This window comes from Streptomyces aquilus, from assembly GCF_003955715.1.
GTDB lineage: Bacteria > Actinomycetota > Actinomycetes > Streptomycetales > Streptomycetaceae > Streptomyces > Streptomyces aquilus.
Genome location: NZ_CP034463.1, coordinates 4277785 through 4333388, shown reverse-complemented (window position 1 = coordinate 4333388; position 55604 = coordinate 4277785). Strand labels below are relative to the sequence as shown.

The 55604-nt window shown below is 68.4% G+C and carries 54 protein-coding genes, 1 tRNA gene and 1 riboswitch (2 of these 56 only partly in view); of the genes, 32 read left to right on the top strand and 23 right to left on the bottom strand.

Annotated features, from left to right (window positions below; genetic code table 11):
- On the top strand, positions 1 to 454 hold the 3' portion of the coding sequence (locus EJC51_RS19915) for an RDD family protein (RefSeq protein ID WP_126272332.1). It extends 182 nt beyond the left edge of the window; 454 of the gene's 636 nt are visible here — the last part of the coding sequence; its start codon lies off the left edge, out of view; the stop codon is at positions 452 to 454.
- Positions 455 to 482: 28 nt separating this feature from the next.
- On the opposite strand, the gene EJC51_RS19910 is transcribed toward EJC51_RS19915, so the two are convergent.
- Positions 483 to 761: a hypothetical protein gene (locus tag EJC51_RS19910; protein ID WP_126272331.1), complete on the bottom strand. Its 279-nt coding sequence runs from the start codon at positions 759 to 761 to the stop codon at positions 483 to 485.
- A 403-nt stretch (positions 762 to 1164) separates the two neighbouring features.
- Here EJC51_RS19910 and EJC51_RS19905 point away from each other — a divergent pair, with 403 nt between their 5' ends.
- Positions 1165 to 3507, top strand: coding sequence for an immune inhibitor A domain-containing protein (locus EJC51_RS19905; RefSeq protein ID WP_126272330.1), 2343 nt, complete (start codon positions 1165 to 1167; stop codon positions 3505 to 3507).
- Between the two features lie 122 nt (positions 3508 to 3629).
- Positions 3630 to 3977 (top strand): hypothetical protein, encoded by a 348-nt coding sequence (locus EJC51_RS19900; protein ID WP_126272329.1) that lies wholly within the window; start codon positions 3630 to 3632, stop codon positions 3975 to 3977.
- 1 nt (position 3978) lies between these two features.
- Here EJC51_RS19900 and EJC51_RS19895 read toward each other — a convergent pair whose 3' ends face one another.
- Entirely contained in the window at positions 3979 to 4569 is a 591-nt protein-coding gene (locus EJC51_RS19895; protein ID WP_126272328.1) for an isochorismatase family protein, read from the bottom strand.
- A gap of 92 nt (positions 4570 to 4661) precedes the next feature.
- The gene (locus EJC51_RS19890; RefSeq protein ID WP_126272327.1) at positions 4662 to 6011 is read right to left on the bottom strand and encodes a nicotinate phosphoribosyltransferase; all 1350 of its coding nucleotides are present in this window, start codon (positions 6009 to 6011) and stop codon (positions 4662 to 4664) included.
- A 57-nt stretch (positions 6012 to 6068) separates the two neighbouring features.
- Here EJC51_RS19890 and clpS point away from each other — a divergent pair, with 57 nt between their 5' ends.
- From clpS to EJC51_RS19845, 8 genes are all read left to right on the top strand, one after another.
- Positions 6069 to 6386, top strand: coding sequence for an ATP-dependent Clp protease adapter ClpS (gene clpS, locus EJC51_RS19885; protein WP_097264689.1), 318 nt, complete (start codon positions 6069 to 6071; stop codon positions 6384 to 6386).
- An 11-nt stretch (positions 6387 to 6397) separates the two neighbouring features.
- Complete coding sequence (locus EJC51_RS19880) at positions 6398 to 7000, top strand: DUF2017 domain-containing protein (protein ID WP_126272326.1); 603 nt, start codon at positions 6398 to 6400, stop codon at positions 6998 to 7000.
- A 323-nt stretch (positions 7001 to 7323) separates the two neighbouring features.
- Complete coding sequence (locus EJC51_RS19870; protein WP_126272324.1) at positions 7324 to 8763, top strand: amino acid permease; 1440 nt, start codon at positions 7324 to 7326, stop codon at positions 8761 to 8763.
- Positions 8764 to 8895: 132 nt separating this feature from the next.
- Positions 8896 to 9318 (top strand): M67 family metallopeptidase, encoded by a 423-nt coding sequence (locus EJC51_RS19865; protein WP_126272323.1) that lies wholly within the window; start codon positions 8896 to 8898, stop codon positions 9316 to 9318.
- A gap of 40 nt (positions 9319 to 9358) precedes the next feature.
- Positions 9359 to 10381: a LacI family DNA-binding transcriptional regulator gene (locus EJC51_RS19860; protein WP_126272322.1), complete on the top strand. Its 1023-nt coding sequence runs from the start codon at positions 9359 to 9361 to the stop codon at positions 10379 to 10381.
- Between the two features lie 88 nt (positions 10382 to 10469).
- Positions 10470 to 10565: a putative leader peptide gene (locus tag EJC51_RS49390; RefSeq protein WP_324612360.1), complete on the top strand. Its 96-nt coding sequence runs from the start codon at positions 10470 to 10472 to the stop codon at positions 10563 to 10565.
- Between the two features lie 110 nt (positions 10566 to 10675).
- Positions 10676 to 10954, top strand: a complete 279-nt coding sequence (locus EJC51_RS19850) for a MoaD/ThiS family protein (protein ID WP_059192069.1) — start codon at positions 10676 to 10678, stop codon at positions 10952 to 10954.
- Between the two features lie 6 nt (positions 10955 to 10960).
- On the top strand, positions 10961 to 11911 hold the full coding sequence (locus EJC51_RS19845; protein WP_126272321.1) for a PLP-dependent cysteine synthase family protein: 951 nt from the start codon (positions 10961 to 10963) through the stop codon (positions 11909 to 11911).
- 4 nt (positions 11912 to 11915) lie between these two features.
- Here the strand turns inward: EJC51_RS19845 and EJC51_RS19840 are convergent, their stop codons facing one another.
- Positions 11916 to 12371, bottom strand: coding sequence for a type II toxin-antitoxin system PemK/MazF family toxin (locus tag EJC51_RS19840; RefSeq protein WP_126272320.1), 456 nt, complete (start codon positions 12369 to 12371; stop codon positions 11916 to 11918).
- 259 nt (positions 12372 to 12630) lie between these two features.
- Between EJC51_RS19840 and EJC51_RS19835 the strand changes: the two genes are divergently transcribed.
- Positions 12631 to 13383, top strand: a complete 753-nt coding sequence (locus EJC51_RS19835; RefSeq protein ID WP_126272319.1) for an MBL fold metallo-hydrolase — start codon at positions 12631 to 12633, stop codon at positions 13381 to 13383.
- Positions 13384 to 13458: 75 nt separating this feature from the next.
- Here EJC51_RS19835 and EJC51_RS19830 read toward each other — a convergent pair whose 3' ends face one another.
- Positions 13459 to 14709, bottom strand: a complete 1251-nt coding sequence (locus tag EJC51_RS19830) for a PTS transporter subunit EIIC (protein WP_126272318.1) — start codon at positions 14707 to 14709, stop codon at positions 13459 to 13461.
- 136 nt (positions 14710 to 14845) lie between these two features.
- The gene (locus tag EJC51_RS19825; RefSeq protein WP_126272317.1) at positions 14846 to 16138 is read right to left on the bottom strand and encodes a PTS transporter subunit EIIC; all 1293 of its coding nucleotides are present in this window, start codon (positions 16136 to 16138) and stop codon (positions 14846 to 14848) included.
- A 127-nt stretch (positions 16139 to 16265) separates the two neighbouring features.
- On the opposite strand from EJC51_RS19825, the gene EJC51_RS19820 reads away from it, so the two are divergent.
- From EJC51_RS19820 to rdgB, 4 genes are all read left to right on the top strand, one after another.
- A complete protein-coding gene (locus EJC51_RS19820; protein ID WP_033286052.1) occupies positions 16266 to 16499 on the top strand; it encodes a PTS sugar transporter subunit IIB in 234 nt (77 codons plus the stop codon).
- Positions 16500 to 16575: 76 nt separating this feature from the next.
- A complete protein-coding gene (rph, locus tag EJC51_RS19815; protein ID WP_126272316.1) occupies positions 16576 to 17313 on the top strand; it encodes a ribonuclease PH in 738 nt (245 codons plus the stop codon).
- A 143-nt stretch (positions 17314 to 17456) separates the two neighbouring features.
- Entirely contained in the window at positions 17457 to 17867 is a 411-nt protein-coding gene (locus tag EJC51_RS19810) for a hypothetical protein (protein WP_126272315.1), read from the top strand.
- Between the two features lie 32 nt (positions 17868 to 17899).
- Positions 17900 to 18502, top strand: a complete 603-nt coding sequence (rdgB, locus tag EJC51_RS19805) for an RdgB/HAM1 family non-canonical purine NTP pyrophosphatase (protein ID WP_126272314.1) — start codon at positions 17900 to 17902, stop codon at positions 18500 to 18502.
- Positions 18503 to 18549: 47 nt separating this feature from the next.
- Here rdgB and EJC51_RS19800 read toward each other — a convergent pair.
- Positions 18550 to 18633 (bottom strand) — tRNA-Leu (locus EJC51_RS19800).
- A gap of 197 nt (positions 18634 to 18830) precedes the next feature.
- Between EJC51_RS19800 and EJC51_RS19795 the strand changes: the two genes are divergently transcribed.
- Positions 18831 to 19343 carry a GNAT family N-acetyltransferase gene (locus EJC51_RS19795; protein WP_126272313.1) on the top strand — a complete coding sequence of 171 codons (513 nt, stop codon included), beginning with the start codon at positions 18831 to 18833 and terminating at the stop codon, positions 19341 to 19343.
- On the opposite strand, the gene bcp is transcribed toward EJC51_RS19795, so the two are convergent.
- The gene (bcp, locus tag EJC51_RS19790; RefSeq protein WP_126272312.1) at positions 19318 to 19791 is read right to left on the bottom strand and encodes a thioredoxin-dependent thiol peroxidase; all 474 of its coding nucleotides are present in this window, start codon (positions 19789 to 19791) and stop codon (positions 19318 to 19320) included. The genes EJC51_RS19795 and bcp overlap by 26 nt on opposite strands.
- A 130-nt stretch (positions 19792 to 19921) precedes the next feature.
- Between bcp and EJC51_RS19785 the strand changes: the two genes are divergently transcribed.
- The 3 genes from EJC51_RS19785 (at position 19922) to sugE (ending at position 21143) form a co-directional block, all read left to right on the top strand.
- Positions 19922 to 20254, top strand: a complete 333-nt coding sequence (locus EJC51_RS19785; protein WP_126272311.1) for a DUF3618 domain-containing protein — start codon at positions 19922 to 19924, stop codon at positions 20252 to 20254.
- A 98-nt stretch (positions 20255 to 20352) separates the two neighbouring features.
- On the top strand, positions 20353 to 20655 hold the full coding sequence (locus EJC51_RS19780; protein ID WP_266899574.1) for a GroES family chaperonin: 303 nt from the start codon (positions 20353 to 20355) through the stop codon (positions 20653 to 20655).
- A gap of 52 nt (positions 20656 to 20707) precedes the next feature.
- Positions 20708 to 20792, top strand: a riboswitch (guanidine-III (ykkC-III) riboswitch).
- 30 nt (positions 20793 to 20822) lie between these two features.
- Positions 20823 to 21143, top strand: a complete 321-nt coding sequence (gene sugE / locus EJC51_RS19775) for a quaternary ammonium compound efflux SMR transporter SugE (RefSeq protein ID WP_109498544.1) — start codon at positions 20823 to 20825, stop codon at positions 21141 to 21143.
- A gap of 10 nt (positions 21144 to 21153) precedes the next feature.
- On the opposite strand, the gene EJC51_RS19770 is transcribed toward sugE, so the two are convergent.
- On the bottom strand, positions 21154 to 23523 hold the full coding sequence (locus EJC51_RS19770) for a transglycosylase domain-containing protein (protein ID WP_126277049.1): 2370 nt from the start codon (positions 23521 to 23523) through the stop codon (positions 21154 to 21156).
- A gap of 226 nt (positions 23524 to 23749) precedes the next feature.
- Between EJC51_RS19770 and EJC51_RS19765 the strand changes: the two genes are divergently transcribed.
- The 4 genes from EJC51_RS19765 to EJC51_RS19750 all read left to right on the top strand — a co-directional run bounded on the left by EJC51_RS19765 (position 23750) and on the right by EJC51_RS19750 (position 27298).
- The gene (locus EJC51_RS19765) at positions 23750 to 24550 is read left to right on the top strand and encodes an ABC transporter permease (RefSeq protein ID WP_165951169.1); all 801 of its coding nucleotides are present in this window, start codon (positions 23750 to 23752) and stop codon (positions 24548 to 24550) included.
- A gap of 73 nt (positions 24551 to 24623) precedes the next feature.
- Positions 24624 to 25400, top strand: a complete 777-nt coding sequence (locus tag EJC51_RS19760) for an ABC transporter permease (RefSeq protein WP_126277048.1) — start codon at positions 24624 to 24626, stop codon at positions 25398 to 25400.
- Positions 25401 to 25406: 6 nt separating this feature from the next.
- A complete protein-coding gene (locus EJC51_RS19755; protein ID WP_126272308.1) occupies positions 25407 to 26384 on the top strand; it encodes an ABC transporter ATP-binding protein in 978 nt (325 codons plus the stop codon).
- 32 nt (positions 26385 to 26416) lie between these two features.
- Positions 26417 to 27298: a DUF1707 SHOCT-like domain-containing protein gene (locus EJC51_RS19750; protein WP_126272307.1), complete on the top strand. Its 882-nt coding sequence runs from the start codon at positions 26417 to 26419 to the stop codon at positions 27296 to 27298.
- Between the two features lie 6 nt (positions 27299 to 27304).
- Here EJC51_RS19750 and EJC51_RS19745 read toward each other — a convergent pair whose 3' ends face one another.
- Positions 27305 to 28642 (bottom strand): SGNH/GDSL hydrolase family protein, encoded by a 1338-nt coding sequence (locus tag EJC51_RS19745; protein ID WP_126272306.1) that lies wholly within the window; start codon positions 28640 to 28642, stop codon positions 27305 to 27307.
- A gap of 310 nt (positions 28643 to 28952) precedes the next feature.
- Here EJC51_RS19745 and EJC51_RS19740 point away from each other — a divergent pair, with 310 nt between their 5' ends.
- Positions 28953 to 30242 (top strand): DUF445 domain-containing protein, encoded by a 1290-nt coding sequence (locus tag EJC51_RS19740; protein ID WP_244363403.1) that lies wholly within the window; start codon positions 28953 to 28955, stop codon positions 30240 to 30242.
- 54 nt (positions 30243 to 30296) lie between these two features.
- Complete coding sequence (locus EJC51_RS19735) at positions 30297 to 31802, top strand: MFS transporter (RefSeq protein ID WP_126272305.1); 1506 nt, start codon at positions 30297 to 30299, stop codon at positions 31800 to 31802.
- A gap of 102 nt (positions 31803 to 31904) precedes the next feature.
- On the opposite strand, the gene EJC51_RS19730 is transcribed toward EJC51_RS19735, so the two are convergent.
- Positions 31905 to 32573: a hypothetical protein gene (locus tag EJC51_RS19730; protein WP_126272304.1), complete on the bottom strand. Its 669-nt coding sequence runs from the start codon at positions 32571 to 32573 to the stop codon at positions 31905 to 31907.
- 17 nt (positions 32574 to 32590) lie between these two features.
- Entirely contained in the window at positions 32591 to 32893 is a 303-nt protein-coding gene (locus tag EJC51_RS19725; RefSeq protein ID WP_126272303.1) for a hypothetical protein, read from the bottom strand.
- 178 nt (positions 32894 to 33071) lie between these two features.
- On the opposite strand from EJC51_RS19725, the gene EJC51_RS19720 reads away from it, so the two are divergent.
- Together EJC51_RS19720 and EJC51_RS19715 are read left to right on the top strand one after the other, a co-directional pair.
- Complete coding sequence (locus EJC51_RS19720) at positions 33072 to 33491, top strand: Hsp20/alpha crystallin family protein (RefSeq protein WP_207924750.1); 420 nt, start codon at positions 33072 to 33074, stop codon at positions 33489 to 33491.
- 35 nt (positions 33492 to 33526) lie between these two features.
- Complete coding sequence (locus EJC51_RS19715; RefSeq protein WP_126272301.1) at positions 33527 to 33955, top strand: DUF2267 domain-containing protein; 429 nt, start codon at positions 33527 to 33529, stop codon at positions 33953 to 33955.
- 20 nt (positions 33956 to 33975) lie between these two features.
- Here EJC51_RS19715 and EJC51_RS19710 read toward each other — a convergent pair whose 3' ends face one another.
- The 5 genes from EJC51_RS19710 to EJC51_RS19690 form a co-directional block, all read right to left on the bottom strand.
- Positions 33976 to 34479: a hypothetical protein gene (locus EJC51_RS19710; RefSeq protein ID WP_126272300.1), complete on the bottom strand. Its 504-nt coding sequence runs from the start codon at positions 34477 to 34479 to the stop codon at positions 33976 to 33978.
- A gap of 132 nt (positions 34480 to 34611) precedes the next feature.
- Positions 34612 to 35109 (bottom strand): peptidylprolyl isomerase, encoded by a 498-nt coding sequence (locus EJC51_RS19705; RefSeq protein WP_126272299.1) that lies wholly within the window; start codon positions 35107 to 35109, stop codon positions 34612 to 34614.
- A 386-nt stretch (positions 35110 to 35495) separates the two neighbouring features.
- Positions 35496 to 35792, bottom strand: coding sequence for a DUF6247 family protein (locus tag EJC51_RS19700; protein WP_244362749.1), 297 nt, complete (start codon positions 35790 to 35792; stop codon positions 35496 to 35498).
- Between the two features lie 94 nt (positions 35793 to 35886).
- On the bottom strand, positions 35887 to 36084 hold the full coding sequence (locus EJC51_RS19695) for a DUF397 domain-containing protein (protein ID WP_126272298.1): 198 nt from the start codon (positions 36082 to 36084) through the stop codon (positions 35887 to 35889).
- Positions 36085 to 36086: 2 nt separating this feature from the next.
- Entirely contained in the window at positions 36087 to 36935 is an 849-nt protein-coding gene (locus EJC51_RS19690; RefSeq protein ID WP_126272297.1) for a helix-turn-helix domain-containing protein, read from the bottom strand.
- A 197-nt stretch (positions 36936 to 37132) separates the two neighbouring features.
- On the opposite strand from EJC51_RS19690, the gene EJC51_RS19685 reads away from it, so the two are divergent.
- On the top strand, positions 37133 to 37786 hold the full coding sequence (locus tag EJC51_RS19685) for an ATP-binding protein (RefSeq protein ID WP_126272296.1): 654 nt from the start codon (positions 37133 to 37135) through the stop codon (positions 37784 to 37786).
- 50 nt (positions 37787 to 37836) lie between these two features.
- Here the strand turns inward: EJC51_RS19685 and drmB are convergent, their stop codons facing one another.
- From drmB to EJC51_RS19665, 4 genes are read right to left on the bottom strand one after another with little or no spacing between them, the layout of a single operon-like run.
- On the bottom strand, positions 37837 to 39696 hold the full coding sequence (drmB, locus tag EJC51_RS19680) for a DUF1998 domain-containing protein (RefSeq protein ID WP_126272295.1): 1860 nt from the start codon (positions 39694 to 39696) through the stop codon (positions 37837 to 37839).
- Positions 39693 to 42938 carry a helicase-related protein gene (locus EJC51_RS19675; RefSeq protein WP_126272294.1) on the bottom strand — a complete coding sequence of 1082 codons (3246 nt, stop codon included), beginning with the start codon at positions 42936 to 42938 and terminating at the stop codon, positions 39693 to 39695. The genes drmB and EJC51_RS19675 overlap by 4 nt, the downstream gene beginning before the upstream one ends.
- 2 nt (positions 42939 to 42940) lie before the next feature.
- Positions 42941 to 44848, bottom strand: coding sequence for a UvrD-helicase domain-containing protein (locus tag EJC51_RS19670; RefSeq protein ID WP_126272293.1), 1908 nt, complete (start codon positions 44846 to 44848; stop codon positions 42941 to 42943).
- Positions 44845 to 49608 carry a DEAD/DEAH box helicase gene (locus tag EJC51_RS19665; RefSeq protein ID WP_166682883.1) on the bottom strand — a complete coding sequence of 1588 codons (4764 nt, stop codon included), beginning with the start codon at positions 49606 to 49608 and terminating at the stop codon, positions 44845 to 44847. The genes EJC51_RS19670 and EJC51_RS19665 overlap by 4 nt, the downstream gene beginning before the upstream one ends.
- Positions 49609 to 50240: 632 nt before the next feature.
- Here EJC51_RS19665 and EJC51_RS19660 point away from each other — a divergent pair.
- The 3 genes from EJC51_RS19660 to EJC51_RS19650 are packed head-to-tail and all read left to right on the top strand — an operon-like array spanning position 50241 to position 54216.
- Positions 50241 to 52340, top strand: coding sequence for a helix-turn-helix transcriptional regulator (locus EJC51_RS19660; protein ID WP_126277045.1), 2100 nt, complete (start codon positions 50241 to 50243; stop codon positions 52338 to 52340).
- A 5-nt stretch (positions 52341 to 52345) separates the two neighbouring features.
- A complete protein-coding gene (locus tag EJC51_RS19655) occupies positions 52346 to 53338 on the top strand; it encodes a hypothetical protein (RefSeq protein WP_126272291.1) in 993 nt (330 codons plus the stop codon).
- The gene (locus tag EJC51_RS19650) at positions 53335 to 54216 is read left to right on the top strand and encodes a DUF6339 family protein (RefSeq protein ID WP_126272290.1); all 882 of its coding nucleotides are present in this window, start codon (positions 53335 to 53337) and stop codon (positions 54214 to 54216) included. Before EJC51_RS19655 ends, EJC51_RS19650 begins: the two co-directional genes overlap by 4 nt.
- 9 nt (positions 54217 to 54225) lie before the next feature.
- Here EJC51_RS19650 and EJC51_RS19645 read toward each other — a convergent pair whose 3' ends face one another.
- On the bottom strand, positions 54226 to 55440 hold the full coding sequence (locus tag EJC51_RS19645; RefSeq protein WP_126272289.1) for a DNA cytosine methyltransferase: 1215 nt from the start codon (positions 55438 to 55440) through the stop codon (positions 54226 to 54228).
- Positions 55441 to 55538: 98 nt separating this feature from the next.
- A protein-coding gene (locus tag EJC51_RS19640; RefSeq protein WP_126272288.1) for a DNA cytosine methyltransferase crosses the window boundary here: on the bottom strand, positions 55539 to 55604 show its final stretch. Its footprint extends 906 nt past the window's final position; 66 of the gene's 972 nt are visible here — the last part of the coding sequence; its start codon lies off the right edge, out of view; it ends in the stop codon at positions 55539 to 55541.

Below are 55604 nucleotides of genomic sequence, written 5' to 3'. Positions count from 1 at the left end.
CGCCGGCATGCCCCCGCTCGCCGACAGCGGCCGGCGCACGCTCGCGCGGATCATCGACATGATCCTGGTCGGGATCGTCGTCGCCCTGCTCACCTGGGGTTTCGGGGTCAACGAGTACGACGTGAACGCCGACAAGGTGGAGTACGGCAAGTCCTTCGCGCAGTCGCTGGTCGCCGCCCTGCTCTACATCGGCTACGACACCTTCATGATCACCAAGTCGGGTCAGACGCTCGGCAAGAAGTGGCTGAAGATGCGGGTGGCGAACCTGGAGAACGGCTCCACGCCCTCCGTGCAGACCGTCCTGGTCCGCTCCCTGGTGCTGTGGATCCCGTTCGCGTTCTGCTGCGCCTGCGTCTGGACCGCGATCTCGGGCGGCTGGAGCTTCTTCGACAAGCCCTACAAGCAGGGGCTGCACGACAAAGCGGCGAAGACGGTGGTGGTCAGCACCGGCTGACCGCCACCGTCACCGCCGTACGCCGGGTTCAGGCAGCTTTCCGGGAGCTCGTGGCCACCGCGGCCACGGGCTCCTCGGCCGTCGCGGGGGCCGCCGCGGCGACCTCGGCGGGCTTCTGCACCGCGACCACACGCGACTTGGGGATCGGCACCGTCATGGCGACGAGGAGCCCGAGCGCGAGCGCCGAGACGGCGATGACCGCGATCCCGAGCCCCGAACTCGTCTGTGACAGCAGCAGCATGGCGAGCGTCGAGAAGATCACGGTGAACGAACCGTAGGCGAGCTGTGCGGCAGTCGGACGAGGCATGGCAATCGTGTCCTCGGAAGTGGGGGTCCACGGGGGTGTCGGCCTGGCTTTCCGCCGAATTTCGAACGTTCCGCCAACCGACTCTATTCGCGTGCATGCCCGAGCGGAACGAACAGTAAGCGTGACCTAACCAACAGTACCGGTGCACGGGGGGCGCACGGAGTCATGCCGTCCATCCAGTGGACGGCGTCGAGCGCCGGTTGACCGGTACACGAGGTGTTCGTAAAGCGGACACCAACTCCGCATAGCGCAATTGTCCTGCTCAGGTCAAGGTCTGTCTTTTCTTCTGAACCTCTAGTCAAATGACGTCACTTGACTACACGCGTTGATCACGCGCGCGCGGACCCTCCATGACCAGGACCCCTCCTGCCCCCGCGCGCCCGAACGCGGGGGAGGACCTCAAGTGACCAGTAGATCCTGGATGTTCAGAGCGGCGGCGACCACCGTCGCGCTGGCCGCCGCGACCGCGACGTTCGCCACGTCCGCCGTCGCCCAGGCCGGCACCGCCGCCCCTCAGTCGGCCACCGCGAACCGGACCGACCCGCAGCCGGCGAAGACCACGCAGGAACACGACTTCGACGGCCCGCTCTCCAAGACCCAGGAGGCGCAGCGCGAAGAGGCGCTCAAGCAGGTCATATCCGGCGATGCCAAGGTGCAGCAGCGCCACGGCTCCCAGGTCGTCGCGCTCAAGAGCCGCAAGGGCGACAGCAAGTACGTCGAGCTGGGCCGGGAGCGCACCGACAAGATCTTCACGATCCTCGTGGAGTTCGGCGACAAGACGGACCCCCGCTACGGCGGCACGGCCGGCCCCGCCCACAACGAGATAGCCCAGCCGGACCGAGCCCAGGACAACTCCACGGCGTGGCAGGCGGACTACAACACGGCCCACTACGAGGACCTCTACTTCGGCGACGGCACCGCGTCGATGAAGACCTACTACGAGAAGCAGTCCTCGGGCCGCTACTCGGTCGAGGGCGAGGTCACCGACTGGGTCAAGGTCCCCTACAACGAGGCCCGTTACGGCTCGAACTCCTGTGACACCTGCGCCTGGAACGCGGTGCAGGACGGCGTCACGGCCTGGGTCGCCCAGCAGAAGGCAGCGGGGCGCACCGACGCGCAGATCAAGGCGGACCTCGCCGAGTTCGACCAGTGGGACCGCTACGACTTCGACGGCGACGGCGACTTCAACGAGCCCGACGGCTACATCGACCACTTCCAGATCGTGCACGCCGGTGAGGACGAGTCCGCGGGCGGCGGCGCGCAGGGCGAGGACGCCATCTGGGCGCACCGCTGGTACGCCTTCGGCACCGACGCCGGCAACTCCGGCCCCTCGGGCAACCTGCTCGGCGGCACCCAGGTCGGCGACACCGGCATCTGGGTCGGCGACTACACCATCCAGCCGGAGAACGGCGGACTCGGCGTCTTCGCCCACGAGTTCGGCCACGACCTCGGTCTGCCGGACCACTACGACACCTCCGGCGGCGGTGACAACTCCACCGGCTTCTGGACCCTGATGTCCTCCGGTTCCTGGCTCGGCACCGGCAAGGACGCCATCGGTGACCTGCCCGGCGACATGACCGCCTGGGACAAGCTCCAACTGGGCTGGCTGGACTACGACGTGGCGAAGGCCGCGACCAAGTCCAAGCACCGGCTGGGCGTCGCCGAGTACAACACGAAGAACAAGCAGGGTCTGGTCGTCGAACTGCCCAAGAAGGCGGTCACCACCGAGATCGTGACCCCGGCCCAGGGCGCCACCCAGTGGTGGAGCGGCAGCGGCAACAGCCTCAACAACACGCTGTCCCGTTCCGTGGACCTCACCGGCAAGTCGGCGGCGACGCTGACCCTGGACGGCTGGTGGGACACCGAGGCCGGCTACGACTACGTCTACACCGAGGTCTCCACCGACGGCGGCACCAAGTGGACGCCCGTCGACGGCACCGCGGACGGCACGGCCCTCCCGAAGGACGCCAGCGGCCAGCCCGTGCTGACCGGTTCCTCGGAGACGTACAAGAAGCTGTCGTTCCCGCTGGACGCCTACGCCGGCCAGAAGATCGACGTGCGCTTCCGCTACTCCTCGGACGGCGGTGTGGCCGGCAAGGGCTTCACGGCCGACCGGATCTCCGTGACCGCCGACGGCGCCGCCCTGTTCAGCGACGACGCCGAGACCGCGGACGCGGCCTGGACGGCGAAGGGCTTCTCCCGCGTGGGCGCGTCCTTCAGCAAGGACTACGCGCAGTACTACATCGCGGAGAACCGCCAGTACGTGTCGTACGACAAGACGTTGAAGGTCGGCCCGTACAACTTCGGCTTCTCCACGACCCGTCCGAGCTGGGTCGAGCACTACGCCTACCAGAACGGCCTGTTGATCTGGAAGTGGGACACCTCCCAGGCGGACAACAACACCAGCGCCCACCCGGGCACCGGTCTCGTCCTGCCGATCGACTCCCACGCGAAGGCCCTGAAGTGGGCCGACGGCACGGCGATGAGCAGCCGCCTCCAGTCCTACGACTCGCCGTTCAGCCTGTACCGCACGGACGGCATGACGCTGCACAAGGCGGACGTCGCGACCAGGATCCCGTCGTCGAAGGGGGTGCCGGTCTTCAACGACCACACCAGCACCTACTACGACGAGGCGACCCCCTTCGCGGGCGTCCGGGTCACTGACACCAACACCAAGATCAAGATCGTCAAGGAGGCCAAGAACGGCTCCACGATCTCCCTCGAGGTCGGCCCCGCGGTGAAGTAGTTCGCATTTCCGCAGGTCAGAAGACTATCGGCGGCGACCCCCTGGCGGGTCGCCGCCGATCGTGTTTAGGTGCCACCTGATGACTCTCTTATTGACACCGGTGCACACGGGGGTGTGACTGCATGGCCGCAGGAGGTTTCTGCAAGCTGCCGACCGGCAGCGTGGTGGTGGCGCTGAACCTGCCCAGACCCGCCGCCGACGGCACGGACTGCGTCCGTGTCCTCGTCCACGCCCAGAACCGGGCGCGCGCCCTGACCAGGCTGCGCAACCTCGGGCTGCGGGCCGTCTACCTGCGCGGCAACGCGGCCCCGCCGACGCCGGACGAGATCACCGCCGTACTCCATCACCCGGACGGCCTGATATGGCGGACGGCCCCTGACAACGCTGTCGTGGCGGCGGGCCCGGAGCTCGCCCAGGAGCTGTGGCACCCGATCCGGGCGCTGCTGCGGCGCCCGGCGGCACCCGCCTGAGTCAGGCGACGACGGGCTTCCCGGTGAGTTCCACGCCCGCCGCGCGCATCTCCTCCAGCGCCCGGTCCGTGGTCTCCGCCGCGACACCCGCCGTCAGGTCCAGCAGCACCTGGGTACGGAATCCCTCCCGCGCCGCGTCCAGCGCGGTGGCCCGCACGCAGTGGTCGGTGGCGATGCCGACCACGTCGACCTCGGTGACCTCCCGGGCGCGCAGCCAGTCGGCCAGCGGGACGCCGTTCTCGTCGGCGCCCTCGAAGCCGCTGTAGGCGGCCGCGTAGGCGCCCTTGTCGAAGACCGCGTCGATGGCGCCGGAGGCGACGGCCGGGGCGAAGTTCGGGTGGAAGCCCACGCCCTCGGTGCCCGCGACACAGTGCGCGGGCCAGGAGTGGACGAAGTCGGGGTTGTCGGCGAAGTGGCCGCCGGGGGCGATGTGGTGGTCGCGGGTGGCCACGACGTGCTGGTAGCCGGAGCCGGCCGCCTGTCCGATCAGCTCGGTGACGGCGGCGGCCACATCGGCACCCCCGGCCACGGCGAGGCTGCCCCCCTCGCAGAAGTCGTTCTGGACGTCGACGACGATCAAGGCGCGGCGCATGGTGGGTGTCCTTCGACTATGGGTGAACTTACGAGCCTAGAGACTTCGGCGGTCCGGCGATACGGCTTGTGACACTGCGGGCGGGCGCACCGTTACTGGCTACCCGACCGCCCGTGCACGTACTCCGTCGGAAGGACGGGTTCCCCGCGCGACAGCTGCGTCGCCGACAGCGGCAGCCCGTCCCGCACGGCCGCGTGCCGGTCCCGTACGACGTCCAGCGACTCCCGTGCCACCACGTCCCCGCCCTTGACCAGCTCCACCAGCAGCTGCCGGTCGACCAGCTCGGGCGGTACGGGCCCGGTGCCGACGACCTCGGCCTCCGCGATCCCGTCCTCGTCGAGCCGCCGCGCGGCCCACTTGCGCCCGCCGATCGACGTCTTCCCGCCGGACGACTTCTTCGCCACCGGCACCAGTGGCGCCTTGGGGTCGGCGGACTCGGCCCGGGCGACCAGCTTGTAGACCATCGAGCAGGTCGGGTGCCCGGAGCCGGTCACCAGCTGGGTGCCGACGCCGTACGCGTCCACGGGCGCCGCCGCGAGCGAGGCGATGGCGTATTCGTCGAGGTCCGAGGTCACGATGATCTTCGTGTCCCGCGCGCCCAGCTCGTCCAGCTGCTGCCGCACCCGGTGCGCGACCAGCAGCAGGTCCCCCGAGTCGATCCGCACGGCGCCCAGCTCGGGCCCGGCCACCTCCACCGCCGTGCGCACCGCGCTCGCCACGTCGTAGGTGTCCACCAGCAGGGTGGTGTTCCGGCCCAGCGAGTTCACCTGGGCCTGGAAGGCGTCCCGCTCGTTGTCGTGGAGCAGGGTGAAGGCGTGGGCGGAGGTGCCGACGGTGGGGATGTGGTAGCGGAAGCCGGCCGCGAGGTCGGAGGTGGAGGCGAAGCCGCCGACGTAGGCGGCGCGGGAGGCGGCGACGGCGGACAGCTCGTGGGTGCGGCGCGCGCCCATCTCGATCAGCGGGCGGCCACCGGCGGCGGCCGACATGCGCGAGGCGGCCGCCGCGATCGCGGAGTCGTGGTTGAGGATCGAGAGGATCACGGTCTCCAGCAGCACGCACTCGGCGAAGGACCCCTCCACCCGCATGATCGGCGAGCCCGGGAAGTAGACCTCGCCCTCGGGGTAGCCCCAGATGTCCCCCGAGAAGCGGTAGGAGGCCAGCCACTGAAGGGTCGGCTCGTCGACGATGCCGCGCTCCCGCAGGAAGCCGAGGACGCCCGCGTCGAAGCGGAAGTTCTCGACGGCGTCCAGGACCCGCCCGGTCCCGGCCACGACCCCGTAGCGTCGCCCGTCCGGCAGCCGCCGGGTGAAGACCTCGAAGACGCTCCGCCGCTCGGCGGTACCGGCCTTCAGCGCGGCCTGCAACATCGTGAGCTCGTACTGATCCGTGAAGAGCGCCGTCGAGGGAACGTCCACCGGCAGCCCAAGGTCCGCTGTGTTCATGGCAGGGATGCTACACCCCTTCGCGTCAGTGTGACGATTTGTGGAGGCCGTGGCAGCATGGGCTCTGTGACGTCACCCGCTCCCGTAGAGATCGAACGCACCGAGTCGGCGGAAGAGGTCTTCGCCGTCCCCGAGCCGGACGTCCCCTGGGTCACGATCGTCCACAACGACCCGGTCAACCTCATGAGCTACGTGACCTATGTCTTCCAGACCTACTTCGGGTACTCGAAGGACAAGGCCACCAAACTGATGCTCGACGTCCACCACAAGGGCCGGGCGGTCGTCTCCAGCGGAACCCGCGAGGAGATGGAGCGCGACGTGCAGGCGATGCACGGCTACGGACTGTGGGCCACCCTCCAGCAGGACCGGAAGTAGCGATCCCTCTGATGCCAGGCACCTTCGAACCGCTCCCCGGCGGCGGCGCGGCCGTCGCCCTCGACGACGTCGAGATCTCCATCATCCGGTCGCTGGCCGTCCAGCTCCTGGAGCTCATCGGCCCCGGACCCGGCGAGGACGCCTCGGACGACCCGCTCGCCGAGCTCTTCGCCGAAGGGCCGAGCGAACCGCCCTCCGACCCGGTGCTCAAGCGGCTCTTCCCGGACGCCTACAGCGACCCCGAGGGCACCCCGGAGGCCAAGGAGGCCGAGGAGCAGCGCGCGTACTCGTCCGAGTTCCGCCGCTACACCGAGAACGACCTCAGGGCCGGCAAGCGCGACAACGCCCTCGCGGTGATCCGCAGCCTGGACGCGCTGAGCCCGGTGGGCGACGGCGGGGCGGTGCTGAAGCTGTCGACGGAGGAGTCCCGGCAGTGGCTGGGCTCCCTCAACGACCTGCGTCTCGCGATCGGTTCGAGGCTGGAGATCACCGACGAGGAGGACACGGACCTCCTCTACCGGCTGCCGGACGAGGATCCGCGCAAGCCGATGGTGATGGCGTATCTGTGGCTGGGCGGGTTGCAGGAGACGCTGGTCTCCACGCTTCTGCCGTAGTTTGTGACGGTTTTATGTTCGCTCAGCGGACGCTCAAATCCGGATAACGATCGCGTCACCGCGGCGGCCTCGTATGTCCACCCGGGCGGTCTTTTGTCCGCTTCTCCCTGTGTCCTGCGTCACATCTCGCACAGGTGATCAATATTGCGGCCGTGATAAATCTTCACGACCGCCCGACGAACACCACCCGTATGTTCGGTCGGGTGCGCCACCGAGCCGGTAACCACCGGCCAGGCAGAAAGCTCCAGTATCCGGGGGGATCGAGAACCGATCCGAGGCCGACGAGAGGCCCGGTTCGGTATGGAGAAAGGCGCACCACACACATGACCTCCGCTCAGGTCGACAAGGGTCCGGAGAACACCTCCGGCACCTCCGAAGAGGGTTACGAGCGTGGCCTCGGCAGTCGCCAGGTCCAGATGATCGCGATCGGCGGCGCCATCGGCGTCGGACTGTTCCTGGGAGCCGGGGCGAACATCGCCAAGGCCGGCCCCAGCCTCATCTTCATGTACGCCCTCGCGGGCGTGATCATCTTCTTCATCATGCGGGCGCTCGGCGAGCTCCTGCTCTACCGCCCCGTCTCGGGCTCCTTCGCGGAGTACTCCCGCGAGTTCCTCGGCCCGTTCTTCGGCTACTTCACCGGCTGGACGTACTGGCTGATGTGGGTCGTGACCGGCATGGCCGAGCTCACGGCCGCGGCGATCTACGTCAACTACTGGTTCCCGCACATCCCGCAGTGGGTGACCGCCCTGGTCTTCCTGGTGATCCTCTTCGGGGTCAACCTGATCTCCGTGAAGCTCTTCGGCGAGCTGGAGTTCTGGTTCTCGATGGTCAAGGTCACCGCCCTGATCGGCATGATCGTCATCGGTCTCGGTGTGCTCACCTTCGGCTTCAGCTCCGCCGGCGACACCGCCGCCGTCTCCAACCTGTGGGCCTTCGACGGCTTCTTCCCCAAGGGCGTCGGCTCGTCCCTGATGACCCTTCAGGGCGTCATGTTCGCCTACCTCGCCGTCGAGCTGGTCGGCGTCACCGCCGGCGAGTCCGAGGACCCGGAGAAGACCCTCCCCAAGGCGATCAACACGCTGCCGTGGCGTATCGCGCTGTTCTACGTCGGCGCGCTCACCGTCATCCTGTGCGTGGTGAAGTGGACCGAGTTCGGCGAGGGCGTCAGCCCGTTCGTCGCCGCCTTCGCCAAGATCGGCATCCCGGCCGGCGCGGGCATCGTGAACTTCGTGGTCCTCACCGCCGCGCTGTCCTCCTGCAACTCCGGCATGTACTCCACCGGCCGCATGCTGCGGAACCTGGCCGAGAGCGGCGAGGCCCCCGCGGTCTTCAAGAAGCTGTCGTCCACCAAGACCCCGGCCCTCGGCATCGCGGTCTCGGTCGCCTTCATGGGCATCGGCGTGGTCCTCAACTACATCGTCCCGGAGAAGGCCTTCGGCTACGTCACCTCGGTGGCCACCGCGGCCGGCATCTGGACCTGGCTGATGATCCTGGTCAGCCATGTGCTGTACCGCCGCGCGGTCGACGCCGGCCGGCTGCCCGCCTCGTCCTTCCCGGCGCCGGGCGGCGCGAAGTGCTCGTACGTCGCCATCGTGTTCCTGCTCTTCGTCACGGGCCTCATCGCGTACGACGCCGACTCCCGCGTCTGCCTGTACGTGATGGCGGGCTGGGCGATCGCGCTGGGCATCGGCTGGGTCGCCCTCAAGAGCCGCAACCCGCAGATCGCCGAGCGCCGCGAGCCGGAGTTCGAGAAGGTCGGCTGACCACTCCCGAGGACGTCCAGCCCAGGGAGTTTTCGTGGAACCCCCTGTCGCTGCCGCTCAAGGCGTCCGGCATATGGGCCGTCCCGTACCACCTGTCGGTACGGGGCGGCCCCTCTGCTTATCCTGACGGACATGCTGACCATCACCCAGGCCCTCGTCGACCAGATCGTCGCGCACGCGCGCAAGGACCACCCCGACGAGGCGTGCGGCGTCGTCGCGGGCCCGGCCGGATCGGACCGCCCCGAGCGGTTCATCCCGATGCTGAACGCGGCCATGTCGCCCACGTTCTACGAGTTCGACTCCGGCGACCTGCTCAAGCTCTACCGCGAGATGGACGACCGCGACGAGGAGCCGGTGGTCATCTACCACTCCCACACCGCGACCGAGGCCTACCCCTCGCGCACCGACATCTCCTACGCCAACGAGCCCGGCGCCCACTACGTCCTCGTCTCGACCGCCGACACCGACGGCCTCGGCGACTTCCAGTTCCGCTCCTACCGCATCGTCGAGGGCGAGGTCACCGAGGAGGACGTGCAGATCGTCGAGGCATACTGATCACCGCAGGCCCGACCAACTCGGCGGATCGGAGACGGTGTTGACGCGACGGCCGCACGGACAGCGCCCCACGATCGAGGACGTCGCCCGCCGCTCGGGGGTGTCCCGGTCCACGGTCTCGCGGGTGATCAACGGCGAGCCCAAGGTGCGCGCCGAGGTCGTCGAGGAGGTCCGGCGGGTCATCGCCGAACTCGGCTACGTCCCCAACCAGGCCGCCCGCCAACTGGTCACCCACCGCACGGGAGCCGTCGCGGTCGTCGCCGACCAGCCGGACGGCCGGCTCTTCCTCGACCCGTTCTTCGACTGCCTCCTGCGCGGTATCCGCCGCGAACTCGCCCGGCACGGCGCCCAGGCCGTCCTGCTCTTCCTGGACGAGCCCGACGACCTCGCCCGCGTGGCCGACTACCTCGGCGGCGGCCATGTCGACGGCGCCATCCTCTTCTCCCTGCACCCCGGCGGCCGCCTGCACGGCATGACCGACCGTCTCGACATCCCCGCCGTCTTCGGCGGCCGACCCCTGCTGCGCGACGGCGACACCGTGCGCGCCCACCCCTACGTCGACGGCGACAACCGCGGCGGCGCCCGCCAGGCCGTCCGGCACCTCGTCTCGCTCGGCCGCCGCCGCATCGCCACCGTCACCGGCCCGCACGACCAGGAACACTCCGCCGCCGAACGCCTCGCCGGCTACCGCGACGTCCTCCCCGACGCCCCGCCCGAGCTCGTGGAGCGCGCCGACTACACCCGGCAGGGCGGCGCCCGCGCCATGACCGCGCTGCTCGACCGGTGCCCCGACCTGGACGCCGTCTTCGCCGCCTCCGACCTCATGGCCGCCGGTGCCCTCGACGTCCTGCGGGAGCGCGGCCGCCGGGTACCGGACGACGTGGCCGTCGTCGGCTTCGACGACCTCACCGAGATCGCCGAGTCCACCGACCCGCCGCTGACCACCGTCCACCAGGACGTCGCCGAGATGGGCCGTCTGCTGGCCCGGCTGCTGTTCGACCCGGCGACGGAGCCGGCCGCGGTCGTCGTACCCACCCGACTGACGGTGCGCGCGTCCGCCTGAGCTGTGCCGTCTCACCCTCCGGCCGGAATCCGTCCACCATGTGGGATCACACTCCGGGACCCGGACCGGGAATCGATACGATGACCGCATGGTTTCCCACGACGTGAGCGAGAAGACGCCGGGCACGCTGCTCGTGGCGCGGCTGCACGTCGACCTGTGCAGGCTCGCCAGCGCCATCTGTTGACGCTGCTCCCTGCCGCCGTACGGCCGTGAGCCGCGGCGCCACTCACCTCTGCTGTACCGCGCTGCCGTGCGCCCACCGACCCGAACACCATCCGACAGGAGCCCGCAACCATGGCCATCGAGGTCCGCATCCCGACCATCCTCCGCACGTACACCGACGGCCAGAAGGCCGTGGAGGGCACCGGGGACACCCTCGCCGAGCTCTTCACCGACCTGGAGACCCGGCACGCGGGCATCCAGGCCCGGATCGTGGACGGCGGCGAGCTGCGCCGCTTCGTCAACGTCTACCTCAACGACGAGGACGTCCGCTTCCTCGAGGGCATCAACACCAAGCTCGCCGACGGCGACAACGTCACGATCCTGCCGGCCGTGGCCGGCGGCATGGCCTGATCCTCGATGCGCTACGACTCCCCGCTCGCCGCGGTCGGCAACACCCCCCTGGTGCGCCTGCCGCGGCTCTCGCCGTCCGAGGACGTCCGCATCTGGGCCAAGCTGGAGGACCGCAACCCCACCGGCTCGGTCAAGGACCGCCCGGCCCTGCACATGATCGAGCAGGCGGAGAAGGACGGCCGCCTCACGCCGGGCTGCACGATCCTGGAGCCGACCAGCGGCAACACCGGCATCTCGCTGGCCATGGCGGCCAAGCTCAAGGGCTACCGCATCGTCTGCGTCATGCCCGAGAACACCTCGCAGGAACGCCGGGACCTGCTCGGCATGTGGGGCGCCGAGATCATCTCCTCCCCGGCCGCGGGCGGCTCCAACACCGCCGTACGCGTCGCCAAGGAGCTGTCCGCCGAGCATCCCGACTGGGTGATGCTCTACCAGTACGGCAACCCGGACAACGCGGGCGCCCACTACGCCACAACCGGCCCGGAGATCCTCACCGACCTCCCCTCGATCACCCACTTCGTGGCGGGCCTCGGCACCACCGGCACCCTGATGGGCGTCGGCCGCTACCTGCGCGAGCACAAGCCGGACGTGAAGATCGTCGCCGCCGAGCCGCGCTACGACGACCTGGTGTACGGCCTGCGCAACCTCGACGAGGGCTTCGTCCCCGAGCTGTACGACGCCTCCGTCCTCACCACCCGCTTCTCGGTCGGCTCCGCCGACGCGGTCACCCGCACCCGCGAACTCCTCCAGCAGGAGGGCATCTTCGCGGGCGTCTCCACGGGCGCCGCGCTGCACGCCGCGATCGGCGTCGGCAAGAAGGCCGTGAAGGCGGGGGAGACGGCCGACATCGTCTTCGTCGTCGCGGACGGCGGCTGGAAGTACCTGTCGACGGGTGTGTACACGGCGACGACGACGGAAGAAGCGATCGAGACGCTCCAGGGCCAGCTCTGGGCGTGACCCACTAAGTGGCGAGGTGACGGACCTGGTCCCACAGGACCGGGTCCACCACCCCCACCCGGCGCCGGAAGTCCCACACCGGCACCTCGCGCAGCTCGTCCGTCTCCAGGAAACTCGCCCGCCCGTGGGCATCACCCACGGAGCCCGGCGGCAGCGGAATGACTCCCGCCCGCTCGTCGTGGTACTTGCTGGTGATCTTCGCGACGACCGCCCGCCGCCCGTGCACCGCCAGCACCAGACACGGCCGGTCCTTCGCACCAGGCCCGTCCTCGTACGGCACGATCGCCCACCAGATCTCCGCGGGCCGCGGCCGCGCGCCGGCGCCCCGGGTGCCCGGCCGCCCGGGCGGTCGCGTACGTCGCCCCTCCGGCCGGCGCCCCCGCCCCCACCCGTCGACGAGCGTGGCGACCAGCGCGAGCAGCACCACCGCCACGAGCGCCAGCCACCAGGACGTGTCCATACGACGACGTTACCGGCGCACGATCCCCACCGCGCGCCCTTCTCGCACGTGTGTTTCAGCCGCAGCCGTCCGGTCAGGGCGCCGAAGCCTCGAACGGCTGAACGTGAGGTACCTCGGATGGCAGCGCCGCACAGGTGAGTTCGCCCACAACAGCCCTTGGCGGAGGAGCGACAGGGGGTTTTGCGCCTTACGCTCGACGGACCGCACGACCCCCGACGCTCCCACTTCTCTCCATCCCGCCAGCGGAGGTTTCTGCTTCATGAAGCTCACCGTCGTCGGCTGCTCGGGGTCGTTCCCGTCCGCGGAATCGGCCTGCTCGAGCTACCTCGTAGAGGCCGACGGCTTCCGGCTGCTTCTCGACATGGGCAACGGTGCCCTCGGCGAGTTGCAGCGCCACTGCGGTCTCTACGACCTCGACGCGATCTTCCTCAGCCATCTGCACGCCGACCACTGCATCGACATGTGCGCGTACTTCGTCGCGCGCTACTACCGCCACGACGGCGGCCGCTGCGCCCCCATCCCGGTCTACGGCCCCGAGGGCACCGAGCACCGCCTCACCACGGCCTACGCCGACACGCCCACGGCCTCCTCGATGAGCGAGGTCTTCGACTTCCACACGGTCAAGCCGTCCACCTTCGACGTCGGCCCCTTCACGGTCCACACCGAACGCGTGGCCCACCCGGTGGAGGCGTACGCGATCCGCGTGGAGCACGGCGGCAAGTCGCTGACGTACTCGGGCGACACGGGCACGACCCCCGTCCTCGACGAACTCGCCCGCGACACCGACCTGTTCCTCTGCGAAGCCGCGTTCACCCACGGCAAGGAGGACATCCCCGACCTGCACCTCAACGGCCGCGAGGCGGGAGAGACGGCGACCCGGGCGGGCGCCCGCCGCCTGGTCCTCACCCACATCCCCCCGTGGACCGACCCGCAGGTCAACCTCGCCGACGCCCGCGCGGTGTTCGACGGTCCGGTGGAACTCGCGACGCCGAGGGTGTCGTACGAGATCTGAGACGAGACCTGAGACGTACGAACGCGAAGGCCCCGGTACCTCCTCGGTACCGGGGCCTTGGTCATCGTGGGAGCCTCACGCCTTCGTGAGGTCCTCGACCTCCTCCTCGGGCTCGCGGCCCGGGGTGGGGATGTTCCACCTGACGATGGCGAAGCGGAAGACCACGTAGTAGATCGCGGCGAAGACCAGACCGATCGGGATGATCATCCAGGGCTTGGTCGCCAGGTTCCAGTTGAGGAAGTAGTCGATCGCGCCCGCCGAGAAGCTGAAGCCGTGGTGGACGCCCAGGGCCCAGGTGACGGCCATGGACAGCGCGGTCAGGACCGCGTGGATGACGTACAGCGCCGGCGCGATGAACATGAACGCGAACTCGATCGGCTCGGTGATACCGGTGACGAACGAGGTCAGCGCGAGCGAGATCATCATGCCGCCGACGGCCTTGCGGCGCTCCGGGCGGGCCGTGTGCGTGATCGCCAGGGCGGCGGCCGGGAGGGCGAACATCATGATCGGGAAGAAGCCGGTCATGAACTGGCCCGCGGTCGGGTCACCGTGGAAGAAGCGCGGCAGGTCACCGTGCCACACGGCACCGGAGGCGTCCTTGAAGGAGCCGATCTCCTGCCAGGCCACCGTGTTGACGAACTGGTGCATGCCGACCGGCAGCAGCGCGCGGTTGATGGCGCCGAAGATGCCCGCGCCGACCGCGCCGAGGCCGGTCATCCACTCGCCGAAGTTGGTGATCACGTCACCGACGGGCTCCCAGACCAGGCCGAAGAAGACACCGACGCCGGTGCCGATGAAGGCCATCAGGATCGGGACCAGCCGGCGGCCGTTGAAGAAGCCCAGCCAGTCGGGAAGCTTGGTGCGGTGGAAGCGCTGCCAGACGACGGCGGATATGAGGCCCATGATGATGCCGCCGAAGACCTTGGGGTCGTTGTAAGTGGCGGCGACGTCGGCACCCTTGGTGACCTGGGCCTCGGTGATCGGGAACGCGGTCAGGACGTTCTTGTAGACGAGAAAGCCCACCAGCGCGGCGAGTGCGGTCGAACCGTCGGCCTTCTTGGCGAAGCCGATGGCGATGCCGACACAGAACAGCAGGGGCAGGTTGGCGAAGACGGCGTCGCCGGCGGTGGCGAACACGTCCGCGACCTTGCCCCAGCCCAGGCCGTCCTTGCCGAAGACATCGGGCTGGCCGAGTCGCAGCAGAATGCCCGCGGCGGGCAGCACGGCGATCGGCAGCTGGAGGCTGCGGCCGACCTTCTGAAGACCCTGGAACAGGCCGGATCCCCGCCTCTTTACGGGGGCCGCCGATGCGGTGGCGGTGCTCATACTTCCTCCATCGGGTGGTGGTCTACACCACTCAGTGGTGTAGACCTGTTGTAGCACGATGAAGGTGACGTAAGGAACCCACGATTCCGTGACGGGAACCGTGGGTTCTGTAACCGCGTTGAAAGGGTCTTCGGCCTCAGACCTTCGTCACGTCCTCGACCTCCTCCTCCGGCTCACGCCCCGGAGTCTTCAGATCGAACTTGGTGATCGCGAAGCGGAAGATCGCGTAGTACACCGCGGCGAAGCACAGCCCGATCGGGATGATCGCCCACGGCTTCGTCGCCAGGTTCCAGTTGATGATGTAGTCGATCAGGCCGGCGGAGAAGCTGAACCCGTCGTGCACCCCGAGCCCCCACGTCACCGCCATCGACACACCCGTCAGCAGCGCGTGCACCGCGTACAGCAGCGGCGCGATGAACAGGAACGAGTACTCGATCGGCTCGGTGATACCGGTGACGAACGACGTCAGCGCGACGGACAGCATCAGACCGCCGACCTCCTTGCGGCGGTGCGGCTTCGCGCAGTGCGTGATCGCCAGGGCGGCCGCCGGGAGCGCGAACATCATGATCGGGAAGAACCCGGAGGTGAACTGACCCGCGTTCGGGTCGCCCGCCAGGAACATGTTGATGTCACCGTGCACCTCGGTGCCGTCCGGCTTGGTGTACGTCCCGAACTGGAACCAGATGGGCACGTTCAGGAACTGGTGCAGCCCGATCACCAGCAACGCCCGGTTCGCCAGACCGAAGAGGCCCGCACCCCACGCACCCGCGTCGCTCAGCCAGTCGCTGAAGTTCTCCAGCCCGTCACCGATCGGCGGCCAGATCCACAGACACAGCGCCGCGAACGCGATCGCCACGAACGCCATGATGATCGGCACCAGTCGGCGGCCGTTGAAGAAGCCCAGCCAGTCCACGAGCTTGGTGCGGTGGTACCGCTGCCAGAAGTACGCCGTCAGCAGCCCCATCACGATCCCGCCGAACACCCCGGGATTCTGGTACGTGAACGCCACCACCGTGTGGTCGACCGTCGCCTGGCACCCGATGCCCGGTACGGCCTTCGCCCCGCTCGGGCAGTCCTCCGGGAACTGCCGCAGCACGTTGTAGTAGACGAGGAACCCGGCCACCGCCGCGAGCGCCGTCGACCCGTCCGCCTTTTTCGCCATGCCGATGGCCACGCCCACGCAGAACAGCAGCGGCAGCCCCAGCGAACCGTCGAGCAGCGCGCCGCCCGCGCCCGCCATCACCTTGGAGACGTCCGTCCAGCCGAGCCCGTCGTCGCCGAACACGTCGGGCTGGCCGAGCCGGTTGAGGATGCCCGCGGCCGGCAGGACGGCGATGGGCAGCTGAAGACTCCGCCCCATCTTCTGCAGCCCCTGGAACGTCGACTGCCACCGTCGGCGTCCGGGTGAGATCTCGGTGTCAGCGCTCATGAGTTGGCGACCGCCTGTCAGGTGGTGTAGACCAGTTACGGACGATTGGGTTGCTGTGACGTCATCTTTCGGTACGTTCGGCGCAATCGCTCGCGAAGTTGGGCCAACTGTGCATGAGGAGACCGACATGGCCACCAAGGCTGAGAAGATCGTTGCCGGGCTCGGCGGCATCGACAACATCGAAGAGGTCGAGGGCTGCATCACCCGCCTGCGCACCGAGGTCAAGGACCCGGCGCTCGTCGACGACGCCGCCCTCAAGGCCGCCGGCGCCCACGGCGTCGTCAAGATGGGCACCGCCGTCCAGGTCGTCATCGGCACGGACGCCGACCCGATCGCGGCGGACATCGAAGACATGATGTAAGACCCTTTTCGGCATCACCGGGGCTCTTCCCACCGCGGGAGGAGCCCCCTCCGCATGTGCGGCTAGGCTCAGCGCCATGTCTCGAATCGACGGCCGCACCCCCGAACAGCTCCGCCCCGTCACCATCGAACGCGGCTGGAGCAAGCACGCCGAGGGCTCCGTCCTCGTCTCCTTCGGTGACACGAAGGTCTTCTGCACCGCCTCCGTGACCGAGGGCGTCCCCCGCTGGCGCAAGGGCAGCGGCGAGGGCTGGGTCACCGCCGAGTACTCCATGCTGCCCCGCGCCACCAACACCCGCGGCGACCGCGAGTCCGTCCGCGGCAAGATCGGCGGCCGCACCCACGAGATCAGCCGCCTCATCGGCCGCTCACTGCGCGCCGTCATCGACTACAAGGCGCTCGGCGAGAACACGATCGTCCTCGACTGCGACGTCCTCCAGGCCGACGGCGGCACGCGTACGGCCGCCATCACCGGCGCCTACGTGGCCCTCGCCGACGCCGTCTCCTGGGCCCAGGGCAAGAAGCTGATCAAGGCCGGCCGCCAGCCGCTGACCGGCACGGTCTCCGCGGTCTCGGTCGGCATCGTGGGAGGGGTTCCGCTGCTGGACCTCTGCTACGAGGAGGACGTCAAGGCCGACACCGACATGAACGTCGTCTGCACCGGCGACGGCCGCTTCGTCGAGGTCCAGGGCACCGCCGAGGCCGAGCCGTTCGCGCGCGACGAGCTCAACTCGCTGCTGGACCTGGCCGTTTCGGGCTGCACGGATCTCGCCGCCCTCCAGCGCAGGGCCCTTGATACCGTCCTCGAAAAGTAAAAGACGCACCAAGGAAAGGCGGCCGGGACGGGCAACCCGACCGCCCGAACTCGCGTCACTACGGGTACGGGCGTACGGCACACCGCTGTGCGCCCGGCCAGTGCACGGGGGCCCTTGGGGCTGAACAAGGGAGGAACATCACCATGGCCGAGAGCCGACGCGGCCGTCGTCGACCACGCCGTACCGTCATCGCCGCCGCGGTGGCCGCGGTAGGACTGACGGTGGGTCTGACCACCGGCTGCGACGCCGTCAACAAGGCGCTGGACTGCGTCCAGACCGCCGACGCCATCGCCGACAGCGTCACCGACCTCCAGCAGGCCGTGGAGAACGCGTCCAACGACCCGACCCAGCTCGACGAGTCCCTCGACTCCATCGACAAGAACCTCGACGAGATAGGCGACAAGACCGACAACGCCGACGTCAACCAGGCGGTCGAGGACCTGGGCAAGGCCGTGGACAACGTCCGCAAGTCGGTCGACAACGGCGACACGACCCCCGACCTCAGCCCGATCACGGACGCGGCGGGCGAGTTGACGAAGGTCTGCACGCCGTAAGGAACCGGTCGCCGGGCCGGGATACTGGGGGCATGACCCGCCTGATCCTCGCCACCCGCAACGCCGGCAAAATCACCGAACTCCGCGCCATCCTCGCCGACGCAGGTCTGCGCCATGACCTGGTCGGCGCGGAGGCGTACCCGGAGGTACCGGACGTCAAGGAAACAGGGGTGACGTTCGCCGAGAACGCACTCCTGAAGGCCCACGCCCTGGCCCAGGCCACGGGCCTGCCCGCCGTCGCCGACGACTCCGGCCTCTGCGTGGACGTCCTGAACGGCGCCCCCGGCATCTTCTCGGCCCGTTGGGCGGGCCGCCACGGCGACGACCGGGCCAACCTGGACCTCCTCCTGGCCCAGCTCTCCGACATCGCCGACGAACACCGCGGCGCCCACTTCGCCTGCGCCGCGGCCCTGGCGTTGCCGGACGGCACGGAGAGGGTGGTCGAGGGCCGCCTGACGGGCACCCTCCGCCACACCCCGTCCGGCACGAACGGCTTCGGCTACGACCCGATCCTCCAGCCGTCCGGCGACACCCGAACGTGCGCGGAACTCACCCCGGCCGAGAAGAACGCGATCAGCCACCGGGGGAAGGCGTTCCGGGGGTTGGTGCCGGTGGTGCGGGAGCTGTTGGGCTGAGAGATGAGAAAGGGGCCGCCCGGCTTCGGGCAGCCCCTCTGTACATGTGCGGCCGGTGGGACTCGAACCCACACGGGTGTGAACCCACTGGGACCTAAACCCAGCATGACTGCCAATTCCATCACGGCCGCTCACAAACGGTCATCGCGCTCGACAAGCAGCGTTCAGTGTACGGGTAGAGCACGCTACGCGACGAGGGGAGGCCTTGCCTTCCGAGATACCGCGGACTCTCGGGCCGTTCACGCTTGAAACGTAAACCTCCGACCCGATAACCTGCTCGTACCTGCAAGCCTCCCGCGGCCCCTTGTCCGCTCGGGAGGCTTTTTTCATGACCGCTGAACATGAACTGACCGTCCGCCCCGTCACCCCCGCCGACCGCCCCACCCTCGACCGGCTCTGGCTTCTCTTCCGGCATGACCTGTCGGAGTTCGGGGGTCAACTGCCCCATCCGGACGGCACGTTCCGGAGTGAGCGGCTGGAGGCTGCCTTCAGTGGGGACGCGGACTGGGCCGCGTATCTCTTCAGCCGCGGAGCGCACCCCGTCGGGTTCGCCTTCGTGCGGGCGCTCACCCGGTCGACCCGCGTGCTCAACAGCTTCTTCGTCGTGCGGGGTGTGCGGCGCAGTGGCGTCGGGCTGCGGGCCGTCCGCGACGTCGTCGCGCGGCATCCGGGGGAGTGGACCGTCGCCTTCCAGGACGCCAATCCCGGGGCCGTGCGGTTCTGGCGGCGGGTTGCGGAGAGCATCGCCCCCGGTGCCTGGGAAGAGGAGCGCAGGCCGGTGCCGGGTAAGCCCGACCTGGCTCCTGATGTCTGGGTCAGCTTCCAATGCCCAAGTCCTTGATGATCTTCGCCACGTGGCCCGTCGCCCGGACGTTGTACAGCGCCCGTTCGACCTTGCCCTCCTCGTCCACCACGATCGTGGAGCGGATGACGCCCATGTAGGTCTTGCCGTAGTTCTTCTTCTCGCCGTACGCCCCGTACGCCTCGGTGACCGTCTTCTCCGGGTCGGCCAGCAGCGTGATCCTCAGGTTCTCCTTGTCCCTGAACTTCGCCAGCTTCTCCGGGGCGTCCGGGCTGACGCCGATGACGTCGTACCCGGCGCCGGCCAGCAGTTCCAGGTTGTCGGTGAAGTCGCAGGCCTGCTTCGTGCAGCCGGGGGTGAGGGCCGCGGGGTAGAAGTAGACGATGACCTTGCGGCCCTTGTGGTCCGCCAGGGACACGTCGGTGCCGTCGGCGTCGGGGAGGGTGAAGGCGGGGGCTACGTCCCCGGGCTGGAGTCGCTCGCTCATCCGGCAAGCCTAACCGGGGGTCCTGACAGTGCGGCGGCCCGCCGAACTGACAGACTGTCCAGGACAGGAACAGCACACCCGCAGAACATCACCAGCACATCACCAGCAGCGGACTCCCGGAGGGCCCACCGTGGCGGACACGTCGGACACGAGAACCCCGGCGCAGATCGAGGCGGACATCAAGCGCCGCCGCGAGACGCTGGCCGAGACGCTCGACGAGATCGGGGTGCGCGTGCACCCGAAGACGATCGTCGGCGATGCCAAGGCCAAGGTGGTTTCCAACATCGATCACACGCTCGGACGGGCCTACGTCGGCGTGAACAAGGTCCTCACCGACACCAAGGCCCAGTTCGTCGACGAGGAGGGTGCTCCGAGGCTGGAGCGCATCGTCCCCGTCGCGCTCGTCGCCGTAGGACTCGTCGGGCTCCTCGCCCTCGGCACCTCCCGGCGTCGCAAGGGCTGACCCGGGGGCGTACGGATTCCCGTCAGGCAGGTAGGTTCTGAGCCGTGAGCGCCAACAGAAACGACCACAGCGACCAGCACGACAAGCTGCCCATCCGGATGCTGCACGACCGTGTGCTCGTGCGGCAGGACGCCGGTGAGGGCGAGCGGCGTTCCGGGGGCGGCATCCTCATCCCCGCCACCGCGGCCGTGGGGCGGCGGCTGGCGTGGGCCGATGTCGTCGCGGTCGGGCAGAACGTCCGGACCGTCGAGCCGGGGGACCGGGTTCTCTACGACCCCGAGGACCGCGCCGAGGTGGAGGTGCGCGGCGTCGCCTATGTGCTGATGCGGGAGCGCGATCTGCACGCGGTGGCCGCGGACCGGTTCGAAGGGTCGGAGGACTCGACCGGGCTGTACCTCTGAATCAACGGCCGAAAGGGGCTGGTGACCATCGTCACCAGCCCCTTTTGCTGTCTCTTTGCTACCTTTGAAGGACCCGCCCGACGAGACGCGCCGTACCGGGACAGGCCCTTTCCGGGCTTACGACAAGACGACGCACCCCCGTTCAGCAACTTCCGGAGGTGCCTGTCATGGCCTGGGTTCTGCTCGTCGTCGCCGGTCTGCTCGAGGTCGGCTGGTCGATCGGGATGAAGTACACCGACGGTTTCACCCGGCTCGTGCCGAGCCTGTTCACCGGCGCCGGGATCGTGGCCAGCATGCTGCTGCTGTCGTACGCCGCCCGATCCCTTCCCATCGGTACTGCCTATGGCGTGTGGGTGGGTATCGGCGCGGCCGGGGCGGCGGTGCTCGGCATGGTGGTGCTGGGGGAGCCGGCCACCGCCGCCCGGATCTTCTTCGTCTGTCTGCTGCTGGTCGCCGTGGTGGGCCTGAAGGCGACCAGCGGCCACTAGACCTCCGTCGCTAACCGGTCTTGCCCGGCGGGCCCGCTGTCGTGCCGGTCGTCGTCGTTCCGCCGTCCGCCGTTCCGCCGTCGGTCGTCCCGCCGTCCGTCGTGCCGCCGGTGGTGCCGCCGTCGGTCGTGCCGCCCGTCGTCGTGTCACCGCCACCGGTGGTCGTCGTCCCGCCGTCCGTGGCACCGCCGGTCGTGGTGCCCCCGTCCGTCGTGCCGCCGGTCGTGTCGCCGCCGGTCGTGCCGCCGTCCGTCTGGCCCTGGGTGTCCTGGCCGCCGTCGGTCGTGCCGCCGTCGTCCTGGCCCGGCGTCTCCTCGGGGGTCTCGGCGGTCGGCTGCTGGGTCGGGGCCTGGACGACGTCGGCGCCCTCCTGGAGTTCCAGGTCGAATTCGGTGGCGGGCTTGCCCTTGAGGGCGCGCTGGGTGAAGTCGGCCCAGATCTCCGCGGGCGCCCCGCCGCCGTTGACGCGCTGGAGGCCCATCGCGCCGTACAGCGACTTGTGCGCGGCGGTCTGCGGGTCCTGGCCCATCACCGCGACGACCGTGGCGAGGTCGGGGGTGTAGCCGGCGAACCAGGCGGCCTGGTCCTCCTCGGCGGTGCCGGTCTTGCCGGCCGCCGGGCGGCCCGCGGCCTGTGCGGCGGTGGCGGTGCCGTTCTCGACGACGCTCTGCAGGACCGAGGTGGTCGTGTCGGCGGCCTCGCGGCTGACGACCTGGGAGGTCTTGCGGTCCGGCAGCTCCACGACGTCCTTGCCGTCCCGCGTGATCGACTTGATCATCGTGTACGCGCCGTGCTTGCCGTGGTTGGCGAGCGTCGCGTACGCCTCCGCCATGTCGAGGACGCTGGCCCGGGCGACGCCGAGCGCGATCGACGGGTAGGCGTTCAGCTCGGGAGTGCTGCCGGGCAGGCCGAGGGCGGTCGCGGTCTGCTTGACCTTGTCGGGGCCGACGTCGACGGCCATCTGCGCGTACACCGAGTTCACCGACTTGTCGGTGGCGGTGCGCACGGTGATGTTGCCGTACGACACGTCGTCCTCGTTGGCCGGGTCGTAGGCGCCGCCGGTCCAGCCCTGCACGGGGCGCTTGTTGGTGCCGTCGTAGTAGGTGTTGGGCGTGATGGTCCGGCCGTCCTGGGTCGTCGAGTCGTTCTCGACGGCGGAGGTGAAGACGAACGGCTTGAAGGTGGAGCCGACCTGGAAGTCCTGGCGGGTGGCGTTGTTCGTGTACTGCTTGACGTAGTCGATGCCGCCGTACATCGCCACGACCTGCCCGGTCTTCGGGTCGACGGCGGCGCCGCCCGCGCGGACGTACGTGTCGACCTTGCGGTTCTTCTTGTCGAGCTTGTCCATCAACTTCTTGTTGACGGCGGCGACGAAATCGTCCTGCTTGTTCTTCTGGATGGTGGTGGTGATGCGGTAGCCGCCGGCGTCCAGCTCGTCGGCGGTGAGGATCTTGTTGTCGCTCAGGTAGTCGTTGATGGCGTTGACGAGGTAGCCGCGCTGCCCGGACATGCCGGTGGAGACGGTGGCCTCCTTCGGCATCGGGAACTTCAGGCCGGTCCGCTCGGACTTGGCGAGCCAGCCCTCCTTGACCATGCCGTCCAGGACGTAGTTCCAGCGGGCCAGGGCGGCCGACTTGTTCTCCGGGTGGGCGACGACGTCGTACTCGCTGGGCGCGTTGAGCAGGGCGGCGAGGTAGGCGCCCTGGGCGGCGCTCAGGTCGGTGGCGTCCTTGCCGTAGTAGGCCTGGGCGGCGGCCTGGATGCCGTACGAGTTGCGGCCGAAGTAGCTGGTGTTGAGGTAGCCCTCGAGGATCTGGTCCTTGGACTCCGTGCGGTCCAGCTTGATGGAGATGAAGAACTCCTTCACCTTGCGGGTGACGGTCTGCTCCTGGGCGAGGTAGTAGTTCTTCACGTACTGCTGGGTGATCGTCGAGCCGGACTGCTTGCCCTTGCCGGTCGCGGTGTTCCAGCCGGCGCGCAGCATCGCCTTGGGGTCGATCGCGGACTCGGAGTAGAAGTCGCGGTCCTCGGCGGCCAGGACGGCGTGCTGGGCGGCCTTGGAGACCTGGGCGAGGGTGACGTTCTCCCGGTTGACGTCTCCGTCGCGGGCGAGCTGGCTGCCGTCGGCGTAGAGGTAGACGTTGGACTGCTTGGTGGCGAGGGCGTTGGCGGGCGGGATCTTCACCAGGGAGTAGCCGAGGAAGAACAGGCCGATCAGCAGCAGTATCCCGATGACGAAGGTGCCGAGCACCATGCGCCAGGTCGGGATCAGCCGCCGCCAGCCGGTGCGCTTGGGCCGCTTGGGCTTGCCACCGCCCGCTTCGGGTTCTCGGGGCTCCCAGCCCTCGGTCGGCTGCTGCGGCTGCGGCTCGTCGCTCATGTCGTGCACGGACTCCTGTTGCATGTCTCTTATGTGCTGGTTGTACGTCATGCGCCGTCGTGCGCCCTCGTACGCCTTCTGCGTCCCCAGATGAAGACTGTCGCACCACGCGTTCCGTTGCGGTTCGCGGCACGCTTCCGGGCCGAAAAAGGCGTGGCGTACGTCACCACCTGCGGACTAGGCTCCTGCGCTTCGGTGCCTGGCGCGGGCGAGGAGGGCTGTGGATGTGGATTCGGGGCGGTTGTACCTCGCCGTGGGGGTGGGCGGATTCAGACGGTACGCGACGTATCGGGCCGCGACGGCGGCCGGGATCTTCACCAACACGGTCTTCGGACTGATCCTCGTCTACACGTACACCGCCCTCTGGGACGAACGGCCGCAGCTGGGCGGGTACGACCTCGCGCAGGCCGTCACCTATGTGTGGGTGGGCCAGTCGCTGTTCAAGACGCTCGCCAACGGGGGCGGGGGTGTCGAGGGCGAGCTCATGGAGCGTATCCGCACCGGGGACATCGCCGTCGACCTGTACCGTCCTGCGGACCTCCAACTGTGGTGGCTGGCGGCCGACTTGGGCCGGTCGTCGTTCGAGCTGCTCGCGCGCGGTGTGCCGCCCTTCGTGCTGGGCGCGCTGATGTTCGACCTGGCGCTGCCCACGGACGCGATGACCTGGCTGGCGTTCCTGGTCGCGGTCGTGCTGGCGATGCTGGTCAGCTTCGGCATCCGGTACCTGGTGGCGCTGAGCGCGTTCTGGCTGCTGGACGGCACCGGGGTGGCGCAGATGGTGATGTTCGTCGGCTGGTTCTGCTCGGGGATGATCCTGCCGCTCAACGTGTTCCCGGGGCTGCTCGGCGAGGTCGTCCGGGCCCTGCCGTGGTCGGCGCTGCTCCAGGCGCCGGCGGACGTGCTGCTGGGCGAGGCCGATCCGCTGGGCACGTACGCCTTCCAGGCGCTGTGGGCGGTGCTGCTGCTGGCGGCCGGGCGGCTGGTGCAGGGAATGGCGACGCGGCGGGTGGTGGTGCAGGGTGGCTGACACGACGCGCGCCCCCAGGGTCGCTGCTCCCGTCGGGACCAACCGGGTGCTGGACGGGATCCGCACCTACCGCATGATCTCGGCCATGTGGATCCGCTCCACGATGGCCTACCGCGCCTCCTTCGTCATGACCACGCTCGGCAACTTCACGGCGACCGCGTTCGACTTCGTGGCGATCCTGCTGATGTTCTCCCGCGTGGATGCCCTCGGCGGCTACGCGCTCCCCGAGATCGCCTTCCTCTACGGCCTGTCCAGCGTGGCCTTCGGCCTGGCCGACCTCGGCCTCGGCTCCATGGAGCGGCTGGGCCGTCGGGTGCGCGACGGCACGCTGGACACGCTGCTGGTGCGGCCCGCGCCGGTGCTGGCGCAGATGGCCGCGGACCAGTTCGGGCTGCGCCGCCTCGGCCGGGTCACCCAGGGCACGATGGTGCTGGTCTACGCGCTGGCCACGGTCGACATCGACTGGACGCCGCTGAAGCTGCTGCTGATGCCGGTGATGATCCTCAGCGGCGCCGGCATCTTCGGCGCGGTGTTCGTCGCGGGCGCGGCCTTCCAGTTCGTCGCGAAGGACGCCTCCGAGGTGCAGAACGCCTTCACGTACGGCGGTACGACGCTGCTCCAGTACCCGCCGACGGTGTTCGCCACGGAGCTGGTGCGCGGGGTGACGTTCGTGCTGCCGCTGTCCTTCGTCAACTGGTTGCCCGGCACCTATGTGTTGGGGCGGCCGATCCCGCTCGGGCTGCCCGAGTGGGTGGCGTTCGTGTCGCCGCTGGTGGCGGTGGCGTGCTGTGCGCCGGCCGGACTGGCCTGGCGGGCGGGGCTCAGGTCGTATCGGAGTACGGGGAGTTGAGGACGGATGGCTGAGGACATGGGCGAAGGCTTCATCGAACTCGACCGGGTCGAGAAGGTCTTCGAGGTGCGCAAGAAGACCGGCTTCATGAAACGGGAGCGCAGGGAGGTACGGGCCGTCGACTCGATCTCCTTCCGGGTGGCGCGCGGCGAGATGGTCGGCTACATCGGCCCGAACGGCGCCGGCAAGTCCACCACCATCAAGATGCTCACCGGCATCCTCGCCCCGAGCGGCGGCAGCCTGCGCGTGGCCGGCATCGACCCGTCCCGGGAGCGTCAGCGCCTCGCCCACCGCATCGGCGTGGTCTTCGGGCAGCGCACCACCCTGTGGTGGGACCTCCCGCTGATCGACTCGTACAAGCTGATGCACCGCATGTACCGCATCCCCGACGCCCGTTACCGCGAGAACCTCGACCGTCTCGTCGAACTCCTCGACCTCGCCGACCTGTTGGACGTCCCCGTACGTCAGCTCTCCCTCGGCCAGCGGATGCGCGGCGACATCGCGGCCGCCCTGCTGCACGACCCGGACGTCCTCTACCTCGACGAGCCGACCATCGGGCTCGACGTCATCTCCAAGGCCCGGGTACGGGAGTTCCTGCGCGAGGTGAACGCCGAGCGCGGCACCACGGTCCTGCTCACCACCCACGACCTCCAGGACATCGAGCAGCTCTGCTCCCGGGTGATGGTCATCGACCACGGCCGGCTGATGTACGACGGGCCGCTCGCCGGGCTGCACGAGGCGGGCGACAGCGAGCGGACGCTGGTGGTGGACCTGGAGCGGGAGCTGCCGCCGATCGAGGTCCCCCAGGCGCGGGTGGTGAAGGTGGAGGGGCCGCGGCAGTGGCTGGCGTTCCCGGCGGGGGCCTCGGCGGCGCCGCTGGTGGCGCGGATCGCGGCGGAGTATCCGCTGGTCGACCTGTCGGTGCGGGAGCCGGACATCGAGGCGGTCATCGCGAAGATGTACGCGGAGAAGGCCACCGCATAGTGCGGGGCGCCCGGAACTCGTAGGCTGAGGTCATGACGGACGCCGTGCCTTCCGAGGGGACGCCCACGCCCCCCAGGCCCTCTGCCCCGGAACTCCGTGCCGCCGACGCCGACCGTGAGCGCGTCGCCGAGATCCTGCGGGACGCCCTCGCCGAAGGGCGCCTGGACATGGCGGAGTTCGAGGAACGGCTGGAGGCGACGTACCAGGCGCGGACGTACGGCGAGCTGACGCCGATCACCCGCGACCTGCCGACCGCCCCCGGTGCCGTCCCGTCGGTCAACATGACCAAGCATCCGGTGGCGGACGGGAGTTGGGCCTCGCGGATCACGGGCGGTGAGGGTTCCTCGACCTGGGCGGTGGCGATCCTGTCCGGGTTCCAGCGCCGGGGCCGCTGGACCGTGCCCAAGCGCTTCAACTGCTTTGCCTTCTGGGGCGGCGGCGAGATCGACCTGCGCGAGGCGAACTTCGCGGACCGCGAGGTCGAGATCAACTGCGTGGCCGTCATGGGCGGCGTGAACGTGATCGTGCCGCCCGGCGTCGAGGTCGTCGTCCGCGGGATCGGCATCATGGGCGGCTTCGACCACCGTGAGGAGGGCGTGCCGGGCGACCCGGGCGGCCCGCGCGTGATCGTCACCGGGTTCGCCTTCTGGGGCGGCGTCGGTGTCGAGCGGAAGCTGACCCGGGAGGAGCGGCGGGCGCTGAAGGAGGAGCGGCGCCGGCAGCGGCTGGACCGCAAGGAGTCGATGCGCGAGCTGCACGAGTCCTTCCCCGAGGACGCCGAGGACGTCGAGGACCCGCACCGCCGCCTGACGGGCGGGCACCATGACCTGATGCGGGGGCGCAGCGACCGCCACCGTGACCGCCATCGCGACCGGCGTGACCGCCGGGATCGCCGCGACCGGTACGACGACTAGGCCCCTCTACAGCTCCGCCGGAGCCGCCCCCTTCAGGTCCTCCAGGTCGAAGACCTCCGCCATCCGCGCGTACCCCTTGTCGCTCGGGTGGAGATGGTCCCCGGAGTCGTAGTCCGAGCGCAGCCGGCGCGGGTTGTACGGGTCGCGCAGCGCCTCGTCGAAGTCCACGACGGCGTCGTACACCTTGCCGTCCCGGATCGCGGCGTTGATCTGCTGCCGCACGCCCTCCCGGGCGTCCGAGTAGCCGCGGTGGCCCTGGAAGGGCATGAGCGTGGCCCCGACGACCTTGATCCCGCGGGCGTGGGCCTGCCGGACCAGGGTGCGCAGCCCGCCCAGGACCTTCTCCGGGTCGGCGAGCCTGGGGTTGCGCAGGATGTCATTGATGCCGAGGTCGACGACGACGACCTTGACGTTCGTACGGGAGAGCACGTCACGGCCGAAGCGCCCGAGCCCGCTCTGGTTGTCGGCGGGGCGGCCGAGGCCGCTCGCGAGGACCTGGTTGCCGCTGATGCCCTGGTTGACGACGCTGTAGCGGGGCAGGTCGCGGCCGGCCTCGACCGCGGTGCGCAGCCGCTGCGAAAGGACGTCCGTCCAGCGGTGGTTGGCGCCCTCGGTGGAGGTGATCCCGTCGGTGAGGGAGTCGCCGAGGACGACGACGGTGCCGTCGGACTCGTTGCTGAGCACGTCCAGCGCGGTGAGGTAGCGCCAGTACGGCGTCTCTTCCGCGTACCCGGTGCCGGTGGTGTCCTCGGTGAGGTCGCCGTCGGCGACGTAGGAGATCTGCCGGGCGTGCGGGTGGTAGGTGACCGGCCCGGACGGGGTGGGCGCGTACGTGGTGACCAAGACGTCGCTGTCGTGCGCGACGGTGATGCCGACCGCGTCGCTCATCACCTGGCCGCCGGCCGGGACGACGACGGAGGTGTTGCCGCCGAAGGTGAGGCGCCGCATGGTGCCGACCGCCGCGGCGGCGGAGCCGTCGGCCGCCGCGAGGGCGATCGAGGCGTGGGTGATGGTCAGCGGTGACTGGCCGTAGAGATTGGACAGCGTGATACGGGCACTCGTACCGCCGACCGACGCGTGCACCACGTTGCGCACCGAGCGGCCCGCCATGCCCTGCGTCTCGGTGCCGGGCTCGGCACCGGCCGGGGAGGCGGACCAGGCGCCGACCCAGGTGCCGGTGGAGGCCGGGGCGGCGTTGCGCGGGGCCGGGGCCCCTGCGGCCCGCCGCCCGGGGCTCGTGGCGCTGCCGTCGTCGGCGGCGACACCGACGTAGATGGCGCCGGACAGGGCCACGATCAGGGCGATGATCGCCGAAAGCAGGGCATAACCATGTCTTCTGGTCATGCGGTGCGGGTCTCCTCGAACGGATGGGAGCCCGAGGCTCCGATGTGATCACCTCATGATGCGTCATGCGGTGCGGGGTGACGGTACTGGACCCCCCATTGGGCCACCGGAGTTCGAAACTGAGCTCCCCCCTCCGACAGACGCCGGGAACTCCTGTTCCGTTCCAGGAGTCGGTCAGGAAGGGACAATGTGTGCAGGGGATCACAACGGGCGGAGTGGATGGGACGTGATGGAACGCGCTAATCCGGATGAAACGGATGCCGCTGACGTGAAGCAGCATGCCCGCCCGGCCGCCGCCGGTAACCGCGCGATGAGCACGTCCGCCGGTCACCGCTCGATGGGCACCTTCAGCGCGGCCGACGAGGAGAAGCAGCGCGGCGTACGCCGGATGAAGCTCACCGCGACCGGGCTGCTGCTGTTCGTCGCGCTCGTGTACGTCCTCGCCAAGTGGGCCTCCGACGAAGGCGCCGGCGCCTGGGCGGGCTATGTCGCCGCCGCGGCGGAGGCGGGCATGGTCGGCGCGATGGCGGACTGGTTCGCGGTGACGGCCCTGTTCCGCCACCCGCTCGGCCTGCCCATCCCGCACACCGCGATCATCCCCACCAAGAAGGACCAGCTGGGCGTGTCGCTGGGCGAGTTCGTCGGCGAGAACTTCCTCTCCGAGGACGTCGTACGCGGGCGTCTGCGCGCCGTCGGCATCGGCAGCCGGCTCGGCGCCTGGCTCGCCGAACCCGAGCACGCCGACCGGGTCACGGCCGAGCTGTCGGCCGCGCTGCGGGGCGCCCTGACGGTCCTTCGGGACTCCGACGTGCAGGCGGTCGTCGGCGAGGCGATCACCCGGCGGGCCGACGCCCAGGAGATCGCGCCGGGCATCGGCAAGATGCTGGAGAAGATCGTCGCGGACGGCGGCCACCGCAGGGTCGTGGACCTGGTGGTGGCCAGGGCGCACGACTGGCTGGTCCTCCACGACGAACAGGTCATGGACGCCGTACAGGGCGGAGCGCCCGGCTGGACCCCGCGGTTCGTGGACAAGAAGGTCGGCGAACGGGTCTACAAGGAGCTGCTGCGCTTCGTCACGGAGATGCGGGACATGCCGTCCCATCCGGCGCGCGGCGCTCTGGACCGCTTCCTGACGGACTTCGCCTCCGACCTCCAGTCCGACACGGACACCCGCGCGCGCGTGGAGCGGCTCAAGGGCGAGGTGCTCGGCCGGGGCGAGGTCCAGGACCTCATCGCGTCCGCCTGGACGGCCGTACGCTCCATGATCGTGTCGGCGGCCGAGGACGAGCGCAGCGAGCTGCGGCTGCGCGTGCGGGCGTCGCTGCTGTCGCTCGGGGCGCGGATGGCGGTGGAGCCGCGGCTCCAGGCGAAGGTCGACGGCTGGGTCGAGGGCGCGGCGGTGTACGTCGTCACCACCTACCGGCACGAGATCACGTCCCTGATCACCGACACGGTCGCCGGCTGGGACGCCGAGCACACCACGCGGAAGATCGAGGCGAACATCGGCCGTGACCTTCAGTTCATCCGGATCAACGGCACGGTGGTGGGCTCGCTGGTGGGGTTGCTGATCTACACGGTGTCGCGGGCGCTGGGGGCGTAAGTCGCCCTTGTGGGGGAACCCGTCGCCGGGTCTCGCTCGACGAGGAGGGAGCCCATGAGCACCACAGACCAGGCCGCGACCGGCCGCACCGTGACGACGAACATCCCCGCCCGCCTGGACCGCCTCCCCTGGTCCCGCTGGCACTGGACGATCGTCATCGGACTCGGCACCGTATGGATCCTCGACGGCCTGGAGGTGACGGTCGTCGGCAACATCGCGGGGCGCCTGTCCGAACCGGGCAGCGGCCTGCCGATCACCTCCGGCCAGGTGACGGGCCTGGCGGCGGCGCTGTACGTGGCGGGCGCCTGCTCGGGAGCCCTGTTCTGGGGCCGCCTGACGGACAAATGGGGCCGCAAGAAGCTGTTCATGATCACGCTGGCGGTGTATCTGGCGGCGACCGCTCTGACGGCGGTGTCGTTTTCGACGTGGTGGTTCTTCCTCTTCCGCTTCCTGACCGGCTTCGGCATCGGCGGCGAGTACGCGGCGATCAACTCGGCGATCGACGAACTGATCCCGGCGCAGTACCGGGGCCGCGTGGACCTGATGATCAACGGCAGCTTCTGGCTGGGAGCGGTCGGCGGGTCCCTCCTCTCGATCGTCGCCCTCGACACGTCCGTGGTGCCGAAGGACGTGGGCTGGCGCCTGACCTTCGCCCTCGGCGCGGTCCTGGCCCTGGTGATCCTTCTCGTACGACGCCACGTCCCGGAGAGCCCACGGTGGCTGCTGATCCACGGCAGGGACGAGGAGGCGGAACGGATCGTCACGTCCATCGAGGAGCGTGTGGCGGCCGAGAAGGGCGAGCGGCTGGCGGAGCCGGAGGGTGAGATCACGATCCACCAGCGGCGCAGCGTGAGCTTCATGGAGATCGCGAGGACGGTGTTCTCGGACTACCGCAGGCGAGCGGTCCTGGGATTCTCGCTCTTCATAGGCCAGGCGTTCCTGTACAACGCGATCACCTTCGGCTTCGGCGCGATCCTGACCAAGTTCTACGACGTCCCGACCGGCAGCACCGGCTACTACTTCGCGGTCATCGCGATCGGCAACTTCATGGGTCCGCTGCTGCTGGGCAAGCTGTTCGACACGGTCGGACGCCGGGTGATGATCTCGTCGACGTACCTGTTGTCGGGTCTGCTGCTCTTCGGCACGGCATGGCTGTTCGAGCAGGGCTCGCTGAGCGCCGGGACGCTGACGGCGTGCTGGTGCGCGGTGCTGTTCTTCGCGTCGGCCGGCGCGTCCAGCGCCTATCTGACGGTCTCGGAGATCTTCCCGATGGAGACCCGGGCGATGTCGATCGCGTTCTTCTACGCGCTGGGCACGGCCGCGGGCGGCATCAGCGGGCCGATGCTGTTCGCCGACCTGACCGGGACGGGCAAGGTCGCCGACACGGTGCTGGCCTTCCAGATCGGCGCGACGCTGATGTGCCTGGCGGGGCTGGTGGCGGCGGTGCTGGCGGTGCGGGCGGAGCGGAGGTCGCTGGAGGACGTGGCTCGGCCGCTGACGGCGGCGGTGGGCCCGGGGAGCGGCACCTCCTCGCAAGCTGCGGGCATTCGTGCCGCCTAGGGCGGCACGGGTGGGCGCAGGCGGCACCCCGTCAGCGCCGGGCAGCGCGACCCACCCCCGGCCACCCGACGCCGGGCGCCTACTACTCCACACGCATCGGCCCTAGCCGTCCCGCGGCACCGGCTCCCACTCCGCGCAGTACTCGACGTGCATCAGCGGCATCGAACGCTCCAACAGCCCTGACCCCGGGTGCAGTTCGGCACACACATGGCGGCCTTGGTGGGGCCTGGTCCCGGCCGCCGTTTCGGCGAGGTCGAAGAAGTCCGCAGCGGCGTCCGCGAAGGGCAGGGCGCTTCCGCTGAGTACGAGGGTGTCGGCGGCGGTGCTGAGGCGGAGCCGGTCGCGGAACTCGGCGTGGTGGGCGCCGGGCACGGCCCGGTCGTGGGGGAGGGGGAAGTCGGCGCGCCGGAACTCGACGGTGTGCTGACTCCCCGCCCTGCCCGCCCTCGCCCGGACCTCCTTCCAGCGGGACGCCGGGAACTGGAGGGAGTGGTGCAGCAGAAGCAGATCGCGGGCCCGGTGCGGCTCGGGAAGCGCGGCACCGAGGGGCCGCTCACCGCGCCGCCGCAGCGGCAGGTGCACGAGCGAGCGCGGCGACCGCGCGGCCAGCAGCCACGCCGCGGCCAGCTCGGCGGCGGCACGCCGGTCCACCCACAGGCTCAGCCAGTGCTCATTGTCGTAGCAGAGTGCCCGCCGCAGTCCGCCGACGCGCAGCAGCCGATATTCATGGGGGCCGAGCCGCACGCGATGCTCGGTGACACTGAGCCGCACCTTTTTTTGCTCTTTCCTCAGCCCTGCCGGTCGGCCACCGCCCAGGAGGCGAGCGCGACGGCCCCCGCCACCCCGAACACGGCGGGCCAGGAGCCGACCTTCTTGGCGAGCGGATGCGACCCGGCGAAGGCGGCGACATACGCGGCCGTCAGCGCACCCGCCGCCTTCCCGCCGGCCTGCTGCCGCCACTGCGTCGCGGCCGTGGCCCCGGCGACGGCCAGCACGACCCCGCCGAGCTGCCGCTTCTTGGTCCAGCGGGCCACGCCGTACCCACCGACGAGTCCGCCCGCCGCGACCACCGCGCTGGGGACCTTGGCCATGTCTGCCTCCTGGTGCGTGAGACGCCTGGTTCTTGAGACTTCTCGAGACCTGGAGGCTAACTCCGGCACCGCGGGTCCTCGCGAACCTGAGTCGAGGCTTGTCAGGTTTCCTCCTCCGAGCTATATAAGAAGTCGTAAGGGCATCGCACCCAGTTCCCCAAGAGAGGAGTGACCCGTGATGCTCATGCGTACCGACCCCTTCCGCGAATTCGACCGACTCGCGCAGCAGGTCTTCGGGCCCACCCGTCCGGCCGCGATGCCGATGGACGCCTACCGCGCCGGGGACGACTTCATCGTCCACTTCGACCTGCCCGGCATCGACCCCGAGACGATCGATCTGGACGTCGAACGCAACGTCCTCAACGTCCGCGCCGAGCGCCGTTCCCCCGCCCCCGAGGGCGCGGAAACCATCGTCGCCGAACGGCCCACCGGCACCTTCACCCGCCAGCTCTTCCTCGGCGACACCCTCGACACGGAGCGCATCGACGCCTCGTACGAGGCCGGCGTCCTGACCCTGCGCATCCCCGTGGCCGAACAGGCGAAGCCGCGCCGCATCCAGATCAGCGGGGGTGACGGGGGGCGCAAGCAGCTGAGCTGAGCAACTGAGGCCGCACTGTCATACGCACCCCGATCATGACCAGGAGGAGACACTCGGTGGTGAAGAGAAGCTGGGCCGAACTGGTGGACGCGGTGCGGGAGTCGGGCCAGTACCCGACCCGCGCCGAGGCCGAACGCGTCACCCGCGTCGTCCTGTCCGCCCTCGGCGGCCACGTCACCGGCGACGAACGCGTGGCCCTCGCCCGGGCACTGCCCGAGCAGGCCGCGCGGGTCGTCGCCGGCCAGATCCCGGCCACCCGCCCGCTGACGGCGGCGGAGTTCGTGGAATCGGTGGCGGCGCGCATCGAGGGCGCGACGACGGCGACGGCCCGCTGGGACGTCAGCTCGGTACTGAGCGCGCTCCCGCGCTGGGCGGGCGAGGCGCTGGTGGACCGCATCCTCTCCCAACTGCCGCCGGGGTACGCGCTGTTGTTCGGGAGGGCGGAGCTGATGCCGACAGCGTGAGTGTCCCTGCGTGAGCGCCCCTACTGGGCTTCGCCCGCACGGTCCCTGTGCTGCCGCCGGGCGCGCACCTCCGAGACGTACCCCGCGGAGATGGCGCACCCGGCACCGGCGAGGGCGAAGCCCAGAAGGGCCGGGTTGAGATACCCCGGCACGTCCCCGTTGTCGTAGCTCCCGCCGTCACTGGTCTCGCACACGAACCCGAGCGGGAGATACGACACCGAGTGGTCGACGATCTCGACGCCGCGCTGGTGCCGCTCCCACCAGCCCGCGGTACGGCAGGACTGGGGCGGCGCGGAATCCGTACCGCCGTCCTCAGCGGTGAGCACAGCCCCGACGACGATCAACAGCCCCCACGCACAGAGCCCGGCCGCGACGGCCCCGAACAACGCGCCGAGGCCACGGAGAAGGGCGTCCGGATCACCCCGCCACACGCCACGCTCGGCGAGCCGCGCGAACCCGTACCCGGCGAGCGCGAAGGAGACGACGGCGGCGACGAGGACGAACAGCAGATTGAGCAGTGCCATGGCGGCCCCTGGGGTGGTCGGTCGTCGGGCTGTCGAGGTCTCGGGGCCAGAGGCACAGGCACCGGACGGGACACGCGACGGCCGGCGCGATGTCTCACGCGCCGGCCGTTCACAGGTGCCGTGGGGCAGGTGTCAGAGCTGACCGGACTCGGCGATGGTGATCTTCGCGGAGGTCGTGCCGCTACGCGACCCGAGGGCCTCGATCTTCTTGACGAGCTTCATGCTGTCCTCGTCGGCGACCTCGCCGAAGACCACGTGCTTGCCGTCCAGCCAGTCCGTCACGATGGTCGTGATGAAGAACTGCGAGCCGTTGGTGTTCGGGCCGGCGTTGGCCATGGACAGCAGGCCCGGGCGGTCGTGCTTGAGCTTGAAGTTCTCGTCGGCGAACTTCTCACCGTAGATGCTCTTGCCGCCGGTGCCGTTGCCGCGGGTGAAGTCGCCGCCCTGGAGCATGAAGGCGGGGATGACCCGGTGGAAGGAGGACCCGGCGTAGCCGAAGCCCTTCTCGCCGGTGGCGAGGGCGCGGAAGTTCTCGGCCGTCTTCGGGACGACGTCGTCGAAGAGGTTGAAGTTGATACGGCCGGCGGGCTCGTCGTTGATGGTGATGTCGAAGTAGACCTTGGTTGTCATGGTTCTATCCTGCACCCTCGCTCTTGAGCATCCCCAATCGTGGGGGCCGGGTGGCCTGTGGCGTGGGGTTATCGGCCCGGTGGACCCGGACTGCCGCGCTCGTCACTCAGCGGGCACACCGTCGTCAGGAGTGACCGCGACGATGGCCACAGTGGGAGGCGGCGGAGCCGGTGTGTACACGTACGCCACCGCGAGCCCCGGTAAGCCGTCCCGAGGTTCGATCCTCGTCTTGCGGACTTCCGTACCGTCCTGACGGGGAGGTCCGAGCAGGACCCCGAGCCTGGGTACCTGTTCCAGCTCCTGCCGGAGTCGCTCCAGCGACTGCTCGGCTCCGAGAGCTTTCGCTCGATCGGCCGCTCGCACGGTTACGGCCGCGATCACACCGCTCACCGGCCCTGTTCCTCCTGCTTCAAGCGAGCAGTGAGGTCGATGCCCTCCTGCACGGCGATGTCGAAGTCGGGATCCTGATAGAGGCGGATCCGGCCCCGGTAGTCGACGATCACCTCGGCGACGGCGTTGAGGTCCGTCTCCGACGAGGCCTCCAACGCACGCTGAAGATCTGCCTCAAAGGACTCCCGGTCACCGGGAAAGCCATGCCCGGACCGAAGAGCAGCCCGAATGTCCCCGATGGTCTTCAACGGCAGCGCCGCAGACCCGGGTGTCTCTTCGTACTGTGCGCTCACGATCCTCAGCTCCTTACTGGTTGGCGTCCTGTGAGGAGTGTCCTACAGCGGGAAGTGCGCCGCCGGGGAAAGCCCCTCGTCGATGCGTCAAGAGTCAGGACCGCTGGACACCTTCCAGAAAGGCGCGCCACGCACCGCCACCGAGTGTGATGGTGGGGCCGGTCCTGCGCTTGGAGTCGCGTATGAGCACGGTGTCGACGAGCGACGCGCACTCGACGCACTCTCCTCCTGCGCCATTGCTGAACGACGACCTGAACCACACAGGACGGCGGCTGTCATCGGTACCTGTCATGCTCACCTTGCGTATTCCTTCAACACCGTCTTGATCAACTGATTTGAACGCTGAGGGCTCAGAGCCGCGGCTCGCAGGCCGTCGAAGGCTCTCGTGTACTCACGAACATGATGCTCGCCTTCCAAGTACACGGCATCGGTGATGCCGTCGCGATACACCAGGTCCGGATCTTCCTGGTCGGGGAAGCCGAGCATCGTGAAGGTGCCGGTGGCGGGACATGTGCCTGCGTCGAACGGAAGGATCTGCAAGGTCACGCTCGGCAACCGGGCCGTGTCCAGGACGCGTTCGAGCTGCTCGCGCATCAGAGCCCGGTCCCCGATGACATTGCGCAGAGCACCCTCGTTCACGATGAACCAGGCGTCGGGGGCGTCGGCTCCCGTCAGCATGGTCTGACGTTCCATGCGTACGCGGACGGCCTTGTCGATGTCCTCGGCCGACATGTGGGCGCCCGTCGTGTGGAGCTCGGCGGTGTAGGCCTCGGTCTGCATGAGGCCGGGGATGAGCTCGCACTGGTACTGGCGGAGCGTGGAGGCTTCCTGCTCCAGACCGATGTAGATGTTGAACCACTCGGGGACACCGGAGCCGTGCACCTGCCACCAGCCGCGCGTCTTGGCCTCTCGGGCCAATGACTTGAGGAACTCGCGCAGTTCGTCGGTGGTGTCGTAGAAGCGGCACAGGGCGTCGATGTCGGATGGCTGAACCCGCCCGCTGCCCGTCTCCATACGGTTGACCTTGGAGCCACTCCAGTCCAGCGCCTCGCCGACCTGTGCGCAGGTCAACGCACTCTTCTCACGCAGCTTCTTCAGCTCGATCGAGAGACGGCGCCGGCGGGCCGTGGGAGATCCGGCCATCTCAACCACCTTTCGGACAACGGGTGTTCAGTCTCGGGCCAAGAGCGTGGGCCTGCCAATCACTCGTAAGTGGGAATCTCTTCCTGCACATTGCATGACGGGATGAGTACGCGTCACTCTGGTCCGCGGCGCGACTCGACGTGAGGATGCGTGACGCTCCGCTGATCAAAGGGGTCTTGGTGATCCAGGAAGCCTGTATGTCTCGGAAACCGTGGGACCTGGCCTTCATGGCCGAACCCGAGGAAGTGGGTGCCCTGCGTCGCATCATGCGGCTGCATCTGGGGATCTGGGGACTTCACGACATCAGCGACGAGGCCCAGCTCTGCGTCAGTGAGTTGGTGTCCAACGTCATCACGCATGTCGGCCTCGGGACCCCGACCACACTCGCCGTCTCCATGAACGGCACTCATCTCCGCATCGAGATCCATGACCCCGACACACGCGCCCTCCCCACCCTCATGGATGCCGAAGCAGGCTCGGAGACGGGGCGAGGCATGGCCCTCGTCGACGCCGTCGCCGATCGCTGGGGCGTGCTGCTGCGCGCCGACCGCAAGGTGACCTGGTGCGAGTTGGACACGGGGCTCACCTCGCCGAGCGGGCATGTCGACGGAGCGGGCGTCACTCGGGCCGAGGCGCTGCTGAGTCTGTACGCGGCGGCAAAGCGGCCTCGTGCTGAGAATTCGAGCAGGTTGGGTAGGGCGACGGCTGAAGAAGTCGTGATCGACGCCATCACGGACTTCCTCCACTGGCTCAGTGCGCACGGGTGCGACGTGGACGAAGTCCTGGATCGTGCGCAGACCCACTTCGAGGGGGAGACCTGTGAGGCGAGCGGTGGTTGGGGCGGAGGGTGAAAGCGGGGCCTTGTCCACCGCTTTCACTCCCCGACCTCGGCGAAGGGCTTCTATCGCTCCAATACGTCCATGAAGAAGCCCAGATGAGGATCTTCAGGCGTGCCGACGAGCAGCGCGCGGTCCAGGAGGATGTTGTTGTGCTCGCAGCTTGTCTCCGGGAGCATTGCGCAGGCGTGGCACGCGGCCAGGTTCGCACCCGCGGACCGTGCCTCGACACACAGCGGGTCCGCCGAGCACCAGGTGGCGCGCTGCAGCGCCGAGCGGAGTGCCTGGGCGAGGCGCTCGGGCTCACCCTGGGCCACCACACCGCCAAGACTGCCGGCGGAGTCACTGGTCGCCGTGTAGACGAGCAGTCCGGCCATGCCGGAATCCGTGTAAAGCCGCTCGCGAAGTGCTGCGGCAGGGTAACCGGCCTCCAGACTCCATTCATTGATCAGGACATGGGCCAGGGTGTGCAACAAGACCATGCGAGGCGTCGCCGGCGAAGGAGGCACGTCCGCGGGGTCGGTGGCACGCTCCCTCAACAGGCGATCGTGGTTGGTGCGCATGCGCTCCACACGTGCGGCCACACAGATCTGTCGCGCCCAGTCGTCCAGTCGGTTCTCATCGAGGCGTACGAAGACGCCTTCGCCGTGCACCTCCATCGCTGGGAGCCAGTCTGTCGGAGTCAGAGACAGAGCTGCCTCGTGGCCCTCAGAACTGGACTCCGGGTCCGCGATGCGGGTGAATGCCTTGAGCGCCCGCACCTCGCGCAACCGTTTGACCAGCATGGGTCTCTCCACCCCGAACGGCGTGAGGACTGCCGGGTCCGTGACCGGCGGTTCGCACACGAATTGTTCGTCGCGCCCTTTGTCCCGCCGATTGTTGCCTGCGCACAGCCGCTCGTACTCCTGGCGGCGCAGGACGCTGTATCGGTATGCCGTGTTAGCGTTCGCCGCGCCTTCCTCGACCGGGTCCTCCGCCTGTTCGGCCTCCAGCAGTGCCATGACAGCGTCGGCCGAGAGCGAGTCGTCGTCCTGGAACGCTCCCATGAGGTAGATCTCGATCTTCTCGCGGGACGAGAGCGCACGCAGACGCTCCCAGTGGCCCGCCAACCTGTCGACCAGGCCGTCGCTCCATGGCGGGATGGACAACGCAGACTTCAGCACTGGCTGCCAGACCGACGACGAACCGCGCTGGAGCGTCCGAGGCGCCTCCGAGCAGGGCTCGGGGGCCGCGTCCTTGAGCCAGGGTTGCTTGCCTTCGCAGCGCACCCCGAGGTCGGTCAGGGCCGAACGGCGGAAGGCACCTTCCATGGACACCTCGGATACGCCGCAGGTGCACGAGATGAGTATCGAGCGCAAGGAGGCACTCTGACCGGAGAACCGCATGCGCATCTCCCCGCCGCAGTGTCCGGTGGCACCTTCCTCGCGATTCTTGCGGTGCAGCCACTTCCAGTACGGGAAGTCGTCGAGATGCCCGTCCTCGCAGGCCATGACGAACCGGGACGGCACAAGCGGCTCATCGTCGCAGTCCGTGCAGACGTTCTTGCCCGGGGGCGGGTTGAAGAGGCGCACGGGCTGGAGGGACTGACACCTCGGACACGAGTGCCACAGCGGGAACCTCCGCACGCGCACTCCGTCCTTGCTCGTATCCTCGGAGGCCGGAGGAAGCCGGAAGTGACGCACGCCGAGGACCCGGGCGAGACGGTGCTCATAGATGATGGGTGCCTCGTCGAGAGGCCAGGTTCGGTAGGCGTCGTCGATGCCGGACACGATGAACGACTCGTTGTCGACGGCGATCAGCGATCCGACTCCGTAAGTGGTGATCATCTGGGAGCGGCGGACAGATCCACGGCGGGGTAGGGCGAGACGGGGCGCAGCCGAAACGCCGTCGATGCCACGACGGCGACGCTCGCGGGGCGGGGTCATCGGGAAGCCTCCAGAAAGAGAGCGGACTCGGCGTCGACGTCGCGCAGGCTCCACAAGGTGGACCAGGCGGCGTTGCCCTCGGACTCGTCGTTGTACGGCTTGAGCAGGGCGGGGGTGTGGTTGCCAGGAACGGGCTCGTAGAGCAGTCCGCCGTGGCCTCTCGCCATGTCCGCCCACCAGTCGACGAACTCGTCGAAGGCGTCGGAGGTGTCCTGCAGCTCCTCGCTGGAGACCTGGGCGACGCGGTCCGTCAGTAGCGGCTTGACCTCGGCGTTCAGGCGATCCATGTATGTGTCGATCCGACCGGCGGCGTCGTTCTCTCGGGCCTCGGGGATGAGGATGCGTGCCAGTGCAACGACCACGGCGTGCAGACCGCGATCGCGCGAGCGGGCGGAGAACGGTGTCACGGACGTCGACTCGACCTCGCGGTAGAGCGCGGAATGGAAATGCAGGAAGCTCTCGTAGTGCGAACGGTCCCGGGCACGGGTGGAGTTGAGCATAACGGCGACCAAGCCCGGATGAGCACGGCCGACGCGGCTGGTTGCCTGGATGTACTCGGCCGTGGTCTGGGGCTGGCCCATCACCGCCATCAGGCCGAGACGGTCTACGTCGACGCCGACCGCGATCATGTTCGTGGCCAGGAGGACGTCACGGACGTCGGGGTCCGGGTACCGCTTCTCGATCTCCTTGAGCCGGGCAGGGATCAGACTGGCGTCCACCCGGCTCGTGAGTTCCGAGTAGCGGTTGGAGACACGTACGTCGGTGCCGTCCCGTTCGGCGAGCAGCCGCAGGTAGTCCTCGACGTCGTCGTTCACCTGGAGTTCGGCGGCCGACAGCAGGCGGAGGCTGTTGAAGTAGCCGACCAGTGTCCAGTACGCGTCCCTGACCTTCTCACTGGTCTCCGCGCACATGGCCTGGTGCAACAGGGCCGAGTATGTGCGGATGAGGAGGGTGGACTGGCTCGTGCCGGGGGCGAGTAGGCCCACGTAACGGCGACTGGCCTTGACCCTGCGGTCGGTCTCCACGGCGAACCAGGAATCCCGCGCGTCCAGACCGGCCGGCGGGAACTGGCGTACGTCTCGGTCGAAGAGGCTGCGTCCCTGATCGGACGCGCGGCGGATGGTTGCCGTGGAAGCGATTACCTTCGGCCGGTCGGAAAGGGCATCGACGGCCGTCTCGTACAGGCCGGTCAGCGTGCCCAACGGGCCCGAGATCAGATGGAGTTCGTCCTGGACGATCAGCTCCGGAGGCGTGGTCCCGTCGCCGATACGGTCACGATTGAAGAGCGCGGCTGTCTGCTTGCGCCATGGCATGGAGGCGAACTTGTCGACGGTGGCGATGACGAGGGTCGGGCGGGCCCTGTAGACCGTCTGGTCCACGAGGTGCACGGGCAAACCGGAAGCGAAGTCGCAGTCGGTGCCAGGGCAGCGGACGTCCATGCGGACGTTGTATTCGTCCACGGCGTAGTTGTGTGCGTCCAGTGCGGTTCCGCACCAAGGGCAGGCGTGGAGCTGCACGGGGTTCTCCGTTTGCAGGCTCTGCCCGCCGCGCAGCTTCAGCAGCTTCTCCGAGGCCGTCTTCAGGTCGTTGGGTGTGGCCGACTTACCGACCCACATCCCGATGGAGATGCCCTCGTGGCCCAGGCGGTGGGGGTCCGCCCGGCGCATCGACTCCATCGCGCATATGAGGATCGTGGCGCGCTCGAACTGCTGGAGAGTGAGTAGGCGCAGCGTGTACCGCATGAGCACGGTGACGCCGCCGCCGTCGGCCCCGCGGCGAAGCCGACGCAGGAACGTGGTGAAGGCGATCAGGCCGAGGTAGGCCTCGGTCTTCCCGCCGCCGGTGGGGAACCACAACAGGTCGGAGATCTTGCGGTCCGGGTGCTTCGGGTCGTCGATGCCACAGAGGCACAGCAGCATGAACGCGATCTGGAACGGTCGCCAGCGCTGTTCCGAGAGGTCGGGCGTGCCCTGACGCCCGTCTTTCACCCAGGCGCTACGGGCACGTTGCTCGGCCATCGCCTGATTGGCTAGCCGGAAGGCATCCATGACATCCGGCTTGTCCGTCAGGATCCGGATGCCCTCACGCATGCGGCCGAGGGCCTCACGGCAGACGTCGAGCTGTGCGTGTGCAGCGTCTTCGTAGGGTGTCCCCGTGAGAGCTGCGGCCTCCGAGGCTTTGGCTTCGATCCACTGTTCGTAACCAAGAGCCAGCCCGCTCAGCGCGGCGAGCACCTCGTCGTCGGGATTCTCGGCGAGACCGAGCATGCCCAGCGCCGAGCTGTCGATCTCCGGGTTGGAGTCGGTCAGCAGCACCTCGTGGGTGGGCAGGAACTCGGAGCGGATCTCGCTGATACCGGCCGGCTGTATGTCGGTCAAACCGACCGACGGAGGAGTCCAGTCCCAGTGGGCGGAGCAGCCGTGCCCCACCGCGAAGGTCGGGGCGTGGCGGTACAGCAGGCGGCTCGCGGCCAACTCGGTGTCTTCGGAGGACACGTGGGGGGTGCGTTCGACGAACGCGGACGCGCCGTTGGACGCCCGGACCCGGAGACCGGGCTGGAACAAGGAGAAAGCGTCCTGGAGCTCTCGCTCACCCACGGTCTGCGCGTTGATCAGTGTCACCGTGACGGTGACCGTGTCGGTGGACGGGTCCGCCGGTCGGACTAGGACGTGGAGCTTCACCTCATTGGTGACAAGATCCTTCTTCCGAACCCCAGGCTCCGTGACGTCGACCGGCGTGTCCGGCAGCTCCAGCTCCTTGCGCCTCCAGTGCTCCCGCTGATCGACCGTGGTCCTGGCGTCCGCCCGCCGTGCAGCCACCGTCCGGCCCTCGGGGTCCACGGGGATGTAGACCGCGGCTCGCGCGGAGATCACGATCTCGCGGCTGATCCCGGGGGCGACGGCGAAGGTGAGGCCCATGGCCGAAGGGCGACGGCCACCGGAAACCGGCGGTTCGAAGTCGGCGCCGGTCTCCTCGGAACTGTCATTGCTGACGAAGGGTGCCTCGTCCAAGCCCTCCTGCTCGGCGGAGTCCTCCTCCTGCCGTCGACGAGCGTCTCTATCGGCGGCCCGCGGAAACAGAACACCGATCGGGTAGCGGGTGATCGGAGCGTCCTGAGTTAGGACCTCGGCCGGCTCGTCACCTGCATCGACGTCCGGACCGAGCAGCTCACGGCGTAGCCGCGCCACCAGTTCCTCTCGCACTCGGTAGTGCTCGGCGTGCAGGCTGGTCCCGTGCGTCATGCCTACTCCTCCCCGGCGCGTTCGCCGCGTCGATGCCTTCCGATGCCGGTGATCCGAGGGGCGATCCACACCCCGCTGTTGCCGAGCCCGGCGTTGATGCCCGACGCTGTGCTGCCCGCGACTGTTTCTAGGGTGTCCACCCGTAGACCGACGATCTCCACGGGCCATGTGACGTCCCATGAGCGCGAGATCGTTTCCACGGCGTACAGGTCCCGTCGGAAGTGCTCGGAGACCTCGCCGATGACACGGTCGCGGTGAACGAGGTCGTACGGCGGACACTGATCGGGGCCCATCGGGAGCGCGTGGCGTCTCCGAAGCGTCACCGCGTCCCCTGGGTGAACCTGTTCCAGCAGGTAGGCCTGTGTCGTTTCGGCGGAGCCGTCCCCGTTGTCCGTGCCAGGAGGCTGTTCGCGATGGACGTCTCCCGGCACGACCTGGATGCCGTAGCGCTCGTGCTTCTGCCAACCGCCCAGGTACCAGCGGCCGGTGGGACGGTGGCGCCGAATGCGGGAGGTGTCGGGGCCGGTCACGTGGTACATGTCCTCGCGGGCCCGCGTCATAGCGACATAGAGAGCTCGGGCCTCGGCCGGCACGTCGAGGTCGTCGTGAGCCTTGCGCAGCTCGGCGACGGACAATGGCGACGGCAGCAGTACCCGGTCGTACTCCAGGCCCTTGGCCCGATGCACCGTCGAGACGAGCAACCGTGCCGTCTCGGGGTCGGCCAAGTCGTCCGGAAACCGTCCCTCGGCGACCAAACGCCTGACGGTGGGCACATCGACGAGACCCCGGCCAGTGCGGCGGGTGGCGGCACGCAACGACCGCCAGCACCGCTCGGGTTCCACGTCCGCAACTAGCGGAATCCCCTCGAGCAGCTCCAGAAACCGGGGCTCCGTCAGCGTCGACGACTCGGCGCGGCGTAGCAGTTCGGCGACCCAGTACGGCACGGGTCGGTCCTGCAGCGAACGCTTCAGGACGTGCTCCACCCCGTGCTCGTGGAGGAGTTCGGAGACGGCCAGCGCCTGGCGGTTGTCTCGGGTCAGAATCGCGCAGGTGCCGGGGTACGTCTTCAATGCGTTGAGCATGAACTCGTTGGCCAGGTCTCCGAGGCCCGGCAGTTCGAGCAGCCGATTGCGCAACTCGGTGTGCAGGGCTGCGGCTGCGGCTTCCTGGCCGTCGGTGGAGGCGGCCAGGTTCTGGAGGCGGGCGCCAAGGGTGAGAGCAGTGCGGGTCTCGGTGCTCTTTGCCCGGAAGTTCTCGGTCAGTTCGAGTTCGACGAGGTCGTCGTAGGACGTCCGCAGCCAGGCGAAGAACCTGTCCGTCTCCCCGGCTCGTTCCGCCGGGTCCTTGATCTGGAAGCTGTAGATGCCTTGGGCAGAGTCGCCGACCACGGTGAAGCCGCACGACCGCTGGAAGCGATCGAGCAGGGTCTCCACCAGGTCTCGACGGTCGCCCACCAGATCCTGGGCCTCGTCGATCACCACATGCGAGGGGGCGCCGACCTCACTCGCTTCCACCGCCCCCTTCATGATCGCGTCCGAGGCTGCGCGGATGCGCTCATCGAAGCTTCGGGCGGTCCACTCCCCGTTTGGGTAGGCCGACACGAGCAGCTGGTACGCCCATGAGTCGAAGGTCTGGACCCGCACCCTGCGAGCGCGGTCCCCGTGTCTGGCGATTCGGTCCCGCAGCTCACGGACGGCGGCACGGGAGAAGCTCAGGACGAGGATCTCGCTGGCCTCCAGAGCCTCCTCGGGATCTTCGTGGGCCACCAGAGCGTCGAGGCGCCGTACGACCGTGTGCGTCTTACCGGAACCGGCTCTCGCGGTAACCAGAAGACGGGCGTCCCAAGGAAGGTCGACGACAGCCCGCTGCTCCTCTGTGAGCGGAGGGCTGTCGCCGTAGGCGTCGGTCACTTGCTGCTCCACAGGTGCTCGAACTGGGTGAAGGCCAGGGCGGTGTCGAAGTTCTGGACGTTGTCCCGGACGTTGAGGATCAGGCAGGTCTCCTTGCCGCCGTTGAGCGGTCCGCGCAGACCACGCCCGATCATCTGCTGGTACACGTTCGGACTGTAGACGGGGCGCGCGACGACGACTGCCCGGGTGGCCGGGGCATCGAAGCCCTGGGTGAGGACGCCGTAGTTGGTCAGAACCCGGGTGCGGCGCTCGCGGAAGTCGTCGATGCGTCGGCGACGATCGCCGGGCGATGTGGTGGAGTCGACGGCGGAGGCGGTGATGTTCCGGTCGCGGAGCCTGGCCGCCAGGTATTTGGCGTGGTCGACAGAGGTGGCGAACACCAGCACCGGCCAGTCGTCCGGCATTTCCGAGATCTCGGCCAGAATGCGAGCGTTTCGGTCATGGTCGTCGGCGAGCCGCTGCTCGGCCGTACGGGACAGGACGCTCATTTGCTCGGCGTGCTGCTTCTCGTCACGATCGAGAGTGATCGTGCCGCCCTTGAGAAGGCGATGCTCGACTTGGGCCAGCACGCCGAGTTCCTGCAGTTCGGCGTACGCGTCGTCGTTCTCGAAGATGCCTTCGTCCAGTCGCCGGCCGCCGAAGCGGTTGATCAGACGGCGAGTCTCGTCCTGGTTGGTGTTGCGGAACGGCGTGGCCGTTAGCCCCAGAAGGTGACGATCGGTGCGAGAAGCCGTGAGGCCCAGGTGCGTGAGGATCTTGGTATAGCGCGGGGTTATGGCCGTGTGCGCCTCATCGATGATGACGAGTGCGGCCTTCCTCAACCAGGCGTATGAATCGGCTTCGAGACAGCCAGGCTGCTGGAGCTTGGCGTCCGTGGCCACCACGAGCTGTGGACGGTCGGCGACCTCACCTGCCTCGTGTGAATCCCAAAGCCGGTTGATGACAAGCGGAGATGCCGCGCCGACCTTCCCCCAGACGAACTTCCAGCTCTGAACCGCCTGCTCACACAGCTCGGCGGTCTGAGCGATCCACAGGATCGGCCCTTCGAGTTCGCCCGCCTGCTTCAGCCAGCGGATCACTGCCTCCGCTGTGACCCGGGTCTTGCCTGCGCCGGTCGGCAGGGACAACATGCCGCGCTGCGGGACGATCCGGTCCAACATCGTGAAGACATTGGCAGCGAGCCGCTCCTGGTAGTCGTGGAGCCGAGGGAAGTGCCGTGGCCCGTCCACCTCGATCTGCGGGCTCAGCGACGGCGTCCGGAATCCGGCGAACGAACCGGGGAAGCGAAGATCGGCGACGAAGGTCACCGCGGCGGAGGTGCCGGTGAATGACGACGGAGCGTGACTCGGGTAGAGGTTCTGCAGGTCGCGGGCGTGGATATGGAGAACACCGTCCTCGTGTGCGTTGAACGCCATCCGCGCAATGCGGTGGGCGTCGGGTTCCGCTCCGCCATTCTCCGCCCGCTCGCTGTCCATGAGGCCTGGCGGAAGGCGGTCCCGCAGAGCTTCGGCACCGAGCAGGAGCAGGAGTTTCGTCTCAACGTCGTCGGCCTCGCGCACGGCCTTCAGCGCGTTCTTGACCTTCTGGTCCTCTTCCTGGCGCTGCTGCGCCTCGAGGACCTGCCGGCAGCCGGACTCTCCCATACGCCAGTGGAGTTCCCGGTCGACGGCGACCAGGGCTTCGAGCGGTGTCACCGGTTCGAGCACGAGGATCACGGATCCCTGCAGGCTGCTGTTCAGCGTCCTGGGCTTCATGCCGTTGGGAGTGCGCGTCACCTCTTCGAGGACCTTGCACCGCTGCAGGGTGTACTGATCCACCTTCGAGCCATGCAGCTGGCGAAGGGCGGGGTACGCCTCTTTGAGCGGGACCGACTCGCCCGCGGCCTCGTAGCGGGTCTCACGGCTGATCACGTCGGCGTACGGCAGCATGCCCCATTGCTTCACCAGCAGAGCGGCGTCGTCAGCCGACGCGGTCAGCAGGGCGGGCAGTCGCTCGGCGCGCAGCGCCCGATATTCCTCTTGCGACGAGGCGACGGCGATCTCGCCGTCGGGGCGCGTGTCCCACTCGTCGCCGATGCGGCACCGGGTGAGGGTGTCCTCGGCGAAGGCCACCTCGAGGCGGGTCAGCAGCACGTAGGTGTTGCCGACGAAGGTGTCGTCCTTGCTGTGCTGGAGCTTGTCCTGGAGCTGGGCCCAGAAGGAGTCGGGTACCTCCTCGACGCTCGCGGCGAGACGGAGCTTGCGGGCCTTCTCGGTGCTGATCTCCGCGACCGGCAGCACGTCGCTGTACGCGGCCAGCTGCGGGCCGACTGCGTCAGCGACCGGGCGCAGGCCCTGTGTGGTGGGGACGAGGCCGTGTCGCTTCAGCATCCAGCGTACCGGGGAGGCGATGGGCCGGCGGCTGCCGACCTGAGCCCCGACCTGCAGTGTCCAATTGTCGATCAGGGCGTCCTCGGGCAGCGCCTTCAGGAAGTTGGCGCGAGCCACATCGGAGAGTTCGGGAAGCAGGTGCAACGGGCCACCGATCGCCGCACCATCCACCTTGATCCTGGCGAGCGTCGGGCGGGACGCCTGGTCCGGAGGAAGGGCGGCACAGTACTGCTTGTGAGCCGCCTCCCGGTAGTGCTCGAACCACGGTTCGCCCTCGGGCCGGTGTCCGCCCGTGGGGCGATCGCGCAACCCCACCTCGCGGAAGAACGTCATGTCGTCGGAGTGGAACCGGGTGTCCACTGCGACGGCGGGGTCTGACTCCGGCGTCACGACCGGGCCTGGCAGCAGACAGCCCCGCATCGGTCGGAAACGCCCTTCTGAGGAGCGCACGCACAGCGTCGACAGTGGGTCGGACACCCGGCGGATCACCTCATGCGACAGCCGGCCGCTGCCGGCCTGGTGGAACAGCTCCCAGAAACGGTTCCACTCCTGCGGGCCATAGGAGGCGAACCCCTGCTCCAGGACGCTGACGAAGCGGCCTCGGACGTCTGCCTCGCGGATACCGAGAGCGCCGAAGGCGCTTGCAAGCGACTGGTCGTCTGACAGAGCACCGTCGACGTAGACGAGGGACTCGCGTAGCCCGTCCTGGTCGGTGCGCCGGAACACCTTGCCGACGACGGGGGCCACCATGCCGTGTTCCTCGGTGAGCACGACTCGCGCAGTCCGGGCTTCGTCCGCGTGCGGCGAGGCCGACTGAATCATATCGGCGATGATTCGGACGGCGGTGGCGGACGCCTCGGCAGTGCCGTCGGCGACCAGGGCCTCCAACCACTCCCGAACCGAAGCGCGTTCGCGCTTGGCGGCCTTGAGGATGTGCTCCACTTTGCCGGAGCGGAGGTCTGTGGCCTCCACAGAGGGGTGCAACCAGTTGGTCGGCCGGCCGGGGTACGAGTTCCACAGTGTGAGCCAGCGGACCAGCGACTTGTTGTCCTTGCCGAGCGACGGGTGGATGTTCAGGTCCCGCGGCACCTGGAGCCGACCGTCCTGGTCCGGGAGCGAGGGACGGTGAGCCGTCGCGTCCCAGATCCGCTCGGTGAGATAGCGGTCGGCCCAACTGACCGTCTCGGACTCACGGGAACGACCGGGGAGGAGTGGGAGGTATGCCGCCGGATCCTCCCGGGGCGCCAGATCCGGCAAGGACTCGACCACCAGTCGGGCTGCGATCCGGATCATCTCCTGGTTGAACGGGGAAGAGTCCAGCAGGTTCTGACGGTCCTCATTGGTCTTCCACGCGCCGTTGAGGATGCCACTCAACGTCATCTCGTACTTGGTCGGGAAGAAGGACCAGAATCTTCCACGGCCGCTCTGGTGAGTGAGCAGGCCGGTCTTGCCGTCCTTCGCGTACTCGTGCACGGCCCACGAGATGTCGAGCGTGACCCGGTCGTGCAGCTCGCCCGCACTCGCGCGGGCCTCGGCGGTGGGCACGTGGGCCAGGGTGAACACTCGCCACCCGTTGGCCGACGGATGCCTGCCGGGCCGTTCCTCTCGCACGGTGTGCCGCTCCCCATCGCGTTCGACAACGAGGGTGCGGCGCACTACGGGGCGCGGTCGGCGATCCTCCAGGATCACCTTGGCGACGTGCGGGGAGAACAGTTGGAACCCGACCGGGAACTCCTCCCGGCCTCCGGTCGAGGGCCCGCCGTGCATGTCCTGGCCGAGCCGATCGGCGGCTCCGTCGAGCAGAGGCAGGCGGACGACGGTGGTGGCCCAACTCAGGAGTTCGTCGAGAACGGCGTCGGCCGCGCGCTCGGTGGCCTCGTCCAACGGGCGGGCCATGCGCAGCACGGGAGCCTCGAACTCCTCGCCGAGACGGGCCGTGACCCCGGGAACGGAGCGGATCTGCGCGTACGCCCACTCGCGGTCGAAGCCGAAGGAGCCCGAACTGCTGAAGAACTGGGGGGCGTCGGTCACGACGAGCACGGACTTGACCCCTACTCCGAAGCGTCCGATCTGGCCGCCACGTTTCCGCGACATGCTCATCCGGAGAATCGTCTCGGCGCCTTCGGCAGTAACCGGACTCCCCTCGTTCGCGCAGTAGAGGTGAGTGTCTGTGAGAACGACGTGGACGCACCCGCCTGGATCCGCGGCGATTTCGTCCGCCGCGTTCTGAACGAGCTCGAAGAGCTGCCGGTCACCGTATCCGCCCTGGGTGATACGTCTTTCCCCGTTTGCGTGCTCCGGAATGAGACCAGGATCGACGGCGTATGTCTGGAGCACACGGGAGGACTGTTCGATCACGGTCTCGAGCACACGGTTCAGTTCGAGAGACACAGGACTCCGATCCTGGGGCGACGACCTGGCGGGAGATGCGCAAGGCGGACCGCACGGTCGGTCGACGACCGCTGTGACGCGATGTCAACTTCCGCGCGGGATGCGGATGATTGACATGACGCGGCTGCGATTGTGGCGGTTCCTGTGGCGTGTGACTTGTTCGCTGATAAGTCGGACGTCGCTACCGCTGGGAGCATGGCAATGAGCCTGCGCTTTCCGGATCAGCATGTCGGAGAGAATCGCGACTGAGGGAGATGGAGGACGGAGTCGGACGCGCGGAAAATGTCAACACGTCGTTGCACGTGACGCCGTCGGAAGGATGATGAAAGAGGAGACGGCACACTTCGACCAGGGCACAGGAGAAATGTTTCTCCCGAGGCGTGTGGGGCCGCTGAAGCGAAACCGTACTCGGCTGATTCGGCAATGCGCAAGAGGGTTCGAAGGGCTGTTGCGTAGCGGCGGAAAAAGGGATTGTTTGCGAGGAATTGGGCGATTCACTCAGGAAGAGATCACTCCGAGGGCTCTCGAGGCCTGTCAAAGGTTGTTTGACAAGGGACACTCTGTCAAAGAGGCGGGGTAGGGTGGTGGTGCCGTCCGACGCAAAATGGAGCAGGATCCGAGAGCAGGTGACCGTGGAAGCAGGCGAGGACTTCGGTCCATGGCTGGCACGGCAGTTGAAGCTTGCCGACATGACGCAGACAGAGCTGGCTCTGACCGTGGAGGTGACGCGTGCGGCTGTCTCGGCATGGATCACCGGACGGGCGACACCGCGCCCCGAGACGATCGAGCGCATCGCGCGGGCCTTGAACACCGATCTGGCCACGGTGCACACCCGAACGACTGACACCCAGGCCGGCCTTCCGGTCACCTGGTACCACCGCCCCGGACACCGGGACGGCGGGCGGGAGTTGGGCAACGCCGCCGCGTTCGCCTTTGACGCCGACGTGTCGGTGCTGGCCCGAGAGACCTGTCAGAACAGTCTCGACGAGCGGTTGTCCGACAACGGACAACCCGTGCGGGTGCGTTACACCTTGCACGAGCTGACCGGGGAGACGCTTGCCAGATTCCGCGAGGCTATCCGGTGGGACGATCTCTACCCGCACTATGAGGTGGTCCGTACGCAGGAGCAGAAGGTCGGTCGCGTCATCGACGCGGGGCTGCGCGACATGTACGCGCACGACCGCCTCGTGCTGCTGAGGGTGGACGACTACAACGCGGCGGGCCTGACCGGCGACGACTACGACGACGGTCGTTTTGCGGCCGTCGTAAGGCGGCAGCTCGACAGTCACAAGTCAGGGCACTCTGCAGGCGGTTCGTACGGGCTGGGCAAGGCCACGCTGTGGGCAACCAGCAGGCTCGGCCTGGTGCTGATCAACTCCACACTGTCCGAACCTCACGAGGGTCGGACCGAGCGCCGGGTCATCGGGCGCCTCGACCTGCCGTGGCGCCGGGTGGGCGATGAGGTGTGTGCCGGGCCAGCGTGGCTGGGCAGGCCCGACCCCGACCTGCCGGGAGGCAACGTTGTGCGTTCCTGGTGGGCGGACGAAGACACGGTTGAGTCCCTTCACCTGACGCGGGAGAGCGGTGTGCCAGGGACGTCGTTTCTTATCGTGGGAGCCCACGACGTGGCGAGCCTCGCGGAAGACGAGGGCGAGGACGACGACAGCATCCAGCGGATGCATCACCGGCTGAAGCGCGCCTTGGGCGAGAACTTCTGGGCCGCGATGACAGGTGGTGGCGACCGGCTGCCGCTCCTGGAAGCGTCCGTGCGAACTCTGCGAAATGGCGGCGTGGTCATTGCTGAGGAACGCGTGGACCCCACGAGCACCCAGCCTTCTCGTACCCGCGCCCTGAAGGCCTTCCTCGAAGGTACGACCGTGGAGCAACTAACGGAGGCCGGGCAGGTTGCCGCGACCACTGTCCCTCTCAACCTGCCCGTCAAGGGAGGAGGGCGGGCCACTCTGGGAGAGCATCGCGCCGTGCTCCTGGTGACGGACGCCGAAGACGCCGACGGCAGGTCCAATCGAGTCGTGGCGATGCGCGGCAATCGAATGACGGTACGGGACACCGCTGTTCCTGGTCTGCCCTTTGCCGTCAACCCCTTCCAAGCCGTCCTGCTGACTGGCGAAGCGGCAGGACCGCAGGCCTCGTTCGCTGCCGAGGCCGAGGAATTCCTGCGGGCAGCGGAGCCTCCCGAGCACAACAAGTGGGGACAGACCGAAGAACTGACTCTCACGTACTCACCTTCGGCGTACCGGCGGATCAACGCCCTTACGTGGGAGACCAACACGGCGATCAAGGCACTCGTGACCCGTCCCAAGAAGGGACCCAAGCAAGGGGGAGGACGCCTGGCGCAGACATTGACCGTCGGTGCGGCGAAGAAGCGGAGGCGGCTCCCTGCGGCAACCATGCCAGTGCTGGAGGAGTTGGACGCCCGAGTGCTCGACGGCGGTGCCTGGCAGGTGATCGGAGAGATCAGGATTCCAGCCGGCGGTGCTGACTGGCGCCTCGTCCCGGTAGCCAAGTTCGACGTACGCTCCGGTCCGCGTCCCGCCATCGCGTGGGCCGAGCTGGCGGGAATGGACAACTGCCAGGTGGTGGACGGCACTCTGCGGTTCTCCGACGGCGCCACCTCAGCGACGTTCCGTGGGGTGACCGATCCCACGACACACGCCGTCAGGACGAGCTTGAGCGGCCTCGTAGTCGAACTGCGCACCGGCGAAGGGGAGTAGCTGCCATGAAGGTGTTCCCGTACCCCCGGTTGCGAGGCGGAGTTTCGCTGCGGGTGGACGCGGCGCGCGTCAAGGCGCCCGAGCAGCCTCGCGAGCAGCTCGACTCTCGTGCCCGCTCCGTCGTCGAGCGTGTGGTCGCACTGGGTATGGCGGAGACAGAAGACTGGGAGACCGCCACGCTGGTCGTCTCGGCCACGGTCCCCTCCAAAGCGACCGAGCCGGGCGGACCATGGTCCGAGGTCGTGGTGGTCGCGGTACTGACGGACCGGACCACCAACACCCGCGTCACGTCCAGGCTCGCCCCCGAGGCGGAGGGCGGCCGAGAATGGCGCGGTGAACTGCGCATGCTGCGCTCCGACATATACGACCGCGCCGTTTTGACGGTTCAGGTGATCGCGACGGTCGAAGGGGTGCCCGGGCGAATCATCGGGGAAGTGGCGGAAGACTGGATTGTCGACGTGAGGAGCGACACCCCGACTCGGGAGCAGAGCTTCGACATCAGGGAGGTCGGGTTCGCGAAGGGCCCGCGCTGGTTGCAGAACTTCACCGACGCTCCGTGGATCGTGAACGCGTCGGGGTCGCTGCCCACTGTCCACATCAACACCGATTTCGAGGGCATGACGGAGGTGCTGGGGGCCGGGGGGCGGGGGCCCGAGGGCCTCGTGAACGACATGCTGGTGTCCCAGATGGCCGCCGACGTGTGGATCGCTGTGTTCCACTCGGCCATAGGCGACCTGGAAATCGAGGACGACGGCACTCCATTGTTCCCCTACGGGTGGCAGGGCGAGGTACTCAGGGAGATGCTCCCCGACGTCGTGCCGGATCGGACTCTTGAGGACGCTCTGCGTGAAGTGCACCGCCGGCGGGTGGGCGCCACGGGATGGACCGAACTCCAGCCGCGAATTCAGTACGCGGCGATGCGCAGGGCCGAAGTGCCCCGAGCGCTCTCGGAGACCGTGCGCGGCTTGGACAAGCTCAATCGTGAGGACGCGGCATGACGGAGAAGCCCGATCACCTGCCCGAGTACCTGGCTCGGCTCACCGACGAAGAGGCGGCGCGATTCATCACGGACGGGCTGCTCTCCGGCAAGGACAATGTCCCTGGCATTGCACTCAATCAGTCGACCGAGCCGCTGCCCGAGAGTCCCCGATGGCGACTGCGCGCGATTCGGGACCTGATCGACGACGCGATGTACATGCACCGGGACGACAAGCCGACTCAGGCTGACGCGTGGCTCGCGCCGCGCCTTCACGCGATCCTGCGCCTGACGCGTACGGAGGCGGCGGATCCGGCGCTGTGGAACTACCTGGCCCTCGGCGTTGCTCCCGACTTCGTGGTCTGGCGGCACTTCTCCGAGAAGCGGAAGACCGTCAACGCCCGGTACTTCAAGGGCCCTCACTACAAGCAGGCCTTTGCGCGGCTATGGTGGTCCGCCGAGTTGTTTCGAGACGGACCCGACTACGCACCCGTGGTCACTGCATGCGGGAACCAGGACATGCTGAATACGGTGCTGCGGTTGGACGTCATCGACCACAGACCTACGGCACAGGCGTTGGTCCGGTTGCTGCAACGCGATGTTGTGCGGACGGGGCGGGCGACAAACGCTTTGGCCAAGGCTGTCAACGCGGCGGCTGCGACCCTTATGTACGACGTGATCGCGCCGGATACGCAGCGGGATGCCGGGGCCGTGCGCATTTGGATCGAGGAGGGAGATGAAGGCGGCTCCGTGCACCATCGTGCACTTCCCACGGGTCCGGCCGATGGGCGCGTCCCTGAGGAATCGGTGGCGAGCCTGACCGACTACTTCGCGGAGTTGTTCGCCGATGCTCCGGTGAGAGGCAAGGACGAGATCGATGGGGAGGCAGAGCTGGACTGATCGTCCTGCTCATGAATGGGTGGGACTCCAGGTTCTGAGTGCTTCGATGGCTTGCCGTTTTTTGTTGTCGTCCAACCTTAGCGCGGTGCACAGGACGTGGATGGCCAGAAGCGGCGGGATGGCATTGCCGATCTGCTGTGCGATGTCCGTGCCCCGCCAAGGGTAATCGGCTGGGAAGGTCTGCAGGAGGCCAGCCTCCTGCAGTGTGAAACGCTCCTGCTCCGGGCCGAGTTCAGGGTCGCCGTTCTTGTCGATTCCCTTGAGATCAAACACCTTGTTTCGGCGAACCTTGCCTGTGACGGTGGCGGCCGGCTGATCGGACGTGCGGAGACCTCGTTTCTTGGGGTCGCCGCCTGAGCCGTAGTTGGAGCGGACCACGAAATTGGTTGGCCTGGTGTCCTTTAGAACGTCACCCATCGAGACCCACGGCTCTTGCCCACGTGCGCGCGGCTGCGGGTCAAAGAGCGCGTTTTGCTCGGCCGCGCGGTTTTCTGGCTCCAGCGCGGGGAGTCGCTCCACCCCCTTGCGATAGCGCTGATGCGTCAGTTTGGGGAACTCGAGCGCCTTGCCCTTCTTCCCCGTGTATCGGGCGATCAGTACAGCGCGGCGACGCGTCTGTGGCACCCCGTAGTCCTCGGTGTGCAGGATGTGGCAATCTGCGTCGTAGCCCAACTCGCGAAGGATTTCCCGGTACTTCCTCCAGACGGGCAGGACAGTTGGGACCTGCTCAAGGATCACTACGTCGTAGGGGTCCGCCTTGAGCTTCTTCTCGACGATCCACCGCAGGGGCTGGAGCACGAGCCCGGTTCGTTCGTCAGTCCACGACTCGTCGTGGGCCTTCTGTTCGACGGTCCTCCAGGCTTTCTTCAGATGCCCGACGGTCTCGCTCCCTCCCACACGCTCGGCCAGGTCCTGCACCACTTCGAGGGCCTTGTGCCCCTCGCGGTTGCCTGCCACCGAGTAGGTCTGGCAAGGCGGGCCGCCCGTGAGGATTCTGGCTGAGGCGACCTCGACGTCGAGTGGGTTCACCTTTGCCACATCCGGTTCCCCCGTGGTACGCAGGTCCGCAGCACGCCGGGTCGCCCGGGTCGACTCGTCCCATTCCACGCCAATAGTGGGCAGACCAAGCATCTCGGCCGCGATGTCCAGGCCGCCCGGTCCTGCAAATAGGTCCGCGATGACTGGTTTGTCCTGGTTTGCGTCCGGGTGAGGTGCTCGGGTCATGAGGTGGAAGTGTAGCCGGCGGTGGGTGGTGTAGACCGCCTGCGTCGTCCGCTCGGTCGAAAGTCCGCGACTTCGGTTCTGACCTGGGGATTTTTCTTTCAGTAACGGAGTGCTCGGGCGATGGCCCGACCGAGCGCCTCACCCACTGGAGGTGGGGACGCATG

What these genes read in the sequence shown, in the direction of transcription:
- EJC51_RS19910 (WP_126272331.1), bottom strand. Translation starts at nt 761, where the DNA reads ATGCCTCGTCCGACTGCCGCACAGCTCGCCTACGGTTCGTTCACCGTG.
- EJC51_RS19900 (WP_126272329.1), top strand. Translation starts at nt 3,630, where the DNA reads ATGGCCGCAGGAGGTTTCTGCAAGCTGCCGACCGGCAGCGTGGTGGTG.
- EJC51_RS19895 (WP_126272328.1), bottom strand. Translation starts at nt 4,569, where the DNA reads ATGCGCCGCGCCTTGATCGTCGTCGACGTCCAGAACGACTTCTGCGAG.
- EJC51_RS19890 (WP_126272327.1), bottom strand. Translation starts at nt 6,011, where the DNA reads ATGAACACAGCGGACCTTGGGCTGCCGGTGGACGTTCCCTCGACGGCG.
- clpS (WP_097264689.1), top strand. Translation starts at nt 6,069, where the DNA reads ATGGGCTCTGTGACGTCACCCGCTCCCGTAGAGATCGAACGCACCGAG.
- EJC51_RS19880 (WP_126272326.1), top strand. Translation starts at nt 6,398, where the DNA reads ATGCCAGGCACCTTCGAACCGCTCCCCGGCGGCGGCGCGGCCGTCGCC.
- EJC51_RS19870 (WP_126272324.1), top strand. Translation starts at nt 7,324, where the DNA reads ATGACCTCCGCTCAGGTCGACAAGGGTCCGGAGAACACCTCCGGCACC.
- EJC51_RS19865 (WP_126272323.1), top strand. Translation starts at nt 8,896, where the DNA reads ATGCTGACCATCACCCAGGCCCTCGTCGACCAGATCGTCGCGCACGCG.
- EJC51_RS49390 (WP_324612360.1), top strand. Translation starts at nt 10,470, where the DNA reads ATGGTTTCCCACGACGTGAGCGAGAAGACGCCGGGCACGCTGCTCGTG.
- EJC51_RS19850 (WP_059192069.1), top strand. Translation starts at nt 10,676, where the DNA reads ATGGCCATCGAGGTCCGCATCCCGACCATCCTCCGCACGTACACCGAC.
- EJC51_RS19845 (WP_126272321.1), top strand. Translation starts at nt 10,961, where the DNA reads ATGCGCTACGACTCCCCGCTCGCCGCGGTCGGCAACACCCCCCTGGTG.
- EJC51_RS19840 (WP_126272320.1), bottom strand. Translation starts at nt 12,371, where the DNA reads ATGGACACGTCCTGGTGGCTGGCGCTCGTGGCGGTGGTGCTGCTCGCG.
- EJC51_RS19835 (WP_126272319.1), top strand. Translation starts at nt 12,631, where the DNA reads ATGAAGCTCACCGTCGTCGGCTGCTCGGGGTCGTTCCCGTCCGCGGAA.
- EJC51_RS19830 (WP_126272318.1), bottom strand. Translation starts at nt 14,709, where the DNA reads ATGAGCACCGCCACCGCATCGGCGGCCCCCGTAAAGAGGCGGGGATCC.
- EJC51_RS19825 (WP_126272317.1), bottom strand. Translation starts at nt 16,138, where the DNA reads ATGAGCGCTGACACCGAGATCTCACCCGGACGCCGACGGTGGCAGTCG.
- EJC51_RS19820 (WP_033286052.1), top strand. Translation starts at nt 16,266, where the DNA reads ATGGCCACCAAGGCTGAGAAGATCGTTGCCGGGCTCGGCGGCATCGAC.
- rph (WP_126272316.1), top strand. Translation starts at nt 16,576, where the DNA reads ATGTCTCGAATCGACGGCCGCACCCCCGAACAGCTCCGCCCCGTCACC.
- EJC51_RS19810 (WP_126272315.1), top strand. Translation starts at nt 17,457, where the DNA reads ATGGCCGAGAGCCGACGCGGCCGTCGTCGACCACGCCGTACCGTCATC.
- rdgB (WP_126272314.1), top strand. Translation starts at nt 17,900, where the DNA reads ATGACCCGCCTGATCCTCGCCACCCGCAACGCCGGCAAAATCACCGAA.
- EJC51_RS19795 (WP_126272313.1), top strand. Translation starts at nt 18,831, where the DNA reads ATGACCGCTGAACATGAACTGACCGTCCGCCCCGTCACCCCCGCCGAC.
- bcp (WP_126272312.1), bottom strand. Translation starts at nt 19,791, where the DNA reads ATGAGCGAGCGACTCCAGCCCGGGGACGTAGCCCCCGCCTTCACCCTC.
- EJC51_RS19780 (WP_266899574.1), top strand. Translation starts at nt 20,353, where the DNA reads ATGCTGCACGACCGTGTGCTCGTGCGGCAGGACGCCGGTGAGGGCGAG.
- sugE (WP_109498544.1), top strand. Translation starts at nt 20,823, where the DNA reads ATGGCCTGGGTTCTGCTCGTCGTCGCCGGTCTGCTCGAGGTCGGCTGG.
- EJC51_RS19770 (WP_126277049.1), bottom strand. Translation starts at nt 23,523, where the DNA reads ATGAGCGACGAGCCGCAGCCGCAGCAGCCGACCGAGGGCTGGGAGCCC.
- EJC51_RS19760 (WP_126277048.1), top strand. Translation starts at nt 24,624, where the DNA reads ATGATCTCGGCCATGTGGATCCGCTCCACGATGGCCTACCGCGCCTCC.
- EJC51_RS19755 (WP_126272308.1), top strand. Translation starts at nt 25,407, where the DNA reads ATGGCTGAGGACATGGGCGAAGGCTTCATCGAACTCGACCGGGTCGAG.
- EJC51_RS19750 (WP_126272307.1), top strand. Translation starts at nt 26,417, where the DNA reads ATGACGGACGCCGTGCCTTCCGAGGGGACGCCCACGCCCCCCAGGCCC.
- EJC51_RS19745 (WP_126272306.1), bottom strand. Translation starts at nt 28,642, where the DNA reads ATGACCAGAAGACATGGTTATGCCCTGCTTTCGGCGATCATCGCCCTG.
- EJC51_RS19740 (WP_244363403.1), top strand. Translation starts at nt 28,953, where the DNA reads ATGAGCACGTCCGCCGGTCACCGCTCGATGGGCACCTTCAGCGCGGCC.
- EJC51_RS19735 (WP_126272305.1), top strand. Translation starts at nt 30,297, where the DNA reads ATGAGCACCACAGACCAGGCCGCGACCGGCCGCACCGTGACGACGAAC.
- EJC51_RS19725 (WP_126272303.1), bottom strand. Translation starts at nt 32,893, where the DNA reads ATGGCCAAGGTCCCCAGCGCGGTGGTCGCGGCGGGCGGACTCGTCGGT.
- EJC51_RS19720 (WP_207924750.1), top strand. Translation starts at nt 33,072, where the DNA reads ATGCTCATGCGTACCGACCCCTTCCGCGAATTCGACCGACTCGCGCAG.
- EJC51_RS19715 (WP_126272301.1), top strand. Translation starts at nt 33,527, where the DNA reads ATGACCAGGAGGAGACACTCGGTGGTGAAGAGAAGCTGGGCCGAACTG.
- EJC51_RS19710 (WP_126272300.1), bottom strand. Translation starts at nt 34,479, where the DNA reads ATGGCACTGCTCAATCTGCTGTTCGTCCTCGTCGCCGCCGTCGTCTCC.
- EJC51_RS19705 (WP_126272299.1), bottom strand. Translation starts at nt 35,109, where the DNA reads ATGACAACCAAGGTCTACTTCGACATCACCATCAACGACGAGCCCGCC.
- EJC51_RS19695 (WP_126272298.1), bottom strand. Translation starts at nt 36,084, where the DNA reads ATGACAGGTACCGATGACAGCCGCCGTCCTGTGTGGTTCAGGTCGTCG.
- EJC51_RS19690 (WP_126272297.1), bottom strand. Translation starts at nt 36,935, where the DNA reads ATGGCCGGATCTCCCACGGCCCGCCGGCGCCGTCTCTCGATCGAGCTG.
- EJC51_RS19685 (WP_126272296.1), top strand. Translation starts at nt 37,133, where the DNA reads ATGTCTCGGAAACCGTGGGACCTGGCCTTCATGGCCGAACCCGAGGAA.
- drmB (WP_126272295.1), bottom strand. Translation starts at nt 39,696, where the DNA reads ATGACCCCGCCCCGCGAGCGTCGCCGTCGTGGCATCGACGGCGTTTCG.
- EJC51_RS19675 (WP_126272294.1), bottom strand. Translation starts at nt 42,938, where the DNA reads ATGACGCACGGGACCAGCCTGCACGCCGAGCACTACCGAGTGCGAGAG.
- EJC51_RS19655 (WP_126272291.1), top strand. Translation starts at nt 52,346, where the DNA reads ATGAAGGTGTTCCCGTACCCCCGGTTGCGAGGCGGAGTTTCGCTGCGG.
- EJC51_RS19650 (WP_126272290.1), top strand. Translation starts at nt 53,335, where the DNA reads ATGACGGAGAAGCCCGATCACCTGCCCGAGTACCTGGCTCGGCTCACC.
- EJC51_RS19645 (WP_126272289.1), bottom strand. Translation starts at nt 55,440, where the DNA reads ATGACCCGAGCACCTCACCCGGACGCAAACCAGGACAAACCAGTCATC.